The following is a 55,052-nucleotide window of genomic DNA, read 5'->3' as shown; positions in this document are numbered from 1 at the left end:
ACGGGGCCGCCGTTCCGGCCATGGCGCAGGTGCGCGAGCTGTTCGCCGCGTACGCCCCGGACACCGAGCTGAGCTTTCCGCAGCTGCGCTCGCTCTCGGCCTGGCTGCTCTTCGCCCGCGCGGCCGCGAGCTGCGGGGACGACCTCACGCCGCGTTGCGTCTATGAGGCCGCCACAGCCGAAAAAGCCTGGACGGCCGGTGGTCTGCAGGCGCCGATCGATCTCTCCGACCGCGAGGGCACCTCGGTGTGCTTCAACATCGAGCAGGCGGGCCGGGACGGTTGGCAGCCCGCCGACTTCCGCCCGGACACCGGGCCGTACCGCTGCGACGTGCGGCCGTATGCCTTCCGCGGCGACTACGGCGCGCCCCTGACGCTCGGCGATGTCGGGAAATCCATGGCCGACCTGCGGTGACCGGGTACGCGGGCGGGCGGTCCGCCCCCGTAGGCTGGGCGGATGAGCGAGGGGGTACCGCGGCGGCCGGGGCGGCCTGCCAAGCTGAGCCGGGAGCGGATCGTCGCCGCCGCCGGGGAGCTACCGCTGGACTCGCTGACCATGCAGGGGGTCGCCGATGTGCTCGGGGTCGACCGCAAGGCGCTGAACTACTACGTCAGTGACCGGGCCGGGCTGCTCCAGCTGCTCGCGCTCGGGGCGTTCGAGACCGAGATCGCCGGGTTGCGGTTCGGGCCGGAGACGGGCTGGCCGGAGCTGCTGCGGCTCTGCGCGGCCGCCATGCGGGCGGCGTACCTACAGGTCGGTGGGTTGATCTCGGCGATCGACTTCGGGGCGGTGCGCGGAAACGAGGCGCTGGAGACCGTGGAGCGGATTCTCACGCGGTTGATCGAGGCGGGGTTCACCTCGCGGGAGGCGGGGCGGACGCTGACGCTGCTCGCCGAGATCGCCAGGGCCGCCGCCTACGAGACGCTGGAGAACACCGGGGGGCCGCCGGAGGCGCAGGCGCACAACGTCGTGCATGCGCTGGCCGGGGCGGATGGCGAGCAGTTCCCGGCGCTGCGCCGGATCGCCGCCGAGCGGGATGCCGTGCGGGATCGGGGCGTGCAGTTCGAGTTCGACCTGGATGTGGCGCTCGCCGGGCTCGCCGCCCGCCTGCGTGACCGAGCCTAGGTGGAGGTGCGTCCGGCGACAGCCTCGAGGTCGTGGCGGCGGGCAGGCGCGGCGGTGAGGTCAGGGCGGTCGGCTGCGTGGAGCGGCACGGCGCGGCTGACGCTCCGCCCCGGCCGCCACGACCCCGGAGCCCGGCCGGTGTGCCGCTTGACCAGCCGGTGCAGCGTCGCCGGGTCGGCGACGCCGACCGCGGCCGCGATCTCGGTGAGCGGCTGATCGGTGGTGCGCAGCAGGTGCAGCGCGTGCCGCAGCCGGACCCGCGCCACCAGTTGCAGCGGGCTGAGCCCGGTGGCGGCGGCGGTGCGGCGGGCCAGGGTGCGCGGGCTCGTCCGGCACTGCGCGGCCAGCGATTCCAGGGTGTGCGGGTGCTCGGGGTGCGCGCGCACGAAGGACTCCAGCGCGGCGACCGCGGCGTCGCGGGACGCCAGCTGCGAGGGGATGAGGAAGCTCGCCTGGGAGGCGCGCTGGTCGACCACGAGCCGGGCGGCGAGTTCGTCGGCGAGCGCGGCGCCCGCGTGCTGCCGCATGATCGAGAGCACCAGGTCGATGTGGGCGAAGGCGGCGCCCGCGGTGCGGATGGGGCCGTCGCGCAGGACCATGTCGTCGAGCACCACATCGGCGCCGGGGGCGCGGCGGGCGAGTTCGGCGCCGAGCCACCAGGTGGTGACGCAGCGGCGGCCGGTGAGCAGGCCGGCCGCGCCGAGCACGAAGACCGCCGTGCAGGAGGCGGCGATCTCCGCGCCGCGCGCGTGCGCCCGGGTGAGCCACTGGCCTGCGGGAGCGATATCCGGCGCGGCGAGGCGGGCGGTGATCTCCGCGGGGTCGGCGGCGCCCAGACCTGGGACCACGACGATGTCGCGCGGCCGGGCACGGGCGAGGGGCCGGGCCGTGGCGGTGAGCCCGCCGCGCACCCGGACCTCCGGCTCGGGTGCGACGAAGCGCAGGTCGAAGGTGGGCGTGCCGAGGATGCTGTTGGCTGCCGAGACCACGTCGACGGTGCTGCCGACCGCGCTCGCGCTCGCGCCGTCGAGCACGAGCAGGTCGATTCCGATCATGTGGCAAATTCTGCAAGAAAGATGTCGCATCAGCCACTGTCGGGAATCCGGTGCCGACGGCAGAGTCGAGGCGAAGAATCCGAACGGACGGAAAGGCCCGACATGCCCCTGCTGCGAGTCACCCTGACCCCCGGCGCCTTCGACGACGCACGGAAGGCGCTGCTGGCGGCCGCGCTCACCGATGCCGCGTGCCGCGCCGAATCGCTGCCCGACGACCCGCGCAGCCGGATGGGCGCGCTCGTAGTGGTGCAAGAGCTCGCCCCCGGCGCCTTCTACTCCGCCGGGCACCCGGCCGACGCGGCGGTGGCGGGGGTCTTCATCGACTGGCAGGTCAGCGCCGGGGTGCTGGACGGCGCCCGCAAGGCGCGCTTCGCCGCCGAACTCCAGGACGCGGCGAAGGCCGTCGCGGGCGATGACGGCAGGCCGGTGGTGACCTCGTGCGTGATCCACGAGGTCCCGGAGGGGCAGTGGGCGCAGAACGGCGCCATCCGGCGGCTGCCGGAGATCACCGCCCGCGCCCGCTTCGAGCACCTCACCGCGCTGGTCGATCAGCGGTAGCCGGTGCTCTCCGCCAGCTCGGCGGCTTCCCGCATGAGTTTCGGCACGATTTCGCCGAAGGCCAGCAGCTTCGGGTTGTCGCCCGCCCGCTGGTAGCCCTGCTCCAGCACGATGGCGAGTTTCCAGCGGGCCAGGATCAGGTAGTAGTCGAAGTCGTCGACCTGCCGCCCGGAAACCTCCGCGAACCGGGCGACCAGCTCGTCGCGGCCCGGCATGCCGTGCACGCCGACGTGGCCCGCGGTCGCCCCCGGGTCGTCGGTGTCGTCCGGCCAGTCCTTCAGCGCCCAGGCCAGATCGAGCTTGGGGTCGCCGATGGTGCCCATCTCCCAGTCCACGATGGCGGCGAGCCGGGCCGGGCCGCCGTGCGCGAACATGACATTGGCCCACTGGTAGTCGCCGTGCATGAGCCCGGGGACGAAGTCGAGCGGGCGGTGCGCGGTGAGCCAGGCGGTGGCGGTCGCCATGCCGTCCAGCTCGCGGCCCCTGATCCGCTCGAACATGCCGCTCCAGCGCTGCACCTGGCGGTCGTGGAAGCCGTCCGGCCTGCCGAGGTCGTCGAGGCCGCGGGCCCGCCAGTCCACCGTGGTCAGCTGGGCGACGCCCTCGACCAGGCGGTAGGCCAGGTCGGCCGGGTCGCTGTCGAAGGGCTCCGGCCAGCAGGCGCGGTGGTCCATCGGTGCCCAGCCGTCGATGTGGGCCATGAGGTAGAAAGCGCGGCCGAGCACCTCGGGGTCGGCGCAGACGGCAATGCCGCGGGCGTGCGGGACGTCGGTGCCGTCCAGCGCGGCGGTGATGCGCCACTCGCGAAGAATGCCTGTGTCCCGCTCGGCGGGTGCGCTCGCGGGCGGGATGCGGAGCACGCTGTGGTGCTCACCGCGCCGGAGTTCGTAGATCTCGTTCTGCGCGCCGCCGGAGAGCCGGGTGACCTCGAGCGGGGCGCCGGCGCCGAGCCCGTTCTCGTCCAGCCAGGCGGCGAGGCGCGCCGTGTCGATTCCGGTCATCACTCGTCTCCCAGGAAGCCGGCGTACTGCGCGAGCGCGGCCTCGCGTTTGCGGGGCAGCCATTCGGTGGGCCACAGGTCGGTGGTGCCGGCGTGGTCGCGCAGCACCTGGCGGGCGACGGTGGTCTTGTGCACCTCGGTGGGGCCGTCGGCGAGCCCCATGACGGCGGCGCCGGTGATCATCGTCATGAGCGGCACCTCGTCGGTGACGCCGAGCGCGCCGTGCACCTGCATGGAGCGCCAGGCGATGTCGTGCAGCACGGTCGGCATGACGACCTTCACCGCGGCGATGTCCTTGCGCACCTTCCTGTAGTCGTTGTACTTGTCGATCTTCCAGGCGGTGTGCAGCACCAGCAGCCGGAACTGGGTCAGCTGGGCCCAGGAGTCGGCGATGTAGCCCTGGACGAACTGCTTGTCGGCGAGCGGGCTGCCCGCGGTCTCCCGGCTCAGCGCCCGCTCGCAGAGCATGTCCAGCGCCTTGTGCGCGAGCCCGATGGTGCGCATGGCGTGGTGGATGCGGCCGCCGCCCAGCCGGGTCTGGGCGATCGCGAAGGCCTGGCCCGCGCCGCCGAGCAGCGCCGAGTCCGGCACCCGCACGCCGCTGTAGTGGATCAGCGCGTGCTGGCCCGCCGCCTCGGGCTCGCCGTAGAGCCGGACGTCGCGCTCGATCTCGATGCCGGGGGTGTCGGCGGGCACCAGGAACATGGACATGCCCTTGTACGCGCCCGCCTCGGGGTCGGTGATCGCCATGACGATGAAAAAGGCGGCGGTCCTGGCATTGGAGGAGAAGTACTTCCAGCCCTCGAGCACCCAGTCGTCACCGTCCCGGACCGCGGTGGTGGTGAACTGCCGCGGGTCGGCGCCCGCCTGCGGCTCGGTCATGGAGTAGCAGGAGAAGATCTCGCCGTCGAGCAGCGGGCGCAGGTACCGCTCCCGCTGCTCGGGGGTGCCGTAGTGCGCGAGGATCTCGGCATTGCCGGTGTCGGGGGCCTGGCAGCCGAAGACGATCGGGGCCCACGAGCAGCGGCCCAGGATCTCGTTCAGCAGTGCGAGCTTCACCTGCCCGTGGCCCTGGCCGCCGAGTTCGGGGCCGAGGTGGGTGGCCCACAGCCCCTGGTCGCGCACCTTCTGCTTGAGCGGGGCGATGGCATCGCGGCGCTTGCCGGTGAGCGGCACGAACTGCTCGTGCGGCCAGACCAGGTCCAGCGGCTCCACCTCGGTGCGGACGAACTCGTCCGCCCAGTCCAGTTTGGCCTGGTAGTCGGGATCGGTCTCGAAATCCCACGCCATGTCGTCGTCTCCTTCGTCGGTCGGGTCGGGAAATTCAGGGCATGCCACCGTCGGAGCGCAGCGTGGCCCCGGTGGTGAAGCTGGAGGCGTCGGAGGCGAGGAACAGCGCCGCGCCGACGATCTCGGGCGGGCGGCCCGCGCGCTGCAGGGCGTGTGCGCCGAAGGGGTTGGGCACGGCGTCGGTGTCCCAGCCCGCGGTGGCGCCGGTCAGGTGCGGGCCCGCCATGAGGGTGTTGACCCGGACGGTCGGGCCGAAGGCGAGCGCGAGCCCCTCGGTCATGGCATTGAGCCCGGCCTTGGCGGCGGCATACGGCACGATCGACGGCCGCGGGCGGATCGAGCCGGACGAGCTGACATTGATGATCGAGCCACGCCCGGCCGCCACCATGCGCTCCCCGATCAGGACCGAGAGCCGGAACGGGCCCTTGAGGTTGAGGTTCAGCACCGCGTCGAAGAGCTTTTCGCTCACGTCGCCGAGGGTGTCGTAGACCGGCTGCATGCCGGCGTTGTTGATGAGCACGTCGACCCGGCCGAAGCGGGCGTAGGCGGCTTCGACCAGGCCATCCAGCTGGTCCCAGCGGCCCACGTGCACGGCGTGCGGCAGCGCGGCGCGGTCGGTCTCGCGTTCGATCTCCGCGCAGGTGGCGGCGCAGGTGGCGTAGTCGCGGCCGGCGATCACCAGGTCCGCACCGCAGCGGGCGGCGCCGAACGCCATCTCCCGGCCGAGGCCGCGGCTGCCGCCGGTCACCAGCACGACGCGGCCGGTCAGGTCGAACAACTGGTCGGCGTAGCCCATCTCAGACTCTCGCTCTCACTTCTCAGAATGCTATTCTTGATTTCGAGAGTGACATACCCGCACCGGGGTGCACAAGGAGGTCACATGCCGGAGCAGGACACGGTCGTGGTGGTAGCGGGCGGGGCGAGCGGGATCGGCGCCGCCACCGCACGGCGGCTCGGCGCGGCGGGATGCCGGGTGCTGGTGGGCGACTTCGACGCGGATGGCGCGCGGCGCACCGCGGACGAGGTGACGGCGGCGGGCGGCACCGCGCTGCCGCACGCCTTCGACCTGGCCGACGAGGAGTCGGTGCGGGAGCTGATCGCCGCGGCGGTCGGCGAGTACGGCGGGCTGGACGGGCTGTTCAATGTCGGCGCCGACATGCGCGCGCTGCGCGGCGACACCGACGTGGTCGACATCGACCTCGCGGTATGGGACCGGCTGCTCACCGTGAACCTGCGCGGCTACCTGCTCACCATGCGCCACGCCATCCCGCACCTGCTGCAGCGCGGCGGCGGCGCGATCGTGAACACCTCGTCGGCCGCCGCCTTCCAGGGCGAACCCGCCCGCCCCGCCTACGCCGCCGCCAAGGCCGGGATCGGCGCGCTCACCCGGCACGTCGCCACCCGCTGGGGCCGCGATGGCATCCGCTGCAACGCGGTGGCGCCGGGCTTCACCGCCACCGAGGCCATTCGCGCGGCCGAGCGCTGGCCGGAGCTGGAGGCCGGTGCGCTGTGCCGGATGCACAGCCCACGGGTCGGCGAGAGCGCCGACGTGGCCGGGCTGGTCACCTTCCTGCTCTCCGACGACGGCGCCTGGATCAACGGCCAGGTGCTGAACATCGACGGCGGCACCGTCCTGCGTTGAGCGGAGCCCAGGCAATGTTGCCCACTGCGGTAATAACCACACCGAATAGTTGCGCGAGCGGTAACTACGCTGGTCACGGCGGCCGACATCGCATGGGGTAGCCTCCCGGAAATGACAGATCCGGTCGATATGAAGCCGCGCAGCCGCGATGTCACCGACGGGATGCAGCGGGCCCCCTCCCGGGCCATGCTGCGCGCCGTCGGGCTCACCGACGACGACTGGGACAAACCGCAGATCGGGATCGCCTCGGCCTGGAACGAGGTGACCCCGTGCAACCTCACCCTGCGCACGCTGGCGCAGCGGTCCAAGGAGGGGGTGCGCGCGGCGGGCGGGGTGGCGCTGGAGTTCGGCACCATCACCGTCAGCGACGGCATCTCCATGGGGCACGAGGGGATGCGCGCCTCGCTGGTCAGCCGCGAGGTGATCACCGACAGCGTGGAGACGGTCGTGCACGCCGAGCGGCTGGACGGCTTCATCGGCCTGGCGGGCTGCGACAAGAGCATCCCCGGCATGCTCATGGCCGCCGCCCGGTTGGACCTGCCCAGCGTCTTCGTCTACAACGGCTCCATCCTGCCCGGCAACCACAACGGCACCTCGCTCGACATCACCAGCGTCTTCGAGGCGGTCGGCGCCTGCGCGGCGGGCCGGATCGACGAGCACGAGCTGGGCCAGATCGAGCGCAAGGCCTGCCCGGGCGAGGGTGCCTGCGGCGGCATGTTCACCGCCAACACCATGTCCTCCATCGCCGAGGCGCTCGGGCTCAGCCTGCCCGGCTCGGCCTCCCCGCCCGCCGTCGACCGGCGCCGCGAGGACGATGCCCGCCGGTCGGGCGAGGCCATCGTCGGCATGCTGCGGCTCGGCATCCGGCCCAGCCAGATCCTGACCAAGCAGGCCTTCGAGAACGCCATCGCCGTCACCTCCGCGCTGGGCGGCAGCACCAACGCGGTGTTGCACCTGCTCGCCATCGCCAACGAGGCCGGGGTCGAGCTGCACCTGGACGACTTCAACCGGATCGCCGCCCGGGTCCCGCACGTCGCGGACATGAAGCCGGGCGGGCGGTTCCACATGCTGGAGCTGGACCGGGTCGGCGGCGTCCCGGTGGTGCTCAAGCAGCTGCTGGACGCCGGGCTGCTGCACGGCGACTGCCTCACCGTCACCGGCAGGACCATGGCGGAGAACCTGGCCGAGATCGATCCGCCCGCCCCGGACGGCGTCGTGGTCTACCCCATCGACCGGCCCATCCACCGCGACGGCGGGATCAATATCCTCAGCGGTTCGCTCGCCCCGAAGGGCAGCGTGGTCAAGGTCGCCGGGCTCACCGCCGACCAGATGCAGTTCGAGGGGCCCGCGCGGGTCTTCGACGGCGAGGACGGCGCCATGGCCGCCATCCTGGCCGGGGAGATCGAGCCCGGCACGGTGCTGGTGATCCGGTACGAGGGGCCCAAGGGCGGGCCGGGCATGCGCGAGATGCTGGCCATCACCGGCGCATTGAAGGGCGCCGGGCGCGGCGCGGACTGCGCGCTGGTGACCGACGGCCGGTTCAGCGGCGGCACCTGGGGTTTCTGCATCGGGCACGTGGCGCCGGAGGCGCGGGACGGCGGGCCGATCGCCTTCGTCCGGGACGGCGACCGCATCCGGGTCGACGTGCACGCCAAGGCGCTCGACCTGCTGGTCGACGCGGACGAGCTGGCCGCGCGCCGGGAGGGCTGGGTGCCGAACGAGCCGCGCTACACCCGCGGCGTGCTGGGCAAGTACGCCCGGCTGGTGCAGGGCGCCGAGACCGGGGCCATCACCAACCCGCGCTGAGCACGGTGTCGATCTCGGCGGCGAGCCGCGGCGTGAGCGGCTCGTCGCCGAAGTCGGCCGCGGCCCAGCAGCGGACGCCGTCGGCGACCAGCATCTGCGCCAACCGGGCCAACCGCACCACATCGACCTCCGGTCCGAACTTGCCGTCGCGCTGCGCCCGCTGGAACGGCCCGAGGAACAGGTACGCGATATCGGCCTCGCTCGCACCGTCGGCGAGCGCCACGCGCTCCAGCCGGTAGGTCTCCAGCACCGCCTCGAAGATGAGCTCGGCCGGGAAGCGGCGCGCCCGCTGCTCCAGCGTCCCGATCACCGCGGTGAGCACCTCGCGCAGCTCGTACGGGCGGGCCACGACCGCCTCGGCGGCGGCGTGCGCCTCGCGCATGGTGAAGACCTCCAGCGCGAGCAGGATCTCCTCCCGGCGCGCGAAGTACACGTAGAACAGCGCCTTCGACACCCCCGCCGCCTTGCAGATGTCGGTGACGGTGGTGCCCGCGAACCCCTTCGTCCGCCACAGCGCCATGGCCGCCTGCATGATCGCCTCCCGGCTCGCGTGCGAGCGCGCCCGCACCGGGGTCGCGCGCTTCTGACGCTGGTCACCTTTCGGAGTTGCTGCCACGCAGCGATGTTACCGCGCATCGAATCTTGACTACCGTCAGAAAAGTTGGGACCCTCGGAGCGCGGAACCGGGAGGGAACACGGTATGGACGACACCGATCTGCGGGCGCAGTACGCGATCCTCTGGTCGACCCCGGTGGTCGCGCTGGTGCTGGGGGTGCTGTTCGTGGCGTTCCCGGGCTTCGTCCCGCCCATGTCGCCGGAGTGGACGCCGGAGCAGGTGGCGCGGTTCTACCTGGACAACACCGCGCTGACCCGGTTCAGCATGGTCGGCTTCAACCTGTGCGGGATCCTGCTCGTCCCGTTCTTCGTGCTGATCATGGGCCGGATGGCGCGCATGGGCGGGCAGAGCCGAATCCTCGCCTTCTCCTACCTGACCTCGGTGGTGGCGGGCTCGACGCTCTTCGCGCTCTCGAACATCCTCTTCGCGGTCGCGGCCTTCCGCCCGGAGCGCGACCCCGCCCTGGTGCAGGTGCTCAACGACCTGGCCTGGCTGCTGTTCATCGCGCCGATCGGCATGCTGGTGGCGCAGTTCGTGCTGCTGGCGCTGGCGGTGTACCTGGACGACCTGGCGGTGTTCCCGCGCTGGGTGGCGCCCTACTCGCTGGTCACCGCGGCGGTCATGGCGCCGTCGGCCGGTGCCGCGGTGTTCCGGAGCGGGCCGCTGGCCTGGGACGGGTTCGTCTCGTTCTGGCTGCGCAACGGCGCCTTCGCGCTCTTCGTCGCGGTCATGTTCGTCCAGGTCCGGGCGGCGCTGCGGGAGCAGGAGCGGGCGGCATGAGCGTCCTCGTGGCCCAGCGGGTCCGCAACCTCGACGTCTGGATCGCCTACTGGGCCTTCGCCGTCTTCTACGCCGCGCTCTCGATCGGCGTGGTCTTCCTCGGCCGCGCGACCCCGCCGCCGCGCCCCGACGTGACCGCCGAGCAGGCCGCGCAGTGGTTCGAGAACCACTCGACCGGAATCCGGCTCGGCTTCGGGATACTGCTGGTGATCGCGGGCGGCGCGGCGATCTCGAACGGCATCATCGGCTACTTCATGAAGCGCATGACCTCCGGGCGGCTGCTCGCCTACGCCTACATCGCCGCCATGGGGGTCGGCGCCATCCCCGGCTTCCACCTGCTGCTGATCTGCTGGCTCGCCGCCACCTTCCGACCCGATCGCGACCCCGCGATCAGCTCCTTCCTCTACGACCTCGGCATGCTCTCCTACAACGGCTCGCTCGGCTGCTTCACCGCCGCCTACGCGGTGCTGGCCGTCGCGATCTTCTACGACCGCAACGGGATCTTCCCCAAGTGGTTCGCCTACGTGTCGATCTGGCAGATCGTGACCGAGGTGGTCGCCACCCAGATGTGGGTCTTCCGCTCCGGCGCCTTCGCCTGGAACGGCATGATCACCTTCTACATCGCGGTCGTGATCTTCGGGATCTGGATCGCCTGCCTGCTCCCGCTCATGCGCACCGCCGCGAAGGCCGAAACAACCGACACCGCACCGCTGTACAGCGCGGAGCCGGCCCGGTGAGCGCACCGGCCGGGCGGATCACCGGCGACATCCACATGTGGGTGATGGTCCTCGGCGACCTGTTCTTCTTCGGCTGCTACTTCCTCACCTACATGGTGTTCCGCGCGCGGTCGCCGGAGCTCTTCGCGGCCGGGCAGCGGCAGCTGCACCTCGGCATCGGGGTCGTCAATACCGTTGTGCTGCTGACCGCCTCGCTCTTCGCCGCGCTCGCGGTGCTGGAGGTCCGGCGCGGCGCGGTGCGCGCCACCCGAAGGTGGCTGCTCGCGGCGGGCGGCTGCGGGGTGCTCTTCGCGGCGCTCAAGGGGTTCGAGTGGCAGCACGCCCTCGCGGCCGGGCACACCGTCGCCGACGAGTTCTTCTCCTTCTACTACGTGCTCACCGGCGTGCACCTGGCACACCTGCTGCTCGGGCTGCTCATCCTCGGCATCGTCGCGCGCGCGCCGCGGGTGGGCCCGGTCGAGCAGGGCGCGCTGTACTGGCACATGGTCGACCTGCTCTGGATCGTGATCTTCGCGATCCTCTACCTCCTGAGGTGACGCCGTGACCGAGGCTCCGTCGACCCGCGAACTCCTGCTGGTCTGGCTGGTGCTGGTGCTGAGCACCGTCGCCGCCTGGTGGTTCGCCCCCGGCCACGACGCGGCCGAACTCGCCGCCGTCGTCGTGGTGCTCGCGGTCGTCAAGTGCCGGTTGGTGCTCCGCCGGTTCATGGAGGTCGGCCGCGCGCCGCGCTGGCTGCGGCTCGGCACCGACGCCTGGCTGGCGGTGCTGTGGGCGGGGCTGACCGGGATCTACCTCTGGGGCTGATCGTCCTCCTTCGCCCGCTTGCGCCGCTGCGCCCAGTTCAGCCCGAGGACGACGCCGCCGCCGACCACGATGCCGGTGCAGAAGGTGCCGATCCAGCCGTCCATCTCGGCGGGCGCGCCGTCGAGCGCCAGTTTCAGGGCGAGGTAGCCGAGGCAGGCGAAGATGCCTGCCAGGACGAGCCGGGTGGCGGGGTCTTTCACGGGGTGCTCCTTGGTTCGAGGGGGCCGCCCGCCGCGGGCGGCACAGGGTAATCAGCGCGGCCGCCCGCTTCGTTTACACCCGAAACGCCGGGCCCGCGTACTACCGGGACAGGAGCGCCGATCGGCGGGAGAATGGGCGCGGACAGGGGGTACACCGATGGACGACACCGACGCGCTACCCGAACACGACTGGCCCCGCGCGCTCGCCCGCGGCACGGCGCTGGCCACCGGCTACCTGGCCGGGCTGGCGCCGGGCGCGGTCGGGGTGCTCTACGGCCGCGCCGCCGAGCCGGACGTGTACAGCTTCGCGAGCAGCAGGGAGCAGGCGCTCGCGCACCTCACCGCCATGCTCGACTCCTACCCCGAGCAGGAGGTCGTTCGGGTCTGGATCGGTTCGGGGAGCGCGGGTATCGAGCACCGGGCCATCGGCCGCACCGCCGAGGTGCGGGTGCGGGCCCGCGGCTGGGATCCCACCGTCGGCCCGCTGCAGTACCGGCTGGCGCACGCCTCCCCGTGGGCCACCACCGCCGACATCGAGCACCCCTCGCTCACCCTGCGCCGCGCGGGCACCGCGCCGTCCTGGGAGATCACCTTCATCGAGACCATCTTCGACGACGACGGCGAGGTCGGCACCACCGTCGACCTCGGCCTCAGCTCCGCCTCGTTCGCCGCGCTGACCGACCTGCCCGCCTGTTTCTGGGCCGCGGTCGAGCGCGCCGAGACCCTGGACCAGGTGATCGCGGCCGTGCGGCGCTTCGGCGCCCGCGACACCACCGCCGACGCCCGCCCCTCCTGGATGTTCGGCCCCGCCGCGCCCCCCGACCCGAACGAGGTCGAGCGCGCCCGCGAGCTGCGCAGCCGCTTCTGGGCCGTGATCGCCGAGGCGCACCTCGCCGCCCGCGACGAACCGGACACCGATCGGGCGCCGGGGTCCTAAGGCCCTACCGCGCGCGAATTCTGGCGTTTTTCCTCTATCGCCTGATTGAATCGGACGGGTACACGGCGATCGGAAGAGGGCTTCATGGCTTTCGAGCGGCTCACCTGGGGTGATCTGGACACGTTGACCCGCAAGGAATTACTGGACCGGTTGATGGTCGAGCAGCAGTATTGGCAGGGGCGGGAGCGCGCGCACATGACGGCGCCGGATCTGGCCGCGCGGGCGGAGTTCGCCCGGATCCTCTTCGCCGTCGTCACCCCGGACGGGCCCGCCTCCCAGCGGGACCTGCCGTCGAAGTGGGTGCGCAGCAAGTACGGGGCGCGGGCGGGGTACTGGAATCAGATCCCTGGCCGCCCCGGGGCGTGACGCCGCGGCTCAGTCCGGGCGCAGCGCGGCCAGCGCGAGCCGCGCGTAGCGGCGCCAGACCGCCGGGTCGCGGATCTCCAGCCCGATCAGCGCCCTGGCCACCCCGGCGACCAGCACCTGCACGTCCATGGCGGTGGCATCCTGGCGCAGCCTGCCCTGCTCGCGGGCGAGCGCGACCATCTGCGTGAGCTGCCGGTCGAGCCGCTCGTCCTCGATGCCGTCGACGCCGCTGAGCACCTCGACCATGAGCCGGTCCTCGGCGAGCCGGGCGGCGACCCGCTCGAGCAGCCCCTCCAGGGCGCGGTAGGCGTCGGTGCGGGCGGCCTCCAGTGCGGCGGCGGCGAGTTCGGCGAACCAGTCCAGGTGCAGCAGCGCCAGCTCGCGGACCAGGTCGGCCTTGGTGGGGTAGCTGCGGTAGACGGTGGCCTTGCCGACACCCGCCCGCGCCGCCACCTCGGGAATGGTCGCCTCCAGCCCGTGCTCGGTGAAGACCTCGATCGCGGCGGAGAGCACCCGCTCGGAGTTGTGCCTGGCGTCGACCCGGCGCCGCCGCTGCCGATCCGGTGCCGTCATCGCGATCCGCTCCCTTCGCCTGAGTGTGTCCAGGGTCTCATCTGCGCAGCTCACGTGAGTTGCTGCACATTCGGGGGTTCGAAGTGGACCCTCGAGTCCGCATCCTCCTACCCTAGACCCTATCCGGACCGTTTGGTCCACCTAGGTGCTTGGAGGACACGCATGGCGTGGCAGTTGTTCCGGCTGGGCCGGTGGTCGTTCGTGCACCGCAGGGCGGTGGCGGCGATCTGGGTGGTGCTGCTGGTGGCGCTCGGCCTCGGCGCCGCGACGCTGTCCGGCCAGACCAGTGACAAGTTCGAGCTGGGCGGGATCGAGTCCACGCGGGCGTTCGAGCTGATCGAGGAGCGGGCCCCGCAGGCCGCCCCGGACGGCGCCACCGCGCGCGTGGTGTTCGAGGCCCCCGAGGGCCGCTCGCTGACCGAGCCCGGCTACAGCGCCGCGGTCACCGCCGCGCTCGGCGCGCTGCACACCGAGCACGTGGCCTCGGTGACCGACCCGCTGACCGGTGGCACGCTCACCGGCGACGGCCGGGTCGGCTACGCCTCGGTCGGCTACGACCGGACCTCCAACGAGCTCACCGACGCCGACCGCACCGCCCTGGAGAACGCCGCGCACGGCGCCGAGGCGGCCGGGCTGAACGTCGCCATCGGCGGCGACGCGGTGAACGAGGTCGAGATGCCGCTGGCCGAGGTCATCGGTGTCGCGGTGGCGCTGCTCGTGCTCGCGGTGACCTTCGGTTCGCTGGTCGCGGCCGGGATGCCGCTGCTCACCGCGCTGATCGGGGTCGGCATCGGCATGCTGGCGATCACCACGCTCACCGGCTTCGTCGAGCTCTCCTCCACCACTCCGGCGCTCGGCACCATGCTCGGGCTCGCGGTCGGCATCGACTACGCGCTGTTCATCATGAGCCGCTACCAGGCCGAGGTCCGCGCCGGGCGCTCGCTGGCGGAAGCCGCGGGCCGCGCGGTCGGCACCGCGGGCTCCGCGGTGGTCTTCGCCGGGCTCACCGTCATCATCGCGCTGGTCGGGCTGGCGGTCTGCAATATCGGCTTCCTCACCCAGATGGGGCTGGGCGGCGCCTTCACCGTCGCGGTCGCGGTGCTCATCTCGCTCACCCTGCTCCCCGCCATCCTCGGCTTCGCGGGCGAGCGGGTCATGAAGGGCAAGCCGCGCTACCTGGCCAAGGCCGCTCCCGGCGAGGAGCCGCTGACGCACGGCCGCCGCTGGGTCGACGGCATCGCGAAGAACAAGTGGGGCGCGCTCGCCGCGGGTATCGCCGTCGCGGTGCTGGCCTCGATCCCGGTCGCCTCCATGCAGCTGGCGCTGCCCGACGACGCGAGCAAGCCCGCGGGCAGCGACGCCCGCACCGCCTACGACCTGATCGCCGAGAACTTCGGCGCGGGCGCCAACGGCCCGCTGATCGTGGTGGTCGACACCGCGAACGCCGCCGACCCGGCAGCCGCCGTGGCCCGGGTGACCAACGACCTGCAGACCATGGCGGGCCGCGCGGGCACCGACGTCGCCACCGTGATCCCCGCGCTCACCAGCGACACCCCGCAGGCCCAGCAGGCCTTCGCCCAGCAGCTCGAGGTCGTGAAGTTCGCGACCGTCACCGTGATCCCCGGCTCCGGCCCGTCGGACCAGGCCACCAAGGACCTGGTGGCAGAGATCCGCGCCACCGTCGCCGACCTGCCCGACCAGACCGGCGCCCGCGCCCTGGTCACCGGCCAGACCGCGGTCGGTGTGGATATCGCCAACGAGCTCACCGCGGTCTTCCCGATCTACCTGGCGGTCGTGGTCGGGCTGGCGGTCTTCCTGCTGATCGCGGTGTTCCGCTCGCTGTGGGTGCCGATCAAGGCCGCGCTCGGCTTCCTGCTCTCGGTCGGCGTCGCGCTCGGCGCCACCGTCGCGGTGTTCCAGTGGGGCTGGCTCAACCAGCTCATCGGCCTCGACACCACCTCGCCGGTGCTGTTCATCCTGCCGATCCTGCTGACCGGCATCCTGTTCGGGCTCGCCATGGACTACGAGGTGTTCCTGGTCAGCCGGATGCGCGAGGCCTACGCGCACGGCACCCCGGCCCGCCAGGCCGTGATCGACGGCTTCGCGCACAGCGCGCGGGTGGTGGTCGCCGCGGCGATCATCATGGTCGGCGTCTTCGCGGGCTTCGCGCTCACCGACGACGTCATCCTCAAGACGATCGGCTTCGCGCTCGCCGTCGGCGTGCTGGCCGACGCCTTCCTGGTCCGCATGCTCATCGTGCCCGCGTTCATGCTGATCGTCGGCGAGCGGATCTGGTGGATGCCGAAGTGGCTCGCGCCGCTGGTCCCGACCTTCGACATCGAAGGCGAGGGGCTCACCAAGCGGCTCGACGCCCCCGCCGACGAAGACGACGCGGTCCCGGCGCTGCGCTGAGCCGTGCCCGGCGACGGCCCGCTCCCGGCTTCCGGGGGCGGGCCGTTCCCCGTCCTGCGCCGGGTACTCGAGAGTTGGATCACACCACCGTGCCCGCGGGGTGGACCAGGACTAACATCCCATGTATCCGTTCACCGTGTCCCGATGCCGTGACCGCAGCCGATTCCGCTGTGGCTGTGCGCAATCGGGACGGGGGGAGCCGAGGGTCGCGACCACTCGCGGACGATCAGTCCAGGGAGCCGCCATGACCGTTCCGCTACCCCGCCCCGCCGCCGTTGGCAGGCATCCGCGCTCCGTCGGGGGGTCGGCGGGTGCCAGGCAGCGCTCCGCCCGGGTCGTGCACCAGCTGCTGCGCTCGTCGATCAAGAGCGGCATCCTGCCCGAGGGCGAGCAGCTCAACGAGGACGCGCTCATCGAGCGGCTGGACTCCACCCGCGCCTCGGTGCGCTCGGCGCTGCAGATGCTCTCCGACGAGGGGCTGGTCACCCGGCGCAGGCGGCTCGGCACCGTGGTGCACAGCGCGCCGGTGCAGCTGCCGGTGCAGGACGTGGTCGGCGATCCCGAGACCGACCAGCTCGAGTACCTGCTGCTCGGCAACCAGATGATCCCCGCGCACCACCTGATCAAGGCCAGGATGCCCGCCAGCGGCGACCACATCCGGCTGCTCGACTACCTGATCAAGCGGGACGGCGTCCCGATCGGCACCCTGGTCGCCTTCCAGGTGAACCCGAACGTCATCCTCATGCCGCACACCCTCGCCATGGACCACATCGCGCCCGTGTTCGAGCTGCAGTACGGCCGCCGGTTCGGCCGGATGGAGACCTGGATCGACGCGGTGGTCGCCGACGCGAGCACCGCCCGCACCCTGGACATCGAGCCCGGCTCGATCCTGCTGGTCCGGGACCAGGTGCTGGCCGACGAGGACGGCAACATCCACGAGTTCGCCTACGCGCACTACCGCGCCGACATGGTCTCGTTCCGCTCGCACTGAAAAGGCGGCCGCCCCGGAAAGGGCGGCCGCCGCGGTGAATTCAGCTGTCGGTGGGCTGCCCGACGCTCATGTTCGAGTAGTCCACCCAGTTGTCCGAGCGCCACGCGTAGCCGCGCACGTCGCTGCCGACCGCCACATTGGGCTGCACCTGGGCGATGAAGACGATCGGCGACTGCTCCAGGTAGATCCGCTCGGTGGCGTTCCAGGCCAGCCCGGCCTCCGCGGAGAGCGCGTCCGGGAGCGCGTTGCCCGCCGCCAGCGCGTCGTAGAACGGCTGGTACTCCCAGTCGGCGAAGTTGTTCGTCGACTCCGCCGCGGTGTAGACGAGCAGCTCGTACGGCGGGGTGAGGGTGATCGCGTAGTCGCGCAGGATGAACGCCTGCGAGGTGTGGTTGCTGCGCTGCGTGGCGAACTCGGCCGCTGGCATCTCGTCGATGGTGATGTCGAAGCCGCCCGCCTTGGCCGCCGTCTGGATCTGCTTGGCGGCGTCCAGTACGTCCGGCTCGGCGGCGCTCACCGCCAGCGTGAACGAGACCCCGCCCGGGAATCCCGCCTGCGTCAGCAGTTCCCGCGCCTTGGCCGGGTCCGAGGTGTACTCCGGGAAGCCCGCGTCGGTGTAGCCGGGGGCGTCGCTGAGCAGGAAGCCCGCGTTCTCCCGCTTGGCCAGGCCGCGGTACACGTTGTCGATGATCTGCTGGTACGGCACCGCGTAGGCCATGGCCTGCCGGACGGTCACATCGTCGAACGGCGCCTTGTTGGTGACCAGCGGCATCATGACGAAGGTGTTCGGGTTGCCGACCTCGGGCACGGTGACGCCGGGGTCGCTCGCGAGCGAGCCGAGGTCGGCGGGGGTGAGCCCCTCTGCCAGGTCGGCGTCGCCGAAGCGCACGGCGTTGGCCCTGGTCCCGGCGTCGGCGACGAAGCGGATATTGATCGTGCGGGTCGGCGGTGGCCCGTTCACGAAGTCCTCGCGGGCGGTCAGCACCACCGAGGTGCCGGGCCGGTAGCTGGTCATCTCGTAGGGGCCGAAGCCGTGGTTCGGATTCTCCGCCGACCAGGAGACCGCGTACGGATCGTCCGGCGTCACGTGCGCCTTCAGCAGTGTGCTGTCGAAGATATGGCCTGCCAGGTCGGCCATGAGCGCGAGGAAGGTGGCTCCGAGCCCGGCGTTGGGCAGGGTGAACGACACCGTGCGGTCGTCGATCTTGCGGATCTGCCTGGCCGGGTCGGTGATCGAGGGATCCATGACGCCGGGCGCCACCGAGCGCGGCGAGGCGAACTTGCGCTCGAACGACCACAGCACGTCGTCGGCGGAGAGCACGTTCCCGGCGGCGCTGCGCGCCTCCTTCAGGGTGAAGGTGTAGGTCAGCCCGTCCGGGCTGACGGTGTAGCCGCTGGCCAGGTAGGGCTGGTAGCTGTAGGTGTCCTGCTGCTGCACGCCGCGGCCCTGGGCGCTGTCCACGTAGGGCTTGCGCAGCAGCCCGGCGTGCAGGTTGTTGGCCTGCTCGTAGCCGCCGAAGCCATTGTCGATGGCCCAGACCAGGCCGTTGTCCGGGGCGACGACGGTGAGCGTATTGCCGGGCGTGCCCGCGGATTCCGGGGTGTTGGCCGGGGCGGAGCAGGCGGTGAGGGTGAGCGCCGCGAGCGCGGCGAGAGCCGCGGGCGCGCGTCGGAGGGTGGGCATGGCGGGGCTCCTCGGGGAGAAAAGGGAAGACATGGCGCTACCGGTCCCGGCCCCGACCGAAGAGCCGCTGCCCGACCGCGGTCACGACCACGACGGTCAGCGCCAGCGCCAGCGCCGGGAAGAGCGCGGACCACCAGCGGCCGGAGGCGGCGTCGGGGGCGCCCGCCGAGATCATCGAGCCCCACTCCGGCGTCGGCGGGTTCAGCCCGACGCCGAGGAAGCCGAGCCCGGCGGTGAGCACGATCGCCGAGGCGAAGACCAGCGAGGCGTTCTCGAAGGCGGGCCAGGAGGCATTGGGCAGCACGTGCCGGAAGATCACCGCGTACTCCGGCTCGCCGGAGATCCTGGCGGCGTCCAGGTATGCCTCCGCGCGCACCCGCAGCACCTCGGTCCGGACCAGCCTGGCCTGGTTGGGGGTGAGCACCACGGTCAGCGCCAGCGCCAGCGCGGGCACCGAGGCGCCGAAGTAGGCGATGAGCACCAGCCCGATCACGATGGCGGGCACCGCCTGCACCAGGTCGATCGCCCTGGCCAGGCCGCGCGCCACCGCGCCGACCGGCCCGGAGCCGGACTCGCGCATGCCGACCAGCAGCCCGAGCAGGATCCCGATCGCGGTGGCCGCGACCGTGGTGAGCAGCCCGATCAGCAGGTTGTTGGCGGTGGCGGCCACGGTCCTGGAGAAGACGTCCATGCCCGCGGAGTCGGTGCCGAAGAGGTGGTCGGCGCCGGGCGCGATGTCCGGGCGGGCCACCACGTCCACCGGGCTGTACGGCACCAGCGCCGCACCGAGCACGGCGACCAGCACCAGTATTCCGGCGCAGACCAGCGGCAGGAAGGACAGGGTGCGCGCCACCGGCGAGCGGCGCGGGGTCTCGATCACGGCCATGTCAGTTCCCTTCCGTCCGCACACCGGGCCGCCTGCGCGGGTCGAGCATCATGTTCACCACGTCGACCGCGAAGAAGACCAGCAGCGACACCGCGGCCACGATCAACAGGAAGCCCTGCAGGGCGATGAAGTCCGAGCGGGTCACCGCCTGCACGGCGTACTCCCCCATCCCCGGCATGGCGAAGAGCTGCTCGATCACGACCGCCCCGCCGAGCATGAACCCGAAGATGGTGCCGAACATGGCCACCGTCGAGGGCAGCGCGCGCCTGCCGATGCTCAGCAGCACCATGGGACGCGAAGCGCCGGAGGCGATCCGGAACTTCGTCGCCTGTGCCTCGGCGGCCTGCTGCGCCGAGCGGATGAACAGCTTGAGCAGCATCGGTGCGTAGGCGATCACCAGCGCCGCCACCGGCAGCCACAGGTGCGCCAGCATCGAGCGCAGCAGGATGGTGTCCGAGGAGAGCGCGGCGTCCAGCAGCGGCAGCCCGGTGGCCCGCGGCGGCGGGTTCAGCATGAGGTCGTACCGCCCGATCGGGGCGGGCGCCCAGCGCAGCACCGCGTAGAACACGAAGACACCGGCCACGCCGAGGCAGAAGTCCGGGATGGCGCCCGCGGCGCGGGCGTACCCGGCCATCGCCCTGGAGAACACGTTGCGCGGCCGCAGCACCACGAAGAGCCCGGCGCCCAGCGTCAGCACGCTGGAGACGATCATGGCGAGCAGCGCCAGCTCCAGGGTCTCCGGGAGCCTGCGGGCCATCTCCTCGGCCACCGGCGTGCTATCGATGATCGAGTTGCCGAAGTCGAAGGTCACTACGTTCCCGAGGTAGCGGCCGAGCTGCTCGATCAGGCTGCCGCTGAGCCCGAGCGATTCCCTGGCCTCGGCGGCCTGCTCCGGCGACATGGGCTGGCCGCCGGAGATGATCGCCACCGGGTCGCCCGGGATCAGCCGGACCACGAAGAACACCGCGACGGCGAAGAGGAACAGGTGCACCGGCAGCATGGCCAGCCGGGTCACCCACCACCCCTGCCTGCGCCACAGCTCGCCGATCACGCGGGCACCTCCTCGCGCGCGGTGGTGCGGTAGGCGTCCACCAGGGAGCGGGTGTAGGGGTGGGTGGAGTGGTGCAGGACGTCGAGCGTCGGCCCGCGCTCCACCACGGCCCCCCGGTACATGACCACCAGCTCCTCGGCGATGAAGGCGGTGGCGGGCAGCCCGTGCGAGACGAAGACCAGCCCGGCGCCGTTCTGCTCGCAGTGCGCCTTGAGCAGGTTGAGCACGGTGCCCTGCACCGAGACGTCGAGCGCGGAGACCGCCTCGTCGCAGATGACCAGCTTGGGGTTCACCACCAGCGCGCGGGCGATGGAGAAGCGCTGGCGCTGCCCGCCGGAGACCTGGTGCGGGTAGCGGTCGGTGAGCGCGGGGTCGAGTTCCAGCGCGGCGACCGTCTCGTCGACCAGGGCGTCGGCGGCCTTCCGGTCCTTGCCGAGCAGCTCCAGCACCGGGCGGCGGATGGCGTCGCGCAGGGTGCGGCGCGGGTCGAAGGAGCCGGCGGTGTCCTGCGCGACCAGCTGCACCTCGCGGCGGAACCCGCGCAGGTCGGGGCGGTTGAGCCGGGTGAGCGGCTTGCCGTTGAACTCCACCGTGCCCGCGCTCGGGTGCTCCAGCCCGACCATCATGCGCACCAGCGTCGATTTCCCCGACCCCGACTCGCCGACGATGCCGAGCCGGTCGGCGGGGGTGAGCATGAGGTCGAGCGGCTGCACCGCGGTGTGCTTCGCGCCGCCGCGGCCGGTGAAGACCCTGGTGGCGGCGTGGAACTCGATGGTGGTGAGTTCTCGCTGTGGGTCGGCGGCGGCCATCACGCCACCGCGGCCATGGTCGGCAGCCGGTCCAGCGCGGCGGAGGCCAGGGTGGGGACGCAGGCGACGAGGCCGCGGGTGTAGGGGTGGACGGCGGTCTGCGCGAGCGTCGCCGACGGCCCCTCCTCCACGATCCGGCCGCGGTGCATGACCACGGTGTGGTCGGTGAACTCCTGGCAGAGCGCGATGTCGTGCGAGACCATGAGCAGCCCGGCGCCGACGTCGGCGCTCAGCGCGACCATGAGCTGCATGAGCTCGCGGGAGAGCGTGGCGTCCAGCGCGCTGGTCGGTTCGTCGGCGATGAGCAGCTTCGGCGAGCCGCTCAGTGCGATCGCGATCATGACCCGCTGGCGCATGCCGCCGGAGAGCTCGTAGGGGCGGGCGGCGAGCACCCGCGCGGTGTCGGTGAGCCCGACCCGGCGCAGCCACTCCGCCGCCCGCGCCGCGGCGGCGCGCCTGCTCGGCCTGCGGCCGTCGGTGGTCAGGTCGTTGTTGCGGATCACCGCGGTCAGCTGCTGCCCGACCGTCCAGACCGGGTCCAGCGAGGTCATGGCGTCCTGGAAGACGACGGCGACGCCGGGAATCCGGTGCGGGACGGCGCTGCGCGGGCGGGCGAGCAGGTCGGTGTCGTCGAAGCGGACGGCGGTGGCCTCCACGGTGGCGTCCGGGCCGAGGAAGCCCGCGACGGCCATGCAGGCGGTGGTCTTGCCGGAGCCGGATTCACCGACGACGGCGACCCTGGTGCCCGGTTCCAGGGTGAGCGAGAAGTCCTGGACGGCGGTGAACCCGCCGTAGCGGATGCTCAGGTCGCGGACGGTGAGCAGGGCGTCGTCCGGCTCGGGCGCCGCCGCTTTCGTGGTCTGGGGGGTGGTGATGGTGGCGGTCACGGGGATCGGCTCCTTGGTGCGGTGTTCGTTACGAGGCCGGTCGGTCCACGCTGACCGAGTACTGCTGCCGGATCAGAAGTCGAGAAGGTTCTCGCGGAAGGTTCTGTGCGCGTACCCGTCGCGGATGAGGCCGCGGCGGCGCAGGGCGGGGGCGAGGCCGTCGCAGACCTCCATGATCGAGCGGCGGGTGACGTCCGGGTACATGAGGAAGCCGTCGCCGCCCGCCTCCTGCATGACCTCGCCCATCTGCGCGGCCATGGTGTCCGGGCTGCCGACGAACTCCATGCCGTAGTTGGCCGGGCCCTTGGCGAGGTCGCGCAGGGTGATGTTCTGCGACCCCTCCAGCCAGGACTTCGCGGTGGTGGTCTCGCCGTTCCCGAGCTCCTGCGGGACCGGCCCGTCGAGGTCGTATTTGCGGTAGTCGACGACGCCGCCGCTGACGTAGGAGAGGTACCAGAGCCGTTTCTCGATATTGTCCGGGTCGCCCTTGGCGGCGTCGAAGCGGTCGAAGCGGTCCTGCGCCTCGGCATCGGTGTCGCCGAGGTAGGGCGTCGCCATGAAGAGGATCTTGAGATCCTCCGGCTTGCGGCCGTGCGCGATGAGCCGCCGGTCCATGTCGGTGCGGAGCTCCTTCATCTGCTCCGGCGTCTTCGCCAGGGCGAGCATGGTGTCCGCGTGCCGCGCGGCCAGTTCGCGGCCGGGCGTGGAGTTGCCCGCCTGGGCCACCACCGGCCTGCGCTGCGGGCCGGGGATGGTGTTCAGCGGGCCGCGGCACTTGAAGTAGCGGCCCTCGAAGTCGATCGGGTGCACCTTGGTGTGGTCGGCGTAGCGGGGTTCGTCCTGGTCGTGCACGAGCGCGTCGGGTTCCCACGAGTCCCAGAGCCTGCTCACGACCTCCATCCACTCGTCGGCCATGGCGTACCGCTCGGCGTGCTCGAAGTGCCTGTCGTAGCCGAAGTTCTGCGCCACCCGGTGCGAGACCGAGGTGACCACGTTGATGCCGACCCGCCCCTTGGTGAGGTGGTCCAGCGTCACCATCGAGCGGGCGGCCAGGAACGGCGGGTACTGGATGGTGGACATGGTGGCGACGATGCCGATGTGCTCGGTGGCCGCGGCCAGCATGGGCACCAGCGGGATGGGGTCGTTCTTCGGCGCCATCAGCCCGTACTTCAGGGTGGTGTCCATGGAGGCGCCGTAGGTGTCCTCCACCATGGAGGTGTCCTCGATGAAGAGCAGATCGAATCCGGCGCGCTCCAGCGATGTCGTCAGGTCGACGTACATGCCGGGCTGCGTCCATTCGGTCATGGCCCGGCCCGCCCAATTGCCGTACCACGGTTGCATTCCGAAGCCGTTGCCGAGAAACCAGCCCAGTCTGAACATGTCATTCTCCTTCGCTTCCGCACACAGCTAATCCGGCGGCCGTGTCGCGATGACTTCGCGCCGGTAGCAACTCGATTACGCCGGTCCGCTGCGCGGTTCGCACCGCCTCCGACCTGGCATTTCCTCTCTTTTCACCGGCCACAACGCCGAGCGGCAGCCACCCGGCGAACGCCAGTGCGGCGCAGCAGGCGACGAAGACCGCGGCTACCGCCGCGACCCCGGCCCGCGGACCGAGCGCGGAGACCAGCGCCCCACCGCAGAGCACGAACGCCGCCGCGCCGAGGTAGGCGACGGCCGAGTAGCCGGACATCACCCGCCCCTGCGCAACCGGGCCCAGCCCGGTCGAGACCAGGGCCAGCCCGGCCCGGAACGCCGCCACCTGCCCGAACCCCGCCGCCACCGACCCGGCCAGCAGCAGCCAGGCATTGCCGACCACGATCCCGGCGCCCGCCGCGCCCACTCCGGCGGCCAGCACGGCGAGTACGGGGGACAACCGGTCGGCGCGCCCGAGCGCGGGGACGAGCGACCCGGCCGCCGCGGCGAAGAGCGCCGAGCCGCAGAGCGTCAGCGCGGTGAGCAGTGAATCGGTGAGGCCGCGGGCCAGCACCGCGGCGGGCAGCACCCCGGTCGCCAGCCCGCCCACCGCCCAGCCCAGCGCCCCGGCCAGGTAGGCGATCGGGGCACGGTGCATTCCGTGCCCCCGCTGCGCGGCGGTGGCACTTGCCCGCAGGCCGGTGGTACTGCACTCGCCGCCCGGTGCTGTGCCTGCACCGGGCGCCGGGGCGTCGGACACCCGCGGCGCGCCGCAGGCATTCGGCTCGTCGCCGAATCGCCCAGCGCCGCCGCCGGCCGGCTCGTCACCGAGCAGGACTCGGCCGTGCCGGAGGTCGGCCGCCAGCGCGAGCAGGACGGCCCCGGCCACGACGGCATTGAGCAGGTAAACCGTGGTGAAGGTGCCAGGCAGCCAGGCCACCACCACCGCGGCCAGCGCCAGCCCGGTCCCCGCCCCGAGCATCGAGGCGCCCCCGACGAACTGCCTCCCCCGCGCTCCGAGCGCCGCCACCGCGACCGCGGCCGCCGAGGCGGTGGCCAACGCACTGGAGAGCCCGACCAGCAACCGGCCGGGGTACAGCAGCCAGGTCTGCGAAACCCCTTGCATCAGTAACAGATTCGCAACGACCCCGGAGGCGAGCGCGGCGACCAGGACTACCCTGGCGTACCGGGCCAGCGAGGTCAGCGCACCGAGGAGCAGCACCACCACGAGCGGCACGAAGTACATGGCGAAGACGGCCGCGGTGGCCAGCGGCGACATGCCGAGCCGGGTCTGATATTCGGGCAGCAGCGGGGTGATGGCGTTCGACCCGCAGATGGCGACGACGAACGCCGCGACCGCGAGCGGGCCGGTGGCCGCCGAGAACCCCTCAGAACGAGCGCAGATTCTCACGGAACGTCCGATGGCTGAAACCCTCCCGGATGAGGCCGCGGCGGGCGAGCTCGGGGCAGAGCCCCTCGGTGATCTCCGCGGTGTAGGCCCGGCTCGGCGGCTGCGAGAGGAACATGAAGCCGTCGCCGCCGACGAACTCCATGGCCTCCTCCATGGCGTCGGCGACCGTCACCGGCGAGCCGATGAGCTCCATGGACTGCACCCGCATGGCCGAGGCCGCCTCCCGGATCGGCCTGCCGCCGAAGACCTCCTTCCAGATGGCGAACTGGCCCTGGTGGCCGTTGGTGGTGACGTCGTCGGGGATCGGCAGGTCCGGGTCGAAGACCGAGAAGTCGATCTCCATGGTGGCGGCGAAGTGCGCCATCTGGTGTTCGAAGTTCTCCTGCCTGCGGGCCAGGAACTCCTCCTGCTTGGCCCGCGCGAGTTCGTCGGTGCGGGCGATGACCGGGGCGACGACGAAGAACACCTTGATCTCGTCGGGGTCGCGCCCCGCCTTTTCCGCCCGGATGCGGATGTCGTCCCGGTACGCCTTCATGTTCGCCAGGCCGTTCGGGATGCAGAGCAGCATGTCGGCGTTGGCGGCGGCGAAGTCGCGGCCGCGCGGCGAGGAGCCCGCCTGGCAGATCACCGGTTTGCGCTGCGGGCTCGGCGAGACGTTGAGCGGGCCGCGCACCGCGAAGTGCTTGCCGCGGTGGTCGATCGGGGCGACCTTGGTGTGGTCGGCGTAGTAGCCGCGCTCCCGGTCGACGACGACGGCGTCGTCGTCCCACGACTTCCAGAGCTTGCCGGTGACCTCGAGGAACTCCTCGGCGATGTCGTAGCGGGCGTCGTGCTCGGGCAGCACGTCCATGCCGAAGTTCTGCGCGGCCCGGTCCTCGCTGGAGGTCACCACGTTCCAGCCGACCCGCCCGCGGGTCACGTGGTCCAGCGTGCTGAAGGCGCGGGCCAGCAGGTACGGCGGGTAGAAGGTGGTGGAGGCGGTCGCGACGATCCCGATGTGCTCGGTCGCGTAGGCGAGCATCGACACCACCGGCACCGGGTCCAGCTTCGGGGCGTAGAAGGCGTGCTTGAGTTCGAGCTCCGCGGTGCCCGCGTAGGTGTCGGGCACCATGAGCGAGTCCTCGAGCATCATGAAGTCGAAGCCGGCGCGCTCCATGTCACGCACCATGTCGATGTAGAAGCGTCCGTCGCTCCAGTTCTCGGCATCGCGCTCGGACCAGCCGTCGCGCCACTGCGGCGCCGTCAGGTTGCCGAACCAGCCGAGGCGAAAACGATTCGCGGCCACTGTGATTCCTCCGTCGTTCGGGCTCAGAATGCGAGCAGGTTGTCGCGGAACGGGACATTGTCGAAGCCGTCGCGAATGAGGCCGCGGCGGCGCAGCGCCGGGCTCAGGCCCTCGGTGTACTCGGCGATCGTGCGCCGGTTGAGCGAGGCGGGCTGGTACAGCAGGAAGCCGTCGCCGCCGACCTCGTCCATGATCTCGCCCATCTGCGCGGCGACGGTGTCCGGCGAGCCGATCAGCCCGAGGTCGCCGATCTGCCTGACCCCGGTGACCACCTCGCGCAGCGTCTTGTCCTCGTTGCCGACGACGTACTGGCGCATGGAGCTCTGCTCGCCGTTGCCGAGGATGTCCGGCATCGTGGCGTCCAGGTCGAAAGCGCCGAAGTCGACGGTGCCGCCGCTGACGTAGGAGAGCTGCCACAGCACCCGCTCGATGTGGTCGCGCGAGGTGGTCTGCGCGACCCTGGCCGCTTCCCGCTGCCGCGCGTCGGCATCGGTCTCGCCGAGCATGGGTGAGACCAGGAACATGACCTTGCAGTCGCCGGGTTTGCGGCCGTGCGCGAGCAGCCGCTCGTGCATGTCCGCGCGGAAGGCCTTCATCTGGGCGGGGGTGTGGCCCATGGCGAGCATGGTGTCGGCGTGCGCGGCGGCCAGCTCCCGCCCGGCGACCGAGTTGCCCGCCTGCGCCACCACCGGGCGCGCTGCGGGCCGGGCACGGTGTTCAGCGGGCCGCGGACCCTGAAGTAGGTGCCCTCGTGGTCGATGGTGTGCACCTTCGAGGCGTCTGCGTACATCGGCGTCACCGGGTCGGCGACCACCGCGCCCGGCTCCCAGGAGTCCCAGAGCTTGCTCACCACCTCCATCCACTCCCCCGCCATCACGTACCGCTCGTCGTGCGGCAGGTGCTCGTCGTAGCCGAAGTTCTGCGCCACCCGGTGCGTCACCGAGGTGACCACGTTGACGCCCGCGCGGCCCTCGGTGAGGTGGTCGAGGGTGACCATGAGCCGGGCCGCGGTGTAGGGCTGGTACTGGATGGTGGACATGGTGTTGATGACCCCGATGTGCCGCGACCCCCTGGTCATGAGCGGGACCAGCGGCAGCGGGTCGTTCTTCGGCGCCATCTCGCCGTGCGCGAGGGTCCAGGCGGCCGAGCCGCCGTAGGTGTCCTCGACCATGGCGGTGTCCTCGATGAAGACGAAGTCGTAGCCGCCGCGCTCCAGCGCCGCGGCGAGCTCGATGTAGCGGTCCGGCTTCATCCAGTCGTGCGCGGCGTCGCCGTCGAACACCCCGCGCCATGGCTGGATTCCGAATCCCTGTCCCAGGAACCAACCGAGGTGGAACATGTCTCTCTCCTTCGGATTTCGTTCACTCGCTGCCGAGCAGGTGGCCCATGCGCTCGCGTTTGGTGGTCAGGTAGCGGAGGTTGCCTGGCACCGTTCCCACGATGTGCGGCCGCCGCACCACCCGGATCCCGGCCGCTTCGAGCCCGGCGATCTTCGCCGGGTTGTTGGTCAGCAGCTGCACCGAGCGGCAGCCGAGATCGGTCAATATCGCTGCCGCCGCGCCGTATTCGCGGCTGTCCACCGGCTCGCCGAGCGCGAGGTTGGCCTGCACGGTGTCCAGGCCGCCGTCCTGGAAGCGGTAGGCGGCCAGTTTCTTGAGCAGCCCGATGCCGCGCCCCTCGTGGCCGCGCAGGTACACCAGCGCGCCGCCCGCGTGCGCGATCCTGGCCAGCGCGGCGTCCAGCTGCGGGCCGCACTCGCAGCGCTGGGATCCGAAGGCCTCGCCGGTGAGGCACTCCGAGTGCACCCGGACCAGCGGCGCCGCGCCGATCGGGCCGCGGAGCAGCACCAGGTGCTCGGCGCCGGTCTCGGCGTCCTCGTAGCCGATGACGTCGAAGCGGCCGTGGCCGGTGTCCATGCTGGTCTGCACGCTGCGGCGGACCCGGGAGGGCGGCGGCAGCGGGCGCGGGTGCGCCGCCCGGTGGCGGACCAGCTCGGCGATGGTGAGCACCGGGAGCTGGTGTGCGGCCCCGAGCGCGTCCACGCCGGGGCGGCGCAGCATCTCGCCGTCGGCGCCGACCAGCTCGGCGATGGCGCCGACCGGGGGCAGCCCGGCCAGTTCGCAGAGCTCGACGGCGGCCTCGGTGTGGCCGGGGCGCTCCAGCACGCCGCCGTCCCGCGCCCGCAGCGGGAGCACGTGGCCGGGGCGGATCAGGTCGGCGGGCCGGGCCGCCGGGTCGGCGAGCACCCCCAGGGTGCGGGTCCGGTCCCTGGCGCTGATGCCGGTGCCGACGCCGGTCGCCGCGTCGACGGTCACCGTGTAGGCGGTGCGGCGGGGGTCGCGGTTGTCCCGCACCATCTGCGGCAGGCCCAGCGCCGCGGCGCGCTCGCCGGACAGGGGCGCGCAGAGCAGCCCGGAGGTCTCGCGGATGGTCCAGGCCACCCACTCCGGGGTCGCGGTGGCGGCGGCCAGCACCACGTCGCCCTCGTTCTCCCGGTCCTCGTCGTCCACCACCAGCACCGGGCGGCCCGCCCGCAGCGCCGCCACCGCGTGCTCCACCGCGCTACCCACCGGCGCGCTCCAGCCGGTGGAAGCGGCTGCGGTGGAACACGATCGGCGCCACGTCGGCGGGGACCTCCAGCCAGTCGATGGCCAGCAGCGCGACCAGGTGGTCGCCCGCGGGCACCTCCTCGGCGATGGTGGCCGCCAACCAGAGCGCGGCGCCGTGCACCAGCAGCGCGCCGCCCGGCCCGGACTGCGTCGCCACCCCGTCGAAGCGGTCGCCGGTCTTGGCGGCGAGGGTGCGGGCCACCGCGCCGTGCTCCTCGCCGAGCACGCTCAGCCCGAGGCCGCCCGCGGCGCGCAGTTTGGGCCAGGTGGTGGAGGTGGTCTGGATGCAGACGGCCACCAGCGGCGGGTCCAGGGAGACCGAGACGAAGGTGCTGGCCGCCATGCCGATGCGCTCGCGCTCGGTCTCGGCGCAGATCGCGACGACCCCGCTGGGGAAGTGCCCGAAGGCGTCGCGCAGCGCGCGGCCGTCGAGTTCGGTGCTGGTCACGGCTCCTCGCTTCCGGCGGGGGCGGGCACCGAGTGCCGGAGCAGCGCGCCCCAGCGGTCGGCGTAGTCGGCGATCCGGCCGTCGGTCGGGTAGCTGCCGTCGAGCAGGAACAGCCCCGGCGCCGGGCAGGCCGCGCCCAGCTCCACCAGCAGCGGTTTCAGCAGCAGCTCGGCGGCCATGGCGTGGAACGGCGCGGCGCCGAGCATGAGCGGGACGGCGATCACGTCCCGCAGCCCCTCACCGGTGGCGAACTGGTCGAGGAAGAGCTTCAGCACCCCCGAGTAGGTGGCCTTGAAGGTGGGGCTGGCCACCACCACCAGATCCGAGTTCGAGACCGCGGCGACGGCATCGGCCACCGCCTCGCTCCCCCAGCCGAGCAGCCCGTCCCCCAGCGCGATCACGTCGACGACGGTGTCCGGGGCTGCCCCGGTCAGCGCCTCCACGACCAGCTCGGCCGCGTGCAGCGTGCGCGAATGCGGTTTCGGGTTGCCGGCGACTACGGCGACTTTCATCTCTGCGCCCTTTCCTTCGACGACATCGGGTGACCCCAGGAAATCCGTGGGCAATGTCGAATGTGCAACCCGGGCGTGTCCGGTGGATTTCGCCGACCCGCGGCCCAGCGAACCGGCCGTGAGGTGCGGATTCGCTGTCCGGCGGCGGGCACTCCGCCGCGGGAATGTTCGGCCGCCGCCGCGCTGTTGTGCCGGATCGTGACACGCTGCGACAAGACCGGGGAGCTCCGCTGGGTCGGCCCCGCCGACCCGCTGGTGCGGCCGCTGCTCGACGCGCTGGCCGCCGAGTACGAGCTCAGGTACGGCCCGAACGACGAGATGAACACCACCGCGCCCGCCGACTTCGAGCCGCCGGACGGGGGGCTGGTGCTGCTGCTCGACGGCGGTGCGGCGATCGCGGGCGGCGGGTTCCGGCGGATCGACGCGGCCACCGCGGAGATCAAGCGGGTCTGGACGCACGCGGCGCACCGGCGGCGCGGGCACGCCAGGACGGTGCTCGTCGAGTTGGAGCGGGCCGCGGTCGGCGCCGGGTACCGGACGATCCGGCTCACCACCGGGCCGCGGCAGCCAGAGGCCGCCGGGTTGTACCTGACCACCGGGTACGAGCCGAAGTACGACATCGCCGCCGATCCGGCGACGCTGCCGTACCTGACCTTCGAGAAGGTGCTGGTCGGAGCGGCCGCGGACGCCGTGGACCCGCACGTCACCGCCGGAGACTGAACCGCGCCGCGCGCGGACGACCTGCGCGGCGCGGTCAGGGACGGCGCCGCCCGCCGGTCGAGACCGGCAGCGGGCTCAGCGACGCTGCCGCACGTCGCGCGAGACGGCCCGCGGGGCGCACGCACGGACTTCGCCATGCCGCGAGCAGGGCAACCGGCACGCCGCGGTGACGGCCGGGCTACCGCTACCCGCCTTCGCGCACCGCCACCAGGTCGGCGAAGGCGGTGGCGACCAGGGCTACCGAGCTGTCGGCATCGGCGCGGAGCGGCCGCAGGATTTCCAGCGCGCGGGTACCTGGCAGCTCGACCAGCGCCTGGATGAGCCGGAGCCGGACGCCTGCGGTGGCATCGGGTGCGCGCAGCGCCGCGGCCAGCGCCGACAGGATGCGCTCCGCAGCCGCCGGGTCCCCGGAGAGCGCGCCGAGCACCTCGCCCGCGTCCACGTCGTTCGTACCCGCGACCACCATGTCGACCAGGGCCGGTTCTGCGGCGGTCACCCCGCGCCCGCCCGCGGCGAGCGCGGCCGGGCCGCGCACCGCCGGGTCCGGGTCGTCGAGCGCGGCGGTGAGCAGCGCGGTCGCGGCATCGCCCGGGATCTCGGCGACCGCGAGCACGGCCCGTCGCCGGACCTCGGCGTCGGCCGACCGCAGTCCGGGGGCGAGCCCCGCCAGCCCGTCGGTCCCGGCTCTGGCCAATGCCCAGCGCAGCGCCCCCGCCATGTTCGGCTCGCTCTCGGCGAGCACCGCGGCGGTGAGCAGATCGGTGGGGACCGGCTCGTTCGCGGCCGGGTTGAGCACGGTCTGCAATCGCCGCGGCGGGTCGCCGGAGCCGAGGTTGCGGACCAGCTCGACGATGCGCAGCACATCGCGCCAGCCCGCCGGTTCCGCGCCCTCGACCGCTCGCAACCGCTCCAGCAGCTCGCGCTCCCTGGCCAGCCGCTCCTCGGTGCGCCGGATGAGATCACCGACCAGGGTCTGCGGCGCGAACCCCGGATCCTCCAGCGCCATCCCCACCTCGCGCAGCGAGAGGCCGAGCGTGCGCAGGCTCTCGACGTGGAAGATGCGCCGGATGTCGGCGTCGGTGTACTCGCGGTAGCCGCCGACGGTGCGCCCGGTCGGGCGGACCAGCCCGAGCGCGTCGTAGTGGCGCAGCATCCGGGTGCTGACCCCCGAACGCCGCGCCACCTCGCCGATCAGCACGGCGCGCCGTCCAGCGCCGCGATCCGCTTCGCCGCCTCGATGTCGAAGGCGGCGTCCGGGTCGCGCAGCAGCTGCTCGGTGACGATGGCGTGCGCCCGCACCTCCGGGTCGGCGCTCGCCTTCGCCGCGGCCAGGTGCGGCTCGATCAGCTCACCGAGCGCGGCCAGCGCCCGGCTCAGGCTGCGCCGCACGTCGCGGTCGCCGCGGCCGAGCTGCCCGGCGAGTTCGGCGGCGAGCGCCGCGCGCTCCCCGTCCGGCACCAGCACCACCGCCGCCCGCCAGGCACTGCGCGCGACCTCGGCGTCGGGGTCGCGCAGCAGCTCCGGGGTGATCGCCGACCAGGTGGCCGGGTCACCGATCTTGGAGAGCGTGTGCAGCGCCTGGCTGCGTGCCTGCGCCCCGCCGGACTCCAGCTCGGCCAGCAGCGCGGGCACGACGTCCGCCGCCGGGAGCCGGGTGAGCGCCCAGGTGAGCATGTCGCGGACGTAGAAGTCCGGCTCGACCGCGCAGCGCGCGAGCAGCGGGGTGCGCAGCGCGGGGTCCGGGTGCGTGCCCGCGGTCAGCGCTGCCTGCAGCCGGGTGGACGCGTTCTCCGTGCTCAGCGCGGCGAGCAGCCGCGGGTCGACGGGACGGCCGGTTGTCGGGTTCATGGGAACCACCTCCTCGCGTCCAGTGAAGACGTTGTCACTGTGTCAAGGTCAAGGGCCGGTTCGCGGCAGGATGCCCGGCATGTCCCCGGCATTTCGCTCTCGGCGCGGCGGGCGCGCGGACCCGCCCCGGACGAGGACAGGGACGACCGGGGCGGGCCTGGCCCCCGGATCGCACGACGCGCGAGAGAGAACGACCCGGGTGCCAGTTCGGAGGTACCCGGCGACGGCTCTTTCACGCGCGTCGCTCGGCTGCAACGCACCGCGATCCGACGGCGGACTTCGCCCGGACTGTTCCTGACGTGTCCGAAAACTATTTGTGCGGAACGGATCCGGCTCACCGCGTGCCGTGATCGAATCAGCGGATGGAACGGAGCACACCGGCCGTCCTCGCCGCGGCGACGGTTGCGGGCACCGCGACGATCGCAGGCGCCTGGGTCCTGGCGAGCGCCCCCGCGATCTCGTGGTCCGGCCTGTTCGCCGTCGTCCTCGGGCCTGCGGCGCTGCTCGGCGAGGCGGCCGGTCGGCTGCGGCGGGTTCGCCGCAGTGGCCGGGCGAGAACCGTGGAGAACCTGCAGCGGGGCCTCGCCGCCGCGAGCGCGGTGGCGGGGCTCCTGGCACTGGCGGCCCGCGATGACCGGCCGACGGTGGCCTGGATCCTGGCCGTAGTGCTGGTCGGCGCGGCGTTCTGCACCGCCCTGTTCGAACCGGCGCGGTATGGACTCGCGCGCAGGGCGTTCGCGATGGCAGGTACGGCGGCCGCGGCGGCCGCGCTCGGTGTGGGGGCCTATCTGCTCTCCGGTTCTCCCGGTATCGCCGCGGCTTCGGTCGCGTCGGCACTGGTGCTGGCGGTGGCGAGCCTCCCGTCGGACTCGGCCGCGCCGCTTCCGCTCGGGATCGGCTGGATGGGACCGGCTGTGGCCGTCGGGACGTCGGTGGTGGTCGCGCAGCCGCTGACCGACCAGGTCATGGCGCCGACGCCCGGCTTCGCGGCGACCGTGGCAATCGTGTCGATCGCCGCAGGCGTCCAGTGCGTCGTTCAGCTTGCCGTCCTGCGGATACTTCGGCCCACCGTCGCGCCCGATCTCGAGGTCGAGGGGGAGGCGGCCGCCGCGCGAAGCACCGCCGCCTCGGCGGGCCGGGGCCGGTCGAGTGCTCGCTACCTGGATCCGGATCAGCTGGATGCCGCCGAGCGGATACGAACCTACGGGTCGACGACGCAGCGGCGCGTCTTCGAGACGGTGCTCGCGCGGGCCCGGGAATTCGGTGACACCAGCGAACTGCATCACCTGTTGCAACAGTACGAGCGGTATGCGCCCGACACGCCGTTCGATCCGCCCCCGCGGTCGGTGTTCCGCCCGCCGGAGGGGATCCTCGTCAGCTCCGCCGCGGTGGCGATCACCGTGGCGACCGCGCGCACCGAGGGGATCGTCATCGATCGGGTGTGGCCGCGGCTCGAACTCGTGCTTCCGTCGCCCGTGCGGCGGCGCCACGCTCGGACGGACCAGGCGGTCGCGCTGTCGCGGATGGTCGCGGCGAGCGCGACCGCCGCGGCTTTCGCCTTGGTCGCCGCCTCGCTGTACGCGTATGCGGCCGTACCTCTCGTCGCCGGGCTGCTCGCGGTGGTCACCGGGCGTGGCCGGGTGACGGAGGGCTATCGGCAGCGCGCACGCTCGATCACCGTGTTCCGGATGCACCTGATCCGCGCGCTCCATTTGCCGGAGCCGACTACCCACGCGGAGCTCATCGCGATGGGCGGAGTCCTCGCGGGTGATGCGGAATTCGGCGAGTTGGCCTCGCCGCCGGAAACCGTGGTGGAGGCGCCGAACTCCGCGCAGCTCGCCGCCGAGGTCTCGTCCGCCGTCGTCGCCGGGCTGCGAATCGAGATGCGCACGCTGGAGCAACAGCAGGAGGCGATCCTGCGCGATGTGGCATCGTCCGTCACCGGCAGATCCGCGGTCGACCGGATGGCGGCGCAGCTGGCCGACACCACCGCAGACCTGCTCGATGAACGGCTCAGCGCGACCGTCACCGCGCTGCGCTCCCAAACCGACGAATCGATCACCAAGGCGGTAGGCGCCGTCCTGGCGGGGCCGCCCCTGATCGCGTTCACCGGATACTTCGCCGTCGAGCTCGACGATCCCAGACCCACCGTGCACCGCGGCGCCGACGGCGTCATCCACGCGTCACCGGGCATCTCGATCGGCCTCGTGGTGACCGTGCTCGCCGACGCGGCCGCTCGTGACGTGGCCCCCGACCGCGGCACGACCGGCGAACACGATTTCGTCGCCCTGGAGACCGTGTCCGTGGACGGGCTGAAATCGGATGCCCTCGTGCAGTTCGATGTGTTGCTCGACAGTGCGGCCATGACGCCGATACCGCGCAGACACACGCTTCAGCTGCATCGGGTCGAGGGCGAGCGGAGCGGCACGATACAGCTCGAGCTCCCGGACCGGGAGGGGGTGCACGAGGCGTGGTTGCAGCTGTATCAGGGGGGCAGGCTCATCCAGGCGGTCGCGATAGCCGTCGACACCCGGCTCCCCGATCACGCTCAGCGGGAGGAGCGATGACCGATAGCGCCCACGGCCCCGCGGTGCGGGTACGGCTCGTGCCCGTCAGGCGCGGGCTGCGGGTGGAGTTCGAGGCGTCGGCGCCGCACGTCCGGCCGGTCCGCTTCACCCTGCCCGACCTGGGCAGGATCGCCGCGGTCCGGCGCGCACTCGACCAGGGCCTCACCGACGTCAAGCGCTCGATCACCGCGCTCGCCGTCGCCGAGGCCGAGGTACCGGTGCTGGCCCAGGCACTCGGCAGCATGGGGCGCCGGATGCTCTTCGCACTGATCGGCAACCGGGCCGAACTGATCCGGGAACTGCAGCTGTTCTGGACTTCCGCGGTGCCCGCATGGCGCAATCCGGACCACGTCGCGGTCGTGGAATGCCTCGGCGATGCGAACCACCTGCTGCCGCTCGAGTACCTTCCGTTGTTCGATATGGGCGCGTGTACGGACGACGTCAGCGGGCGCGTCGAATTCGCCGAGCAGTGCCGCTCGTTCGTCGGTTTCAGTTGCGTCGTGCGGCGCCGCGTCCTCCCGATCCGGATCCCACCGGGCGGCCACGGGCTGCGGATGGACGCGGACGGCAAGCTGGTACTGCGCTACCTGCACCACGACACCCTGGTGGGCGCCGCGCGCGAATACACGTGGTTCACGACCGACGGCAGCGCCACCCTTGCACTGCGCGGGCCGCACCCCCAGCCCGGACAGCGCGGCACCGACCTCGTCGAGCGCATCTACGACCCGGAATCCGACCAGGTGCAGCACTTCTCCTGCCACTGCGACACCACCGCGCCGGACCCGTTCGACTATCGGCTCGAACTCCGGGGCGCGGGCCGCGATCTGGAACTCACCCTGGGTGACCTGGGCGAGCACTTGGTCCGCCTCGGCGCCACCGCCGATCGGGGCGCGCCCGCCATGCCGCTGATTGTGCTGAACGCCTGCGGCTCCTCCCGGATCGACCCCTCCACCTCGATCTCGTTTCCGCAGGTGTTCCTGGAGAACGGAAACCGCGGCTGTATCGGAACGGAGGTCGCCATCCCGGACGAGGAGGCGGCCGAGTTCTCCCGGGTCTTCTACCGCGAGTTGCTCGACGGAGCCGATGTCGGCCTCGCGGCACATCGCGCCCGGAGCCACCTGCTCCACGTCTTCACCAATCCGATCGGCCTCGCCTACACCGTGTACGGCGACACCGATCTCGCGATCACCGAATGAAGGGGTAGACACGAATGACCGAAGCGGACACCGGGGTGACCACCGGCGAAACGTCGACGACGATCAGCGTCTTCGGGCGCGAGGACTCGGACGGGCGAGCCGACAGATCGCTGTTCAAACGGGGCGACGACTTCCGCTACGGCCGCAGCGAGATCCCGGCCGACCTCTTCCGCGACCGCGTCCTGACCTTCGTGGACGCCATCCGCGAGATCGTCGCCGACATTCCGGACAGCGCAGGCGAGTACAGCCTCCACGAAGTGCAGGTGACCGTGGAGGTGAGCGCGAAAGGCCAGCTCTCCCTGCTGGGAACGGGCGGTGAGCTGGCAGGCAAGGGCGGTCTCACCTTCACCTTCCGGAAGTAGGCGCCCGCCGGGGCCGGGGCGACGTACCCCGGCCCCGGACGGCGCTACGCGCTCGCGCGCAGCGCGGCGATGAACCACTCCCAGGCGGGAACCTGCGGCTCCCGCGCGGGCCACCCGTTCAGCACGCCGAGCAATTGCCAGTACCGCTCGACCCGCCGGTCGGTGAAGGTGTCCATGGAATCCGCCAGCCGCACCCGGTCGTCGGCGGCCAGCGCCGGGTCGACGACCTGACCCAGCAGCTCCCGACCGCGCGCCGAATCCGGGGCGACCCCGTCGGCCAGCGCCTGCGCGGCGAGTGCGGAGACCCGCGCCGGATCCGGGGTGAACTCGGATTCGGCGCCTGCCGCCCCGGTCACCGCCATCTCCCGCACCCGCTCCTGGAACCCCCGGTCCCCGACCAACTCCGCCAGCTCGACCCAGGCGTCCACCTGCTCCGGGCTGGGATCGTCGGGCAGCTCCGCAGGCAGCGAGCGCATCCCGTGCGCGATCCGCGCGCCCGGCGCGTCGTCCGGGATCCCGGCGAACGTGGCGTCCACGAAGTCATCGATCAGCTGCTGCCGCTCGGCGGCGGAGAGCTTCGCCATCTCGTGCATGATTCTCATCTCCTCGGTCGAACTTCTCCGGTGAGCGACCGAGCGCAGCACCGCCCGCCGGAGCCGCAGGGTGCGGATCTCGGCGTCCAGCGCCCGTACGTGCGCGGCGGCCACGTCGGCGACCGTGGCCTGGCGCAGCAGCACCTTGCGCACGGTGGGCAGGTCGAGCCCCAGTTCGCGCAGGGTGCGCACGAGGTCGAGCCGGGCCACCGCCTCGGTGTCGTAGAGCCGGTAGCCGGTCGGCGACCGGTCGGTCGGCGGCACGACGCCCGCGTCCGACCAGAAGCGGATGGTCCGCACCGGCAGCCCGGTGCGGCGGGCCAGCTCGCCGATGGGGAACAGGGCGTCGCGGTCACTCACGGGAATCAGCCTCGGGTTTCCAGTAGGTGGAGAGTCAACAGGGATTCTCACCGGCTGCGCTCGCGCGGACGCCGCGGATGCGCGAATATAGGGCGTGATCTGCCCGCACTGCCAGACCAGCCTGCTCTATCGGCAGCGCTCCGGCCGCGTCTGCTCCTCGTGCAGGCGCCCCTTCGCGCTGGAGCCGAAGGAGAGCCCGTTCCGGCTGCACGACCTGCGCGTGCACCGCCTCGCGGAGAAGCTCTCCGACGGCAGGGGGCTGCTCTACACCGGCCCGCAGCTGTACTTCGCGGCGGGCCGCAAGACGCTGCCGAGCACCGGCCGCACCTACACCATGGCGGCCGTCGGCTACACCGTCCTCATCGTGGTCATCGGCGTGGTCCTGTGGGCCACCGGCCTGGTTCGGCACGGGCCGGTGGCGGTCGGGGTGGTGGTGGCGATCGTCGCGGTGAACGTGCTCCTGCTGCTGGCCCGGCCCCGGCTGCGCCGCCACGCGACGGTGCCGATGCAGCGCAGCTACCCCGACTTCGCCGCGCAGGTGCTGCGGCCGTGGCAGCGAGTCTACGGCGCGCCGCCGCCCCGGCTGGCCCGCGACGACCTCCCGCCGTCGACCGTCCCGCAGCCGCGGATCGCGCTGCTCTGCCCGGACCGCCCCACCCTGGCCTGCCTCGCCGCCAACAATGCCCCCGCCACCTGGCAGCTGGCGCTCTGCGACCGGGTCGAGCAGGTGCCGCCCGAGGTTCCGGTGCTGGTCCTGCACGATGCGAGCGCCGCGGGGATCGGCTGGGCCTGGCAGGTGCGCGCGGCGCTCGGCCCGCGCGCCCTCCCGCTCGGCCTCTCCCCGGCCGCCGTGCGCACCGCGCGCTGGGCGGTGCGGGTGAAGGAGCGGCCGGTCGACCCGGTGGCGCTGCCGCCGGGCATGGCCGCGGCGGACCGGGAGTGGCTGCTGGACGGCTGGTGGTCGCCGGTGGCCGCGCTGCCGCCCGCCCGGCTGCTCGCGCTGGTGCAGCGCGGGGTCGACCGGGTGGCGGAGGCGGCCGACCCCGACCGCCGCCGCGCCGCGCGGGTAGGTTTCCTGACGTGGCCGACCCCGGCGTGATCGCGCGCCTGCTGCCGCGCGCCGTCGCGCGGGCGACCGCGCCGAGCGGGCTGCGGGTCACCGAGCGCCAGCTCTACTACGAGCTGTGCAGGCTGCTCGTCCCCGCGCACCGGCTGCGCCGCGGCCCCGGCTTCACCGTCGCGGTCCCGCTGCGCTACAGCGCCTTCCGCGCGGCGCTCGGCGCGCAGCACGACCTGCTCGCCGCGGTGCCGCCGGAGCGGGCCGAGCCGGGCCGCCACACCGCCGAGCCGGACCTGTTCGACTACGGCCTGCCCCGGCTGCTGATCTGCCGGTCGCACGAGATCGCGCACATGCTGCGGGCCAACGGGCTCCCGATGGAGTCGGCGTGCCCGGTGCTGAGCGCCGCCGAACTCCCGGTGCACCCCGGGGTCGCCGCGATGCTCGCCCGGGTCTCCGGCACCGCCTACGTGCTGCACGAGGCGAGTACCGCGGGGTTCGAATTCGCCGCGCGGGTCCGCGAACTCGCCGCGCTCCCGGACGAGGTCGCGGTGGTCCCGCTCGGCCTGCGCCCGCGTCAGGCCGCGGCCCGGCACCTGTTCCACCTGCCCGGCACCGCCCCGCCACCAGGCCCCCCACCGCAGGGCCCGGACGACCGCGAGCTCCGCTGGCTGGCCCGCGGCCGCACCGTCGAGCTGGAAGCCGTGCGCCCGGCCGCGCTGCTGCGCACGGTGCACCGCCTGGTCCGCGAGGTGCGCACCCCGCGCACCCCGCTGCTCGAACTCCGCCGCACCAGGGACACCGGGTTCCTCACCTGGCCCGCCGCATGACCGGTACCCCGAAAGGAGCCCGCCGTGCCCCCGTACCGGCAGGTCGACTACACCGATGAGCTGCTCGCCGACGGCACCGTGCACCGCCGCTACGGCGACGGCCGCCAGGAGTGGCGCAGCCGCGGGCCCGGCGGCACCGTGCTCTGGCGCGACGACCAGGGCCGCTCCGGCCGCGACGAGCCGCTGGGGCCGAAGATCATCCGGCGCGACCACCCCGGCGGCGTCCTCTACGGCCGCGAGGCCGGGTACGGCCGCACCCTCTGGGGCGACGGCGTGCTCACGGTGAACCGCAGCTCGTTCGGCGGCCGGATCGGCGCGGTGCTCGCGACCGTCGCGGGCGGCGCGCTGCTCGGCGCGCTCATCCTGCCGCCGCTGGTCATGAGCCCCGAAGAAGAGGAGGAGCTGCGCAACCAGACCGCGTCCGGCGGCGGCTCGGACGGCGGGGACGACGGCGGCGGATACGGCGACTGGGACGACAGTTACGGCGACGACGACGATTTCGGGTGATGCCATGTCCCGCTGGTGCGCGTTCCTGACCCCCGCCGACCCCGCCGCCCACGTGCGCGCGGTCGGCGCCACCCTCCTCACGTCGAGCGGCCCGCACGCCCTCGGCCTGCTCGACGGCCCCGGCACCGCCGCGGGCCCCTTCGCCGCGGGCGCGCTCACCGCGGTCGGCGAGGTCACGCTGTTCAACACCGCCGAGCTGCGCGCGAAGCTCGGCCCCGCGGCGCCACCGCCGGGCAGCCGGGACGGCCTGGTCCTGCTGCACCTCTACGAACGCTTCGGCCTGCCCGGCATCGCCGCCGCCGACGGCATGTTCGCGCTCGCCGTCACCGACGGCCCCGACCTGGTCCTCATCCGCGACCACGTCGGCGCCCGCACCCTCTTCCACGCGCACGCCCCGGCGGGCTGGGCCGCCTCGACCTCGCTGCGCGCCCTGCGCCGCTGGCCCGCCCTGCGCACCGGCCTGCACCTGCCCGCCGTCCGCGACTTCCTGACCTTCGCCTACCTGCCCGGCCGTGAGACCCTGCTGCACGGCGTGCACGAGGTACTCCCCGGCCGCTGCGTCCGGCTGCGCCCCGACGGCACCAGCAGCGAGGAGACCTACTGGGAGCCCGAGGAGCACATCGACGACCGCCCCGCGGCCGAACACGCTCTCGCCCTGCGCACCCTGCTGGAACAGGCGGTGGCGCGCAGGCTGCCCGCAGGCGACCCGGTCGCGGTGCTGCTCTCCGGCGGCATCGACAGCAGCCTGGTGACGGCGCTCGCGGCGAAGCTGCACGACCACCCGGTGCGCACCTACTCGATCAGCTTCGGGGACACCGCGCCCAACGAACTCGGCTACTCCGGGCTGGTCGCCGCGCACTGCCGCACCGAGCACCGGGTGCTCACCGTGCCGGGCGCGACCGTCGCCGCCCGGCTCGCCGACACCGTCGGGCTGCTCGACTCCCCCGTCGGCGACCCGCTCACGGTGCCCAACGCGCTGCTCGCGGAGGCGGTGGCCGCCGACGGCGCCACCGTCGCCCTGAACGGCGAGGGCGGCGACCCGGTCTTCGGCGGGCCGAAGAACCTGCCCATGCTGATCTTCGAGCTCTTCCGCGCCGACCCCGACCCGGAGGCCCGCGCCCGCGCCTACATCGACAGCTACCGCAAGTGCCATGCCGACCTGCCCGTCCTGCTCACCCCCGATGCCGTCGCCGCGCTCGAATCCGCGCCGGGCCCGGCCGCACACGTCGCCCCCTACCTGCGCCAGGGCCGGATGACGACGCTGCTCAACCAACTCCTGCACGTGAACCTGCGCACCAAGGGCGCCCACCACATCCTCACCAAGGTGGAGCGGCTCACCGCGGCCAGCGGCATCGAGGGCCGCGCCCCGCTCTTCGACCGCGCGGTCGTCGACCGTGCCTTCGCCACCCCGCCCGCGCTGAAACTGGCGGGCACCAGCGAGAAGTGGATCCTCAAGGAGGCGGTGCGCGACCTGCTCCCCGCCACCATCGTGGACCGCCCGAAGAGCGGCATGCGGGTGCCGGTGCAGCAGTGGCTGGACGGCCCGCTCCGCGACCTCGGCCACGACCTGCTGCTCTCCGGCGACCGCGGGCTCTTCCGCACCGACACCGTGCGCGGCTGGCTGCGCGGGGAGGGTGCGCTGCTCCCGCGACAGGGTGGCAAACTCTGGCTGGTGTTGTCGCTGGAACTGTGGTTGCGCTCGTTCGACGTGGGCGGGCCGGTCGGATGACCCGGCTCAAGGTGGCGGCCGACGCCGAGAACGAGATCCACGACCTGGCGACCTTCGCCGACCCCGGTCGCAATGTGGTCACCCCGGTCGCCCGCTTCGACCCCGCCGTCGCCGCGGCCGTGGTCGACGCCTTCGCGCGGATCGTCCGCACCGCCAAGGCCAGCGCCGCCGCGACCACCCCGGACGCCGACGGCATCGTGCGCTCGCAGACCTTCGAGGAGGGCGACGTCTACATGGTCGAGAAGCCCTTCGACGGCTTCTTCGCCGACCGCTACCTCATGGACTTCTACGACACCGCCGAGCGCGGCATCTGCTCGCGCATGCACCTGCACACCGGGCTGCGCTTCGTGCGCATGATGACCGGGCCGGAGACCAGCATCCGGGTCGGCAGCCTGTCGCCGTTCGTGGTCACCGACGTCGCGGGGGTCACCCCGTTCGCGCCGGAGCAGTTCACCGACGACCTGCCCGACACCCCGCCCGGCGTGCACCGCACCAGGCACAACCTGATCGTGCCTCCGTGCTCGTTCGTCGACATGCAGATCCCGCGCGGGGTCAGCCACCAGTTCAACGCGGTCGGGCCGAACGCGGTGATCGATTCGGTGCACCCGGAGGAGTCGGTGGAGGTGTTCCGGGAGCGGATGTCCGGGTACCGGATGATGGCGCAGACCGTTTTCCTGGCCCCCGAACTCGCCGCGGCCGACACCTGCGCCGACCTCGACGGCCCGCCAGTTACCTCATAGCGAACCGCGGCGGCATCGGGTGAACGGAGGACAGGAATCCGCCGCCGTTCCGGGTAGAACAGAGGTGCCCCCGGAGCGGATCGCTCATCTCCGCCCCGGGTGCGGCTCCGCCCCGGATCCTCTGCCAGGGTCGACGACAGTCCCTACCGGGGCGGAGCCAGCCAGCGCGATCGGCGGCCGCCACCGCACCCTCCACCGCGCGCAAAAGCCCTGTGACCTGATGCCGCATGAAAAGTCGTGGTTCGGCCCCATTTGTTCGTGATCCAGGCAGGACACGGCATTCGGTTCGACTCCTACCTGAGCGATGAATATCGGCCACTTCCGCCGTCGGTACCCCTGAGACCGACACCGAGAAGGAGCTGTCCATGGTTATCGTCGCAGGCCACATCACCGTCGACCCCGCGGATCGCGAGGCCTACCTGACGGGGTGCGTGACCGTGGTCGAGCAGGCCCGCCGCGCCCCCGGCTGCCTGGACTTCGCGATCAGCGCGGACCTGGTCGACCCGGGCCGGATCGACGTCTTCGAGCGCTGGGAATCGCAGGCGGCGGTGGAGGCGTTCCGGGGCAGCGGGCCGGGGGACGACCAGAGCGCGCGGATGCTCGCGGCGTCGGTGGCCGAGTACGACATCGCGGAGGTGCGGTCGCTGACGTAGCGCGGGTCATTCGGCGACGATGAGCGGTCGCAGGGTCTGCGCGGCGATCTCCATGCCACGGAGCGTCTTCTCCACCGTGCCGCCCCAGACCGGGTCCTCGTGCTCGACGGCGATGTCGCCGGTGTAGCCGGCGGCGTAGAGCAGGTCGACGATCCGGTTCCAGTCGAGCTGCCCGCGCCCTGGCACCCGGTAGCGCCACCACCCGACGTCGGTGGCCGAGGTGCGCCCCACCGTCTTCCCGAAGACGCCGTACCGGGTGCGGGCCCGCTCGTCGATCTGGATGTCCTTGGCCTGGACGTGCCCGACGATCCCCGCCCGCAGCGCGTGCTCGAGCGCCTCGACGGGGTCGATGCCGAGCCAGGGCAGGTGCGAGGGGTCGTAGGTGAGGCCGAGCCCGAGTTCGGCCATCCAGTCCCACAGCTCGGGCGAGTACGCGAGGTTGCCCGGGTAGCCGTCCGGGTGCCAGCCCTCCATCGGGCAGTTCTCGGCGAGCAGCCGCACACCGCGCTCGGCGGCGTACCGGACCAGCGGCGGCAGGCACTTCTCCGCGAGCCGGAGGCTGTCGGCCACCGGGCGGGTCGGATCGCGGCCGACGAAGGTGGTGACCCGCGGGACGCCGAGCGCGGTGGCGGCATCGATGCAGGCGCGCAGGTGCCGGTGCACGCGGTCGCGCTCGGCGGGGTCGTGGTGCAGGTTGTTGTCGCAGTAGGCCACCGCCGAGATGCTCAGGCCGTTCCGGTCGAGGAGTTCGGTGACGCGGGCGGCGTCCGCGGCGCCGAACCGGGCGACCGCGAGGTGGGCGGCCTGGTGGATGTGTTCGCTGCCCTCCGGCCAGGCCGCCACCTCCAGCGCCCGGTACCCCGCTCCCGGTGCCCAGGCGGCGATCCGGTCCAGCGACAGCGCGCCGAGGGCGGCGGTCAGCACTCCGAGTTTCATGCGGTTCCTCACTGTCCGTGGTGTGCGTCGATGCGGTGGGGCGACCGCGCGGCGGCGGTGGCTCGCTGGATCGCGCGGAGCCGGGCCGCGGTGTCCCTGGTCGTGGGGTGGGCGAGGCCGTGCCGCTCGGCTTGCCGGTGCAGGATCGAGCGCAGTTCCTCCGCCGCCAGGTCGGGCAGCCGCGGGTCCGACGGTTCCGCCTGAACGCGGGCGAGGTACAGGTACTTCGCCGTCTCCAGGGTGTCCGGATGCCGAACTCCCAGCACCCGAGCGCGATCGGCCAGCAGGCTCTCCAGCAGGAGCAGGGCCCGTTCGCCGTTCCCGTTGTACACCCACATCTTCGCCAGCGAGTGCCGCGCGTCGAGGGTCTCCGCGTCGTCGGGGCCGAGCTGCTCCGTCCGGCCCGCGATGACGCCGCGATACCCTGCGGCGGACTCCTCGGCCGCCCCGCACTGCCCCAGCACCCAGCTGCGCCGGCAGGCGAGGTGCCCGGCGAGATCGGTGTCCTCGGTGATGGCGAGCTCCCGGAAACCGGCCGCGGCCTCCGGAATTCGTCCGCGACCGACGAGCGTCCACAGCAGCAGCATCTCGGTGCGCGGGTCGGCGGCGGCGAGAACCCGCTGCTCGTCCGCGCGCAGCCGCCGCAGCAGCCGCTCGGCCGTCCGGTGCTCGCCGAGCTCCGACCACGCCTCCGCCCAGGCCCGCCGCGCCCGGAAGCCGCGCGGGTCGCTGCCGCCGAGCACCCGCAGGTGCGGGGCGGCGGCGCGGAGCAGGCGCAGCGCCGTGCGCTCGGCACGGTCGGCGATCAGCGCTTCGGCGACCTTCGCCACCGACTCCAGCACCGTCGCCGAGCCCGCCGCACCGAAGAGCCGCACCGGAAATTCGGTGAGGAGCTCGCGCAGCCCGGCGACCAGGAGGCGGGTGTTTTCCCGGTCGTCACCGCACCGGATCCGCGTCTCCCGGGCCGGGTCCGCCAGCGCCTCCGCGATCCGTACCGGGTGGCGAGCAGCGGACCGGTGCGGCGCGGGGAGCACGATGGCAGGCGCCGCGCCCGCGCGCACGCCATCGAGCGCGGCGGCGATCCGGTCCGGGGTGAGGACGGCGGCGACCGCCCCGGCGATGTCACCGAACAGCCCGGCGATCTCCGCGGTCGTCACCGGTCCGCGGCTCCGCTCGATCCGGTCGTCCTGGTTCACTCGACCTCCCTCGGTGGCCGCGCCGGGCCGGTCCTGTCCCTGATCGTGTAGTCGGGTCCGAGCAGCTGCTCGAGTTGGCAGCGGGCGTGGTGCAGCCGCTGCCGCACGGCATTCGGCGTCCGGCCGATGCGGTCGGCGATCTCGGCGGTGGTGTAGTCGGCGAGGATGAGCTCGAAGGTCTCCTTCGCCGCGGGCGAGAGCTGGGCGAGCAGCTGGGCGACCCACTGCTCGTCGTCCCACGCGGACAGGGCCCGCTCGGCCCTGTCGTCGGCTACCAGGTGTAGGTCGTCGTCGGCTCCGAGCTCGTACCGCTGTTCCCGCCGCACGGTCTTCAGGAATCGGTTCTTGGTGGTGGTACGCAGCCACGCCCCGGGTGTGCGGACGGTGTCCCACTCCGACCACAGGGCCCGAAATGCCTCCTGCACCGCGTCCTCGGCGACCTGCGGCGTCGCCCCCAGGTAGATCAGCATGGTGACCAGCGGGCGGTATCGGGAGCGGAAGAGCTCCTCGAATTCGGCGTCCTTCCGCGCCGGTGCCGGGGTGTTCGGTGGTCGCGGGGCGACGCCTCCCCCGGTGATCTCCGGGGGCTCCACGTAGGACAAGGCACGGTCTCCATCTCCTCGGGTGGTCGTGGGAGGCGTTGTGCCATCCGACTCCCTGGTCCCGGCCGAGGCGCCGGTGTTAGATCGCATGCCGAAATTCCCCGGATGTCAACCGATCTCGACATGTCTCGCGGCGATCGCGGCGAGGACGACCGCCGCGGTCACCGCGAGGGACCCGGTGGCGCCGTAGGCGCTGACGGCCAGCGCGAGCACGGGGGTGAGATCGAAACCGCCGCGCTCACCCCCGCTCGGCCGGTCGGGGTTCTTGTCGCGCACGCTGCTCATGGTCATCGCCTTTCCGGTGAACGGTGTCGTTCTTCAGGTCGCGGCGAGCGGGCCGGAGTTAGCGTGTGCTGCATACAGACCGATCGCCCCGTGCGGAGCGCCGGGGCGATCGGGCGGACGGCGCTAGCCGGGATCGCGTGCCAGTCCGGAGGCGGCGGCGACCACCCAGCCCAGCTCGGGCTTGAAGATGTCGCTGTGCGCGCCGCCGGGCGGCCCGCCCTGCGTCACGAAGCCCGAGGCATCGAGGTTCAGGATCCGCCCCGCGGCGAAGGGGTACTCGGTGCCGCTCGCCCCGAGCTCACCCTGCTCGTGCGGCTGGTAGGCGCCGTGCGAGCCCAGCGCGCGGTAGCGGAAGAGCGGGTCGTCGGCATCGGCCGCGTCGGCGCCCGCGACCAGCGAGGCCAGCGGGTACATGACGCCCAGCGCGGAATCGTGCTCGGAGAAGCAGACGGTGAGCGGGCCGTCGATCCGGTCGAGCCGCCCGGCCAGCGCGCCCGCACCGGGGCGGAAGGGCAGCGGGTCGGTGAAGGTGAAGCGGGAGAAGGCGGCCTGCAGCAGCGTCACCGAGGCGACGGTGGTGCCCGCGCCGAGCCCGTCCAGGGCGAACGACACCACCCGGCCACCGAAGCTGTGCCCGATCAGGTGGATGCGCAGCCCGTCGGCGGCCAGCTCGGTGATCGCCGGACCGAGTCCGGCGCGGCCGACCACGCCCGCCCGGTTCTTCATCCGCCAGTAGGAGAGCTGGCGCAGCGCCTCCTTCGCGCCGTGCAGCAGCTTGCCGAAGCCGCCGAACCCCGCCGCGCCGCCGCTACCGGTCTGCAGCTCCACGCCGGTGGTCTCCAGTTCGTCCGCGAACCGCTCGAACAGCTCGACCGGGTCGGTGTCGGGTGCGAACATGCCGAGCGCGGCCGGGTCGGCCGATTCGCCGTCGCCGATGACGGGCAACCCGGCCGGGTCGTGCAGCGCCCGCAGCCGGTCGAACAGCTCCCGCGCCACCGCGGTGCTCGGCTCGGCCGCGAGCAGGGCGGCGACGGCGTCGAGTTCGGCGGCGCGGCCGGGGAACACCGTGCGCAGCTCGGCGAGCACCCCGGGGTCGAGCTCGGGCGATCCGGCGGGCACCGCGGCGGTGGGGGTGAGCGCGGCGGCGCCGTCGGGCGCGGCGGGGAAGTCCGGGATCGGCTCGTCGCGCCACAGCTGCGAGGGCCAGAAGACCCCGGCGAAACCGGCCTTCGCGGCGGGGTCGAGCTGCGCGGCGAGCTCGGCGAACCAGCGGGTGCAGTACCCCACCGCGGTGGCCTGGCCGTTGTTCCAGCCGTGGCAGAACAGGAACAGGTCGGTGCGTCCGCGCTCGGCGGCGGCCCGGCGCAGCGCCGCCGCCTGCCCCGCGCGCGGATCGCCGTCCTCGTCGAAGACGAGCTGCTCGAACACGTCGCCGGTCATGGCCGATTCTCCGTTCGTCGAGGGTTCACACCGATTGCAGGGCGCGCATCAGGTCGACCAGCCCGGCCCCCTGGAAGGCGGGGTCGCGGTTCAGCGAGGTCGCCGACTCCATGAAGATCCGCTTCACCGCCTCCGGCTCGCCGATGAACTCGCGCTGCACCGACAGGAACGCGGCGATGGCGCCGGAGACGTGCGGCGCCGCCATGCTTGTTCCGCTGTCCTCGGTGTAGACCGCGCGGTCCGCGGGCAGCTCGCCGAGGAGCGCGCGCAGCGATTCCAGCTTCGCGCCCGCGGCGGCGGAGGCGATCCGCTCGCCCGGCGCCACCAGGTCGGGTTTGCGCCTGCCGTCCGCGGTCGGGCCGCGCGAGGAGAAGTAGGAGACGCCGTGCGCGTGCGGCGACTCCCGGTGCGTGGCGCCGACCGTGACGGCGCGCTCGGCGTTGCCGGGGTCGTTGATGGTCATGGCGGCGCTGAACGAGTCCACCGCGGACAGCTCCGGATCGAGCCGGATGTAGGCCGAGTTCCCGGCCGCCACCACCACGACCACCCCGGAGCGCACCAGCTTGTCGACCTCGAGGCAGAGCGGGCTGCGCCCGCAGGCGAACCAGTGCGGGTCGAACTCGTACCCGAGGCTGAGGTTCACGCCGTGCACGCGCAGCAGCTTGCCGCCCGCGGCGTTCAGCTCGCGCACGTAGGCCAGTGCCCGGATCACCCTGGCGGTGCTCGCGGCGAGGGTCCGGCTGCCGCCGAGCACCTTGAGGCTGACGAGCTTCGCGCGCGGCGCCACCCCGGCCAGCTCGGCCGGGTCCGCGACCGTCCGCGGCTGCTCGATCGGGGTGCGCGGATCGGCGACGTTGTAGCGGCGCTCGGCGACCAGGATCCGGTCCGCCGTCCCGCCCCAGCGCTCCAGCCCGCCCGCGAGGATCCCGGCGACGTGGGTGCCGTGCCCGGTCTCGTCGACCAGCGGATCCCCGCCCGGGTCGGTGAAGTCCCGGTGCAGCTCGGCCACGAGCGGGTCGTGCAGCGTGTCGTACCCCTGGAAGTGCGGGTGGTCGCCCTGGATGCCGGAGTCGACGACGGCCCAGACGATGCCGTCGCCGAAACTGCCGAAGGAGCGCTGCGCCGCCCGCGCCTTGACGGTGCGGGCCGAGACGTCGATCTGCGGGTGCAGCTCGAAATCCGGCCACACGTGGTGCACGGCGCGGTCCGCCCAGTCCATCGGCACCGCGTCGGCCGCGACCAGCCCCTCGATCTGGGCGCTGGTCAGCTCGCCCACCGCGTACTGGTCGGCGAGCGCCGCCACCGCGCCCTCGGCGTCGAGCAGCGCCCAGACCGTGCGCAGCCGCGCCAGCGCCGCCTTCGGCCCCCGCCGATGCCGCAGGTTCAGCTCGATCAGCACCGGGATCGGTTGCTGCGAGCGCCCGGCCGGGCCGGTCTCGCCGGTGAGCTGACCGCGCAGCGCCGCCGTCAGCACGCCGGAGGTGAGCACGTCGGTGCGCGGCCCCCGCTCCGGGAGGTCGCGCTCCGGCGTTCCGTGCGCGCGGTCGCAGGCGGCGTCGAGCGCGGCGCGGCCCGCGTCGGTGAGTCGCCAGCGGGCCACCAGCCCGGCTTCGCGCAACCGCGCCACCGCCTCGGTCACCCGTCGGTGCCAGGCCGGTTGCGTCCCCTCGTAGAGCCGGTCGGCCGCGTCGAAGCGGGCGGCGAACCGGGCGGCGACCATCATCAGCACCGTCGACCGCTCGATCTTGCGGTAGCGGCGGGAGAGCTCGCCGACGGCGCACAGTACCCGGTCGTCCCAGTCGTTCTCGGGCATCATGGCTCGATCCTGGGCCGCGTGGCCCGCCGTGGCACGAGTAGCGCGCTACCTCTTCGCGCGCGCAGCCGTCCGCGACCCCGGGAATTCGTCCGGAAGCAATCGAAAAGTGCTGTCGCGCAGACTGATTCCGACACCCCGAGACACACGGAGGAGATGGGATGACGGAGACCGGAACGATCGCGCCGCCGGTGATCGACGAGCAGATCACGGTGCGCGCAGGGCGTCGCGCTGCGCGGGCACCTGCGCGTCCCCGGCGGGGCGCGGGCGGTGGTGCTCGTCGCGCACGGCAGCGGCACCTGGCGGGACAGCCCGCGCAACTCCGGCATCGCGCGGCAGCTGACCGGCCACGGGCTGGCGTCGCTGACCCTGGACCTGCTCACCCCGGCCGAGGCCACGACCGACGCGATCTTCGACGTCGCCCTGCTCGGCGGCAGGCTGCTCGCGGTCAGGCACTGGCTGGCGCGCTCCTCGTACCACTGGATGCCGGTGGGGCTGTACGGCATCGGCTCGGACGCCCCGGTGGCGCTCTGGACGGCGGGCGAGCCGGACGTCCGGCTGGGGGCCGTCGTGGTGCACGGCGCGCGGCCCGACCTGGCGGCACAGCGGCTGACCAGGGTGCTCGCCCCGACCCTCTTCGTCTCCGGCGGTGCGGACGAGCGGGTCCGGCAGTGCGTGCGGACGGCGGCGGCGCTGGTGCCCGCGCCGACCCGGATCACCGAGCTGACCGGAGGCACCCAGCCGGTCCCGCGGGACCGGCTGGGGCTGTGGTCGACCTACCTGGCGTCGGTGTGGTTCGGCGAGCGGCTCGGCACCGTGCCCGCCTGAGGCACTACTCGGCGAAGACCGCGCGCAGCCTGCGCTCCTGCTCGTGGCTGAGGTTGGTGCTGACGAGCTCGGCGGTCTGGTGCCGGAACTCGTCGTGCACCCGGTCCAGCGCGGCGTCCGAGGAGAGCACGAACAACGCCGAGGTCCCCGGGGTCAGCTGCTCCTTCACCCGGGCGATGAAGGCGTTGTCGATCCCGACATCGGCCAGCGAGGCGGAGAGCGCGCCGATGCCCGCGCCGACCGCGGCGCCGAGCAGCGGAACGAAGAACAGCAGCCCGAACAGCAGCCCCCAGAAGGCGCCGCCGAGCGCGCCTGCCCCGGCCTGGCTGTGCAGCTGCTGGGTCTTGGGCTTCGGCGCCCCGGTCGGCCAGTGCACGATCGCCGCGTCGTGCACGGTGACCAGCCGCTGCTGCGCGAGCTCGCGCAGGGTGGTGGCGGCGGTCTCGGCGCCGGTCTCGGTCGGGAACTTCCAGACGGTCAGGGTTCCGGCCATGGGCTTCTCCTTCGTCGGGGCGGATCGGTCCTTGCGCCCGGCGACGCTAGCGACGGGAGCCGGGACCGGGGATCATCCGTTGCGGGTGATCAGCGCGCCGACGCAGGTCAGGCGATGGAGGCGTGCAGGTCCGGGTAGGCGGGCCCCGGGTCGGGCTGCCCGGTGCAGCGAGCGGCGACGAGATCGGTCTGCGGCCGGATGGATTCGGCGATCCCGCGCAGGTGCTCGCGCTGTGCGGCGGCCCGGTCGCGGAGCGTCCTGGCCGAGACCTCGTCCCCGGCCGCCTCGGCCAGCCGGGCCAGGACCGCGTCCATCGGGCCGAGCGAGACCAGCCCGGTGCTCAACCCGACCATGGAGCCGGACCAGGCGGTGAGCCGCTCGAAGAGCAGTGCGGCGGCCTCGCTCTCGCCGAGCGCGACGGCGGCGCAGGCCGAGAAGGTGGTCATCAGCGGGCGGCCGGGGCCGCGCTGCAGCGGCGGGTTCTCCCGGAACACCGGTCGGGCGCGCTCCAGCTCACCGGCCTGGGCCAGGGCGAGCGCGTAGACGTGGGCGAAGCGCTCCGGCTCCTGCGCGTAGCGCCGCTCGAGCACCGCGCGCAGCGGGGTCAGGTCGTCGCGGTCCCACGTGGTGGCGAGCTCGGTGAGCAGCATGGCGTCCTGATGCCATGCGCCGACTCCGCGCACCGCCGCGCGGCAGGCGGCGTAGCGCTGCTCGGCGGCCGCCTGCTCGCCGCGGATGAGGTCGGTGGCGGCCACGAAGCACAGCAGGGCCTGGTGCAGGTCGGGGAAGTGCCCGGCCTCGGCGGCGGCGAGCGCCTCCAGCGCGAAGCGCGCCGCGGCCACCAGATCGCCGCGCCCGCACGCGTCCAGGAAGCGCAGGTACAGCGCCAGCGCCTGGTGTTCGGCCGATTCGGTGAGCGCGGCGACCCGCATCAGCTCCGCGGTGGCCGGGCCGCACAGGTCGGCGGCGCCCGCGTCGACCAGCGCGCAGGCCACCGCGTTCAGCGCCGCGCAGACCAGCACGTGGTCGCCCGCGTGGTAGGCCAGCGCCAGCGCCTCCCCGGCGTGCGCGTACCGCTGCGCGGGGGGCACCGCGCCGTCGGACTCGACGGCGAGGGTGATCAGCAGCCTGGCCCTGGTGATGTCCGGCAGCTCCCCGGCCAGCGCGTGTTTCAGCGCGGTGCGGATCCGCGGGCTGCCGGTGCCGAGGTAGCGCACGCCGGGGATCACCGGGGCGGTCCAGCAGGTGAGCGCGCGGGCCGCGGGCGCGGGATCGGCGAGGCTCTCGGCGATGTCGAGCGCGCGCTCGCGGGCCGCGGCCGCCGCGGTCCGGTCGCCCTCGTGCGCCAGCGCGTCGGAGAGCGCGCACAGCGCGTCGACCAGCGCGGCCCGCTCCGCCGCGGTGGCGTCGGCCTCGACCGGCGCGGCGCGCCCGTTCAGCTCGGCGGCCGCCCGCCACAGGGTCGCCGCCTCGGTCCGCCTGCCCGCCGCCGCGCAGCGCCGGGCGGCCGCGACGAGCCGCTCCAGTACCCGGCCCGCGGTGGCCGGGGTGCTGCCGTGCAGCGCGTGCAGGGCCAGCGCGGCGGGCCCGGTGTCGTCGAGGGCGCCGCCCGCGATCCGGTCGGCGGCGAACTCGGCCATGTGGCCGTGCATGCGTCTGCGCCGCATCGGCGGGATGCTGTCGCGCACGATGCGCTGCACCAGCTCGTCCCTGACCGCGACCCGGCCCGCGCCGTCGAAGCGCACCAGCGAGGCGGCCATGGCGTTGTCCAGCAGGTCGGCCACCCGATCTTCGGCGAGATCGGCCAACCGGGCCAGCGCGTCGACGTCGATCGGCGCGCCCCAGAGCGCCAGCGCGCGGAGTACCGCGAGCGAACCGGCGGGCAGCCGCTCGGCGACGTCGAGGATCAACGCGCGGATGCGGTGCGGCGGCTCGGCGGAGTCCGGGCGGGCGGCGATCACCTGGGACCAGATCCGCAGCAGCATCGGGTTTCCGGCGGTGCGGTCGCGCAGGCTGCGCACCAGGGCGTCGTCGCCGATGTCGATGCCGCTGCGGCTGAGGAACTCCCGCGTCCCGGCCAGGTCGAGGCCGGTGAGCTCGACCCGGTCGCTGATCAGGTCGGCGAGCGTTGATTCGATGGCGGGCCGCCCCGGCTCGGGGCCGCGCACCGCGACGACGACGAGTACCGCCTCGCCGTGCAGCCAGGTCATGAGCTGCCTGATGCCCTGCAGCGTCGCCGCGTCGGCCCGGTGCGCGCCGTCGAGCGCGATCACGACCGGCGCGCGCAGCGCGAGATCGCGGCTGCGCAGGTACACCGCGCGCACCACACCGAAGACACCGTCGGCGGCGGCGCCCGCGGCGGTGCCGGGTAACCCCTCCAACAGCTCCGTCCACGCCCAAGCCTCCGGCGCGCCGTCCAATTCTGGGCAGGAGGCGAAGGCGGTGTGCCAGCCCCGCCCGGCCAATTCGCCGAGCGCGCCGGTCAGCAGCGTGGTCTTGCCGGTTCCGGCCGCGCCGACCAACCAGAGCAGCCGCGGGTCGCCGTCCGCCGCCGCGTCGGCCGCGGCGATGATCGCGTCGGCCTCGGCCGGATAGCAGGCGGACCGCGGCGGAGAATTCTCCGGGCGCGGGGGCGGCGCCAGGACCAGCGCGGTGCCGAGCGGCTGCGTTTCCGGTTCCAGCGAATGGTTCAGGATCGCCATTTCCAGTTCGTGCAGCGGCCTGCCCGGGTCGATGCCGTATTCCGAACGCAGATGCTCGCGGGTGCGCCGCACGGTCTCCAGTGCGTCGATCTGCTGGCCCAGCCGGTATTGTGCGGTGGCCAGCAATCGCGCGCTCTCCTCGCGGCCCGGATTGTCGCGGGCGAGCTGGTGCAGCGCCGCGACGACATCGGCGTCCAACCCCATCTCCAGGGCCGCGCGGGCCCGCATTTCCATCGCGGTCGCGCGCAGATCCGACAACCGGGAAACCTCGGCCGACGCCCAGGACGCCGAGGCGAAGGATTCGAACGCCTCGCCGTGCCAGCAGTCCAGCGCCTCGTCCAGCATTCGGTAACGCTCGGCCGGTCCGGTGCGCGGATGCTCGCGCAGATGATGTTCGTACCGGGTGAGCAACCGCTCGAAATGCCACGCGTCCACGCTGTCGGTGGCGAGCCGCAGCGCGTACCCGCCGTCCTCGGACACCAGCACGCAGGCCGGGGTCCGCGGGGGTCTCGCCGGTTCCAGCACGCGGCGCAGATTGTGCACCTGCACCTGCAGCACCGAGGCCGCCTGGGCGGGCGGGCTGCCCTCCCACACATCCTCGATCAGGCGATCCACCCGCGTGGTCGTGCCGCCCGCGAGCACCAGCCTGCCGAGCAGCGCCTGCTGCCTGCCCGCCTGGGGACGGGCGGCGCGGCCGTCGAGCACGACCCGAAGGGGACCGAACACCTGTACTCGCACCTCTGTCATGAAACGACGCCCCTCCAGCTTCGGATATTCGGATCCGGTTCTCGGCAACTGATAGACCGACCGGTAAATTACCGCCGGTTCACACAACTGACAAACGGTGGGTAACGATCGTGTCCGCGAACACGATCGCGCGCGACAATTCTGCTCACACCGGAATCTCGGCGAATCCGCACAATTCACAGGAGCGCTCCGCGGCCCCCGCCGCAAGCACCCGCCAGCAGCGCACACACCGCCGCTGCCGCACCCGGCCGCGCGAAATGTCGCGCAGTACTTCGCGCGCGCCCGGATCGGCCGAGAGCCAAACTCCGGCTACCACGCCGTGTCGCCGCCCGGTACGCAGCGAACTCTCAGCGCATTCCACGAGAACCGGGCAGCGGCGGCAATAGCCGAGCGCCTGCCTCGGGTCGCCGCGCGGTGGTAGCGGAGGGAGGAAGAGCCCCGGCGCGATGCCCGTGCACGCGGCCCCGCTACGCCAATCCATACCCGCACCTCTCGCCGGTCCCGACCGATCCGGGAAACACCGACACTCTATTCACGTAATTCGTCGAACCGCCAACCGAAAATGGTCAACACTGGATAACAAAGAATTTCCGAAGAAGGCCGAAATCCGCGCGGAAGTGAATATTCAGCCGGGCAGGCAAAAATTGCGCAGGAATTATTATCGACTCGAACGGGGATTGCCATGACCGCCACGACGACCGACCTCGCCACCCCCGCCGCACTGCCCCCGCGCCCCGGCGCGCCCGAGCCCGCCGCACCCGGCGTCTACCGCGACCGCGACGGCGACGTCTGGGTGCGCGCCGAGCAGGGTTGGCTGCTCTGCCTGCAGAACGGCGTCGCCGTCGACACCACGACGGTCTGGCAGTGGGTGGACGGGCACGTGCGCGACTACGCGCCGTTCGCCCTGCTGCTCCCGTCCTGAAACGCGCTGCGCGGTGCGCGACCCCGGAGCTGCTCCGGGG

The 55,052-nt window shown here is 72.8% G+C and carries 55 protein-coding genes and 1 pseudogene (1 of these 56 running past the window's edge); 25 read left to right on the top strand and 31 right to left on the bottom strand.

The window, feature by feature from the left end; genetic code table 11:
- Together ACFUUZ_RS17170 and ACFUUZ_RS17165 are read left to right on the top strand one after the other, a co-directional pair.
- A protein-coding gene (locus tag ACFUUZ_RS17170; protein WP_378697176.1) for an ABC transporter substrate-binding protein crosses the window boundary here: on the top strand, positions 1-413 show its end. Its footprint begins 958 nt before the window's first position; 413 of the gene's 1,371 nt are visible here — the last part of the coding sequence; its start codon lies off the left edge, out of view; its stop codon occupies positions 411-413.
- Positions 414-455: 42 nt separating this feature from the next.
- Positions 456-1,124: a TetR/AcrR family transcriptional regulator C-terminal domain-containing protein gene (locus ACFUUZ_RS17165; protein WP_378697174.1), complete on the top strand. Its 669-nt coding sequence runs from the start codon at positions 456-458 to the stop codon at positions 1,122-1,124.
- Here ACFUUZ_RS17165 and ACFUUZ_RS17160 read toward each other — a convergent pair.
- The gene (locus ACFUUZ_RS17160) at positions 1,121-2,179 is read right to left on the bottom strand and encodes a GlxA family transcriptional regulator (protein WP_378697172.1); all 1,059 of its coding nucleotides are present in this window, start codon (positions 2,177-2,179) and stop codon (positions 1,121-1,123) included. The two genes, ACFUUZ_RS17165 and ACFUUZ_RS17160, sit on opposite strands and share 4 nt — an antisense overlap.
- Positions 2,180-2,281: 102 nt before the next feature.
- On the opposite strand from ACFUUZ_RS17160, the gene ACFUUZ_RS17155 reads away from it, so the two are divergent.
- Positions 2,282-2,737, top strand: a complete 456-nt coding sequence (locus tag ACFUUZ_RS17155; protein WP_378697170.1) for a 4-oxalocrotonate tautomerase family protein — start codon at positions 2,282-2,284, stop codon at positions 2,735-2,737.
- On the opposite strand, the gene ACFUUZ_RS17150 is transcribed toward ACFUUZ_RS17155, so the two are convergent.
- The 3 genes from ACFUUZ_RS17150 to ACFUUZ_RS17140 are packed head-to-tail and all read right to left on the bottom strand — an operon-like array spanning position 2,728 to position 5,823.
- Complete coding sequence (locus tag ACFUUZ_RS17150; protein ID WP_378697168.1) at positions 2,728-3,738, bottom strand: phosphotransferase family protein; 1,011 nt, start codon at positions 3,736-3,738, stop codon at positions 2,728-2,730. The two genes, ACFUUZ_RS17155 and ACFUUZ_RS17150, sit on opposite strands and share 10 nt — an antisense overlap.
- Positions 3,738-5,027 (bottom strand): acyl-CoA dehydrogenase family protein, encoded by a 1,290-nt coding sequence (locus tag ACFUUZ_RS17145; protein WP_378697166.1) that lies wholly within the window; start codon positions 5,025-5,027, stop codon positions 3,738-3,740. Before ACFUUZ_RS17145 ends, ACFUUZ_RS17150 begins: the two co-directional genes overlap by 1 nt.
- A 34-nt stretch (positions 5,028-5,061) precedes the next feature.
- The gene (locus ACFUUZ_RS17140; RefSeq protein WP_378697164.1) at positions 5,062-5,823 is read right to left on the bottom strand and encodes an SDR family NAD(P)-dependent oxidoreductase; all 762 of its coding nucleotides are present in this window, start codon (positions 5,821-5,823) and stop codon (positions 5,062-5,064) included.
- An 84-nt stretch (positions 5,824-5,907) separates the two neighbouring features.
- On the opposite strand from ACFUUZ_RS17140, the gene ACFUUZ_RS17135 reads away from it, so the two are divergent.
- Together ACFUUZ_RS17135 and ilvD are read left to right on the top strand one after the other, a co-directional pair.
- Positions 5,908-6,669: an SDR family NAD(P)-dependent oxidoreductase gene (locus ACFUUZ_RS17135; protein ID WP_378697162.1), complete on the top strand. Its 762-nt coding sequence runs from the start codon at positions 5,908-5,910 to the stop codon at positions 6,667-6,669.
- Between the two features lie 111 nt (positions 6,670-6,780).
- Complete coding sequence (gene ilvD, locus ACFUUZ_RS17130; protein WP_378697160.1) at positions 6,781-8,475, top strand: dihydroxy-acid dehydratase; 1,695 nt, start codon at positions 6,781-6,783, stop codon at positions 8,473-8,475.
- Here ilvD and ACFUUZ_RS17125 read toward each other — a convergent pair.
- Positions 8,459-9,091: a TetR/AcrR family transcriptional regulator gene (locus ACFUUZ_RS17125; protein WP_378697158.1), complete on the bottom strand. Its 633-nt coding sequence runs from the start codon at positions 9,089-9,091 to the stop codon at positions 8,459-8,461. The genes ilvD and ACFUUZ_RS17125 overlap by 17 nt on opposite strands.
- 84 nt (positions 9,092-9,175) lie before the next feature.
- Between ACFUUZ_RS17125 and ACFUUZ_RS17120 the strand changes: the two genes are divergently transcribed.
- The 4 genes from ACFUUZ_RS17120 to ACFUUZ_RS17105 are packed head-to-tail and all read left to right on the top strand — an operon-like array spanning position 9,176 to position 11,412.
- Complete coding sequence (locus tag ACFUUZ_RS17120; protein WP_378697156.1) at positions 9,176-9,871, top strand: hypothetical protein; 696 nt, start codon at positions 9,176-9,178, stop codon at positions 9,869-9,871.
- A complete protein-coding gene (locus ACFUUZ_RS17115) occupies positions 9,868-10,608 on the top strand; it encodes a hypothetical protein (RefSeq protein WP_378697154.1) in 741 nt (246 codons plus the stop codon). Before ACFUUZ_RS17120 ends, ACFUUZ_RS17115 begins: the two co-directional genes overlap by 4 nt.
- Complete coding sequence (locus tag ACFUUZ_RS17110; protein WP_378697152.1) at positions 10,605-11,144, top strand: cytochrome c oxidase subunit 3; 540 nt, start codon at positions 10,605-10,607, stop codon at positions 11,142-11,144. Before ACFUUZ_RS17115 ends, ACFUUZ_RS17110 begins: the two co-directional genes overlap by 4 nt.
- A 4-nt stretch (positions 11,145-11,148) precedes the next feature.
- Complete coding sequence (locus ACFUUZ_RS17105) at positions 11,149-11,412, top strand: cytochrome C oxidase subunit IV family protein (protein WP_378697150.1); 264 nt, start codon at positions 11,149-11,151, stop codon at positions 11,410-11,412.
- Here ACFUUZ_RS17105 and ACFUUZ_RS17100 read toward each other — a convergent pair.
- Entirely contained in the window at positions 11,397-11,612 is a 216-nt protein-coding gene (locus ACFUUZ_RS17100; protein WP_378697148.1) for a hypothetical protein, read from the bottom strand. The genes ACFUUZ_RS17105 and ACFUUZ_RS17100 overlap by 16 nt on opposite strands.
- A gap of 157 nt (positions 11,613-11,769) precedes the next feature.
- Here ACFUUZ_RS17100 and ACFUUZ_RS17095 point away from each other — a divergent pair, with 157 nt between their 5' ends.
- Entirely contained in the window at positions 11,770-12,549 is a 780-nt protein-coding gene (locus ACFUUZ_RS17095) for a hypothetical protein (protein ID WP_378697146.1), read from the top strand.
- 84 nt (positions 12,550-12,633) lie between these two features.
- Positions 12,634-12,915, top strand: coding sequence for a hypothetical protein (locus ACFUUZ_RS17090; RefSeq protein WP_378697144.1), 282 nt, complete (start codon positions 12,634-12,636; stop codon positions 12,913-12,915).
- A gap of 9 nt (positions 12,916-12,924) precedes the next feature.
- Here ACFUUZ_RS17090 and ACFUUZ_RS17085 read toward each other — a convergent pair whose 3' ends face one another.
- On the bottom strand, positions 12,925-13,488 hold the full coding sequence (locus tag ACFUUZ_RS17085; RefSeq protein WP_378697142.1) for a helix-turn-helix domain-containing protein: 564 nt from the start codon (positions 13,486-13,488) through the stop codon (positions 12,925-12,927).
- A gap of 162 nt (positions 13,489-13,650) precedes the next feature.
- On the opposite strand from ACFUUZ_RS17085, the gene ACFUUZ_RS17080 reads away from it, so the two are divergent.
- Together ACFUUZ_RS17080 and ACFUUZ_RS17075 are read left to right on the top strand one after the other, a co-directional pair.
- The gene (locus ACFUUZ_RS17080; protein WP_378697140.1) at positions 13,651-15,900 is read left to right on the top strand and encodes an MMPL family transporter; all 2,250 of its coding nucleotides are present in this window, start codon (positions 13,651-13,653) and stop codon (positions 15,898-15,900) included.
- Between the two features lie 244 nt (positions 15,901-16,144).
- On the top strand, positions 16,145-16,891 hold the full coding sequence (locus ACFUUZ_RS17075) for a GntR family transcriptional regulator (protein WP_378697138.1): 747 nt from the start codon (positions 16,145-16,147) through the stop codon (positions 16,889-16,891).
- 40 nt (positions 16,892-16,931) lie between these two features.
- On the opposite strand, the gene ACFUUZ_RS17070 is transcribed toward ACFUUZ_RS17075, so the two are convergent.
- The 12 genes and pseudogenes from ACFUUZ_RS17070 to ACFUUZ_RS17015 all read right to left on the bottom strand — a co-directional run bounded on the left by ACFUUZ_RS17070 (position 16,932) and on the right by ACFUUZ_RS17015 (position 29,886).
- Entirely contained in the window at positions 16,932-18,575 is a 1,644-nt protein-coding gene (locus ACFUUZ_RS17070) for an ABC transporter substrate-binding protein (RefSeq protein ID WP_378697136.1), read from the bottom strand.
- A gap of 37 nt (positions 18,576-18,612) precedes the next feature.
- Entirely contained in the window at positions 18,613-19,461 is an 849-nt protein-coding gene (locus ACFUUZ_RS17065) for an ABC transporter permease (RefSeq protein ID WP_378697135.1), read from the bottom strand.
- A 1-nt stretch (position 19,462) separates the two neighbouring features.
- Positions 19,463-20,512 (bottom strand): ABC transporter permease, encoded by a 1,050-nt coding sequence (locus ACFUUZ_RS17060; RefSeq protein ID WP_378697133.1) that lies wholly within the window; start codon positions 20,510-20,512, stop codon positions 19,463-19,465.
- Positions 20,509-21,321, bottom strand: coding sequence for an ABC transporter ATP-binding protein (locus ACFUUZ_RS17055; RefSeq protein ID WP_378697131.1), 813 nt, complete (start codon positions 21,319-21,321; stop codon positions 20,509-20,511). The genes ACFUUZ_RS17060 and ACFUUZ_RS17055 overlap by 4 nt, the downstream gene beginning before the upstream one ends.
- Positions 21,321-22,208 (bottom strand): ATP-binding cassette domain-containing protein, encoded by an 888-nt coding sequence (locus ACFUUZ_RS17050; protein ID WP_378697129.1) that lies wholly within the window; start codon positions 22,206-22,208, stop codon positions 21,321-21,323. The genes ACFUUZ_RS17055 and ACFUUZ_RS17050 overlap by 1 nt, the downstream gene beginning before the upstream one ends.
- A 72-nt stretch (positions 22,209-22,280) precedes the next feature.
- Positions 22,281-23,588, bottom strand: a complete 1,308-nt coding sequence (locus tag ACFUUZ_RS17045) for an NtaA/DmoA family FMN-dependent monooxygenase (protein ID WP_378697127.1) — start codon at positions 23,586-23,588, stop codon at positions 22,281-22,283.
- A gap of 1 nt (position 23,589) precedes the next feature.
- Positions 23,590-25,032: an MFS transporter gene (locus tag ACFUUZ_RS17040; protein WP_378697125.1), complete on the bottom strand. Its 1,443-nt coding sequence runs from the start codon at positions 25,030-25,032 to the stop codon at positions 23,590-23,592.
- A complete protein-coding gene (locus tag ACFUUZ_RS17035) occupies positions 25,010-26,317 on the bottom strand; it encodes an NtaA/DmoA family FMN-dependent monooxygenase (RefSeq protein WP_378697123.1) in 1,308 nt (435 codons plus the stop codon). Before ACFUUZ_RS17035 ends, ACFUUZ_RS17040 begins: the two co-directional genes overlap by 23 nt.
- Before the next feature lie 23 nt (positions 26,318-26,340).
- A pseudogene (locus ACFUUZ_RS17030) lies at positions 26,341-27,569 on the bottom strand (NtaA/DmoA family FMN-dependent monooxygenase).
- 109 nt (positions 27,570-27,678) lie between these two features.
- Positions 27,679-28,887 (bottom strand): 3,4-dihydroxy-2-butanone-4-phosphate synthase, encoded by a 1,209-nt coding sequence (gene ribB / locus ACFUUZ_RS17025; RefSeq protein WP_378697121.1) that lies wholly within the window; start codon positions 28,885-28,887, stop codon positions 27,679-27,681.
- Positions 28,880-29,374, bottom strand: coding sequence for a flavin reductase family protein (locus ACFUUZ_RS17020; protein WP_378697119.1), 495 nt, complete (start codon positions 29,372-29,374; stop codon positions 28,880-28,882). The genes ribB and ACFUUZ_RS17020 overlap by 8 nt, the downstream gene beginning before the upstream one ends.
- Entirely contained in the window at positions 29,371-29,886 is a 516-nt protein-coding gene (locus ACFUUZ_RS17015; RefSeq protein WP_378697117.1) for an NAD(P)H-dependent oxidoreductase, read from the bottom strand. The genes ACFUUZ_RS17020 and ACFUUZ_RS17015 overlap by 4 nt, the downstream gene beginning before the upstream one ends.
- Positions 29,887-30,084: 198 nt before the next feature.
- Between ACFUUZ_RS17015 and ACFUUZ_RS17010 the strand changes: the two genes are divergently transcribed.
- The gene (locus tag ACFUUZ_RS17010; protein ID WP_378697115.1) at positions 30,085-30,606 is read left to right on the top strand and encodes a GNAT family N-acetyltransferase; all 522 of its coding nucleotides are present in this window, start codon (positions 30,085-30,087) and stop codon (positions 30,604-30,606) included.
- Positions 30,607-30,790: 184 nt separating this feature from the next.
- Here the strand turns inward: ACFUUZ_RS17010 and ACFUUZ_RS17005 are convergent, their stop codons facing one another.
- Together ACFUUZ_RS17005 and ACFUUZ_RS17000 are read right to left on the bottom strand one after the other, a co-directional pair.
- Complete coding sequence (locus ACFUUZ_RS17005; RefSeq protein WP_378697113.1) at positions 30,791-31,804, bottom strand: MerR family transcriptional regulator; 1,014 nt, start codon at positions 31,802-31,804, stop codon at positions 30,791-30,793.
- Entirely contained in the window at positions 31,798-32,454 is a 657-nt protein-coding gene (locus tag ACFUUZ_RS17000; RefSeq protein WP_378697111.1) for a HEAT repeat domain-containing protein, read from the bottom strand. Before ACFUUZ_RS17000 ends, ACFUUZ_RS17005 begins: the two co-directional genes overlap by 7 nt.
- 362 nt (positions 32,455-32,816) lie before the next feature.
- Between ACFUUZ_RS17000 and ACFUUZ_RS16995 the strand changes: the two genes are divergently transcribed.
- From ACFUUZ_RS16995 to ACFUUZ_RS16985, 3 genes are read left to right on the top strand one after another with little or no spacing between them, the layout of a single operon-like run.
- Positions 32,817-35,021 (top strand): hypothetical protein, encoded by a 2,205-nt coding sequence (locus ACFUUZ_RS16995; protein ID WP_378697109.1) that lies wholly within the window; start codon positions 32,817-32,819, stop codon positions 35,019-35,021.
- The gene (locus tag ACFUUZ_RS16990; protein ID WP_378697107.1) at positions 35,018-36,217 is read left to right on the top strand and encodes a CHAT domain-containing protein; all 1,200 of its coding nucleotides are present in this window, start codon (positions 35,018-35,020) and stop codon (positions 36,215-36,217) included. The genes ACFUUZ_RS16995 and ACFUUZ_RS16990 overlap by 4 nt, the downstream gene beginning before the upstream one ends.
- 14 nt (positions 36,218-36,231) lie before the next feature.
- A complete protein-coding gene (locus tag ACFUUZ_RS16985) occupies positions 36,232-36,579 on the top strand; it encodes a hypothetical protein (protein ID WP_378697105.1) in 348 nt (115 codons plus the stop codon).
- A gap of 44 nt (positions 36,580-36,623) precedes the next feature.
- On the opposite strand, the gene ACFUUZ_RS16980 is transcribed toward ACFUUZ_RS16985, so the two are convergent.
- Entirely contained in the window at positions 36,624-37,532 is a 909-nt protein-coding gene (locus ACFUUZ_RS16980) for a MerR family transcriptional regulator (RefSeq protein ID WP_378697103.1), read from the bottom strand.
- Positions 37,533-37,626: 94 nt separating this feature from the next.
- Between ACFUUZ_RS16980 and ACFUUZ_RS16975 the strand changes: the two genes are divergently transcribed.
- The 6 genes from ACFUUZ_RS16975 to ACFUUZ_RS16950 all read left to right on the top strand — a co-directional run bounded on the left by ACFUUZ_RS16975 (position 37,627) and on the right by ACFUUZ_RS16950 (position 43,048).
- On the top strand, positions 37,627-38,631 hold the full coding sequence (locus ACFUUZ_RS16975) for a hypothetical protein (protein WP_378697101.1): 1,005 nt from the start codon (positions 37,627-37,629) through the stop codon (positions 38,629-38,631).
- Entirely contained in the window at positions 38,613-39,419 is an 807-nt protein-coding gene (locus ACFUUZ_RS16970) for a hypothetical protein (protein WP_378697099.1), read from the top strand. The genes ACFUUZ_RS16975 and ACFUUZ_RS16970 overlap by 19 nt, the downstream gene beginning before the upstream one ends.
- 24 nt (positions 39,420-39,443) lie before the next feature.
- On the top strand, positions 39,444-39,926 hold the full coding sequence (locus tag ACFUUZ_RS16965) for a hypothetical protein (protein ID WP_378697097.1): 483 nt from the start codon (positions 39,444-39,446) through the stop codon (positions 39,924-39,926).
- A gap of 4 nt (positions 39,927-39,930) precedes the next feature.
- The gene (locus ACFUUZ_RS16960) at positions 39,931-41,655 is read left to right on the top strand and encodes an asparagine synthetase B family protein (protein ID WP_378697095.1); all 1,725 of its coding nucleotides are present in this window, start codon (positions 39,931-39,933) and stop codon (positions 41,653-41,655) included.
- On the top strand, positions 41,652-42,395 hold the full coding sequence (locus ACFUUZ_RS16955; protein ID WP_378697093.1) for a hypothetical protein: 744 nt from the start codon (positions 41,652-41,654) through the stop codon (positions 42,393-42,395). The genes ACFUUZ_RS16960 and ACFUUZ_RS16955 overlap by 4 nt, the downstream gene beginning before the upstream one ends.
- 365 nt (positions 42,396-42,760) lie before the next feature.
- A complete protein-coding gene (locus tag ACFUUZ_RS16950; RefSeq protein WP_378697091.1) occupies positions 42,761-43,048 on the top strand; it encodes a putative quinol monooxygenase in 288 nt (95 codons plus the stop codon).
- Positions 43,049-43,054: 6 nt separating this feature from the next.
- On the opposite strand, the gene ACFUUZ_RS16945 is transcribed toward ACFUUZ_RS16950, so the two are convergent.
- The 6 genes from ACFUUZ_RS16945 to ACFUUZ_RS16920 all read right to left on the bottom strand — a co-directional run bounded on the left by ACFUUZ_RS16945 (position 43,055) and on the right by ACFUUZ_RS16920 (position 49,323).
- On the bottom strand, positions 43,055-43,984 hold the full coding sequence (locus ACFUUZ_RS16945) for a sugar phosphate isomerase/epimerase family protein (RefSeq protein WP_378697089.1): 930 nt from the start codon (positions 43,982-43,984) through the stop codon (positions 43,055-43,057).
- A gap of 8 nt (positions 43,985-43,992) precedes the next feature.
- A complete protein-coding gene (locus ACFUUZ_RS16940; RefSeq protein ID WP_378697087.1) occupies positions 43,993-45,180 on the bottom strand; it encodes a tetratricopeptide repeat protein in 1,188 nt (395 codons plus the stop codon).
- Positions 45,177-45,773: an RNA polymerase sigma factor gene (locus ACFUUZ_RS16935; protein ID WP_378697230.1), complete on the bottom strand. Its 597-nt coding sequence runs from the start codon at positions 45,771-45,773 to the stop codon at positions 45,177-45,179. Before ACFUUZ_RS16935 ends, ACFUUZ_RS16940 begins: the two co-directional genes overlap by 4 nt.
- Before the next feature lie 117 nt (positions 45,774-45,890).
- The gene (locus tag ACFUUZ_RS16930; protein WP_378697085.1) at positions 45,891-46,067 is read right to left on the bottom strand and encodes a hypothetical protein; all 177 of its coding nucleotides are present in this window, start codon (positions 46,065-46,067) and stop codon (positions 45,891-45,893) included.
- 123 nt (positions 46,068-46,190) lie between these two features.
- Positions 46,191-47,507 (bottom strand): serine-threonine protein kinase, encoded by a 1,317-nt coding sequence (locus ACFUUZ_RS16925; protein WP_378697083.1) that lies wholly within the window; start codon positions 47,505-47,507, stop codon positions 46,191-46,193.
- Between the two features lie 25 nt (positions 47,508-47,532).
- On the bottom strand, positions 47,533-49,323 hold the full coding sequence (locus ACFUUZ_RS16920) for a S8 family serine peptidase (RefSeq protein ID WP_378697081.1): 1,791 nt from the start codon (positions 49,321-49,323) through the stop codon (positions 47,533-47,535).
- A gap of 267 nt (positions 49,324-49,590) precedes the next feature.
- Here ACFUUZ_RS16920 and ACFUUZ_RS16915 point away from each other — a divergent pair, with 267 nt between their 5' ends.
- Positions 49,591-50,148, top strand: coding sequence for a hypothetical protein (locus ACFUUZ_RS16915; protein ID WP_378697079.1), 558 nt, complete (start codon positions 49,591-49,593; stop codon positions 50,146-50,148).
- 4 nt (positions 50,149-50,152) lie between these two features.
- Here the strand turns inward: ACFUUZ_RS16915 and ACFUUZ_RS16910 are convergent, their stop codons facing one another.
- From ACFUUZ_RS16910 to ACFUUZ_RS16900, 3 genes are all read right to left on the bottom strand, one after another.
- A complete protein-coding gene (locus ACFUUZ_RS16910) occupies positions 50,153-50,641 on the bottom strand; it encodes a DUF1269 domain-containing protein (RefSeq protein ID WP_378697077.1) in 489 nt (162 codons plus the stop codon).
- 107 nt (positions 50,642-50,748) lie between these two features.
- Positions 50,749-54,069, bottom strand: a complete 3,321-nt coding sequence (locus tag ACFUUZ_RS16905; RefSeq protein WP_378697075.1) for a BTAD domain-containing putative transcriptional regulator — start codon at positions 54,067-54,069, stop codon at positions 50,749-50,751.
- A gap of 166 nt (positions 54,070-54,235) precedes the next feature.
- Positions 54,236-54,571 (bottom strand): WhiB family transcriptional regulator, encoded by a 336-nt coding sequence (locus ACFUUZ_RS16900; protein ID WP_378697073.1) that lies wholly within the window; start codon positions 54,569-54,571, stop codon positions 54,236-54,238.
- A gap of 201 nt (positions 54,572-54,772) precedes the next feature.
- Here ACFUUZ_RS16900 and ACFUUZ_RS16895 point away from each other — a divergent pair, with 201 nt between their 5' ends.
- Positions 54,773-55,012 carry a hypothetical protein gene (locus tag ACFUUZ_RS16895; protein ID WP_378697071.1) on the top strand — a complete coding sequence of 80 codons (240 nt, stop codon included), beginning with the start codon at positions 54,773-54,775 and terminating at the stop codon, positions 55,010-55,012.
- Positions 55,013-55,052: the final 40 nt, after the last annotated feature.

The sequence above is a fragment of the Nocardia sp. NPDC057353 genome (assembly GCF_042667085.1).
In the GTDB taxonomy this organism is placed as follows: Bacteria; Actinomycetota; Actinomycetes; order Mycobacteriales; family Mycobacteriaceae; genus Nocardia.
This window is presented reverse-complemented; position numbering and strand designations above follow the sequence as displayed.

Excerpts from the sequence above, each read along its gene's own strand:
- ACFUUZ_RS16920 (WP_378697081.1), bottom strand. The coding sequence starts at position 49,323 with ATGATGCCCGAGAACGACTGGGACGACCGGGTACTGTGCGCCGTCGGC.
- ACFUUZ_RS17055 (WP_378697131.1), bottom strand. The coding sequence starts at position 21,321 with ATGGCCGCCGCCGACCCACAGCGAGAACTCACCACCATCGAGTTCCAC.
- ACFUUZ_RS17095 (WP_378697146.1), top strand. The coding sequence starts at position 11,770 with ATGGACGACACCGACGCGCTACCCGAACACGACTGGCCCCGCGCGCTC.
- ACFUUZ_RS16925 (WP_378697083.1), bottom strand. The coding sequence starts at position 47,507 with ATGACCGGCGACGTGTTCGAGCAGCTCGTCTTCGACGAGGACGGCGAT.
- ACFUUZ_RS17150 (WP_378697168.1), bottom strand. The coding sequence starts at position 3,738 with ATGACCGGAATCGACACGGCGCGCCTCGCCGCCTGGCTGGACGAGAAC.
- ACFUUZ_RS17080 (WP_378697140.1), top strand. The coding sequence starts at position 13,651 with ATGGCGTGGCAGTTGTTCCGGCTGGGCCGGTGGTCGTTCGTGCACCGC.
- ACFUUZ_RS17120 (WP_378697156.1), top strand. The coding sequence starts at position 9,176 with ATGGACGACACCGATCTGCGGGCGCAGTACGCGATCCTCTGGTCGACC.
- ACFUUZ_RS17070 (WP_378697136.1), bottom strand. The coding sequence starts at position 18,575 with ATGCCCACCCTCCGACGCGCGCCCGCGGCTCTCGCCGCGCTCGCGGCG.
- ACFUUZ_RS16910 (WP_378697077.1), bottom strand. The coding sequence starts at position 50,641 with ATGGCCGGAACCCTGACCGTCTGGAAGTTCCCGACCGAGACCGGCGCC.
- ACFUUZ_RS17155 (WP_378697170.1), top strand. The coding sequence starts at position 2,282 with ATGCCCCTGCTGCGAGTCACCCTGACCCCCGGCGCCTTCGACGACGCA.
- ACFUUZ_RS16995 (WP_378697109.1), top strand. The coding sequence starts at position 32,817 with ATGGAACGGAGCACACCGGCCGTCCTCGCCGCGGCGACGGTTGCGGGC.
- ACFUUZ_RS16930 (WP_378697085.1), bottom strand. The coding sequence starts at position 46,067 with ATGAGCAGCGTGCGCGACAAGAACCCCGACCGGCCGAGCGGGGGTGAG.
- ACFUUZ_RS17115 (WP_378697154.1), top strand. The coding sequence starts at position 9,868 with ATGAGCGTCCTCGTGGCCCAGCGGGTCCGCAACCTCGACGTCTGGATC.
- ACFUUZ_RS17065 (WP_378697135.1), bottom strand. The coding sequence starts at position 19,461 with ATGGCCGTGATCGAGACCCCGCGCCGCTCGCCGGTGGCGCGCACCCTG.
- ACFUUZ_RS17135 (WP_378697162.1), top strand. The coding sequence starts at position 5,908 with ATGCCGGAGCAGGACACGGTCGTGGTGGTAGCGGGCGGGGCGAGCGGG.
- ACFUUZ_RS17090 (WP_378697144.1), top strand. The coding sequence starts at position 12,634 with ATGGCTTTCGAGCGGCTCACCTGGGGTGATCTGGACACGTTGACCCGC.
- ACFUUZ_RS16900 (WP_378697073.1), bottom strand. The coding sequence starts at position 54,571 with ATGGATTGGCGTAGCGGGGCCGCGTGCACGGGCATCGCGCCGGGGCTC.
- ACFUUZ_RS17140 (WP_378697164.1), bottom strand. The coding sequence starts at position 5,823 with ATGGGCTACGCCGACCAGTTGTTCGACCTGACCGGCCGCGTCGTGCTG.
- ACFUUZ_RS17165 (WP_378697174.1), top strand. The coding sequence starts at position 456 with ATGAGCGAGGGGGTACCGCGGCGGCCGGGGCGGCCTGCCAAGCTGAGC.
- ACFUUZ_RS17075 (WP_378697138.1), top strand. The coding sequence starts at position 16,145 with ATGACCGTTCCGCTACCCCGCCCCGCCGCCGTTGGCAGGCATCCGCGC.
- ACFUUZ_RS16945 (WP_378697089.1), bottom strand. The coding sequence starts at position 43,984 with ATGAAACTCGGAGTGCTGACCGCCGCCCTCGGCGCGCTGTCGCTGGAC.
- ACFUUZ_RS16955 (WP_378697093.1), top strand. The coding sequence starts at position 41,652 with ATGACCCGGCTCAAGGTGGCGGCCGACGCCGAGAACGAGATCCACGAC.
- ACFUUZ_RS17145 (WP_378697166.1), bottom strand. The coding sequence starts at position 5,027 with ATGGCGTGGGATTTCGAGACCGATCCCGACTACCAGGCCAAACTGGAC.
- ACFUUZ_RS17160 (WP_378697172.1), bottom strand. The coding sequence starts at position 2,179 with ATGATCGGAATCGACCTGCTCGTGCTCGACGGCGCGAGCGCGAGCGCG.
- ACFUUZ_RS17085 (WP_378697142.1), bottom strand. The coding sequence starts at position 13,488 with ATGACGGCACCGGATCGGCAGCGGCGGCGCCGGGTCGACGCCAGGCAC.
- ACFUUZ_RS16985 (WP_378697105.1), top strand. The coding sequence starts at position 36,232 with ATGACCGAAGCGGACACCGGGGTGACCACCGGCGAAACGTCGACGACG.
- ACFUUZ_RS17015 (WP_378697117.1), bottom strand. The coding sequence starts at position 29,886 with ATGAAAGTCGCCGTAGTCGCCGGCAACCCGAAACCGCATTCGCGCACG.
- ilvD (WP_378697160.1), top strand. The coding sequence starts at position 6,781 with ATGACAGATCCGGTCGATATGAAGCCGCGCAGCCGCGATGTCACCGAC.
- ACFUUZ_RS16990 (WP_378697107.1), top strand. The coding sequence starts at position 35,018 with ATGACCGATAGCGCCCACGGCCCCGCGGTGCGGGTACGGCTCGTGCCC.
- ACFUUZ_RS16960 (WP_378697095.1), top strand. The coding sequence starts at position 39,931 with ATGTCCCGCTGGTGCGCGTTCCTGACCCCCGCCGACCCCGCCGCCCAC.
- ACFUUZ_RS16895 (WP_378697071.1), top strand. The coding sequence starts at position 54,773 with ATGACCGCCACGACGACCGACCTCGCCACCCCCGCCGCACTGCCCCCG.
- ACFUUZ_RS17000 (WP_378697111.1), bottom strand. The coding sequence starts at position 32,454 with ATGAACCCGACAACCGGCCGTCCCGTCGACCCGCGGCTGCTCGCCGCG.
- ACFUUZ_RS16950 (WP_378697091.1), top strand. The coding sequence starts at position 42,761 with ATGGTTATCGTCGCAGGCCACATCACCGTCGACCCCGCGGATCGCGAG.
- ACFUUZ_RS17045 (WP_378697127.1), bottom strand. The coding sequence starts at position 23,588 with ATGTTCAGACTGGGCTGGTTTCTCGGCAACGGCTTCGGAATGCAACCG.